Source organism: Acinetobacter sp. SM34 (assembly GCF_022012365.1).
Taxonomy (GTDB): domain Bacteria; phylum Pseudomonadota; class Gammaproteobacteria; order Pseudomonadales; family Moraxellaceae; genus Acinetobacter.
The window spans coordinates 57672-115342 of sequence record NZ_JAKLTP010000011.1 but is presented as its reverse complement, the minus strand read 5'-3'; the positions used below and the strand labels follow the sequence as shown (position 1 = coordinate 115342).

At 42.5% G+C, this 57671-nt stretch carries 57 protein-coding genes and 3 pseudogenes (2 of these 60 cut by a window edge); 26 read left to right on the top strand and 34 right to left on the bottom strand.

Annotation, left to right across the window (positions count from 1 at the left end):
* Window positions 1–21: pseudogene (locus tag LZZ98_RS10745) on the top strand (VIT1/CCC1 transporter family protein); it begins 550 nt to the left of the window's first position.
* Between the two features lie 156 nt (window positions 22–177).
* Here the strand turns inward: LZZ98_RS10745 and LZZ98_RS10740 are convergent.
* The 5 genes from LZZ98_RS10740 to LZZ98_RS10720 all read right to left on the bottom strand — a co-directional run bounded on the left by LZZ98_RS10740 (window position 178) and on the right by LZZ98_RS10720 (window position 4811).
* Window positions 178–690, bottom strand: a complete 513-nt coding sequence (locus LZZ98_RS10740) for a cytochrome b (RefSeq protein ID WP_237787841.1) — start codon at window positions 688–690, stop codon at window positions 178–180.
* A gap of 297 nt (window positions 691–987) precedes the next feature.
* Window positions 988–2643, bottom strand: coding sequence for an ArnT family glycosyltransferase (locus LZZ98_RS10735; protein ID WP_237787840.1), 1656 nt, complete (start codon window positions 2641–2643; stop codon window positions 988–990).
* 11 nt (window positions 2644–2654) lie between these two features.
* The gene (locus LZZ98_RS10730; RefSeq protein WP_237787839.1) at window positions 2655–3041 is read right to left on the bottom strand and encodes a GtrA family protein; all 387 of its coding nucleotides are present in this window, start codon (window positions 3039–3041) and stop codon (window positions 2655–2657) included.
* Window positions 3042–3052: 11 nt separating this feature from the next.
* On the bottom strand, window positions 3053–4021 hold the full coding sequence (locus tag LZZ98_RS10725; RefSeq protein WP_237787838.1) for a glycosyltransferase family 2 protein: 969 nt from the start codon (window positions 4019–4021) through the stop codon (window positions 3053–3055).
* On the bottom strand, window positions 4014–4811 hold the full coding sequence (locus LZZ98_RS10720; protein WP_237787837.1) for a ChbG/HpnK family deacetylase: 798 nt from the start codon (window positions 4809–4811) through the stop codon (window positions 4014–4016). Before LZZ98_RS10720 ends, LZZ98_RS10725 begins: the two co-directional genes overlap by 8 nt.
* A 591-nt stretch (window positions 4812–5402) precedes the next feature.
* Here LZZ98_RS10720 and thyA point away from each other — a divergent pair.
* From thyA to msrA, 5 genes and pseudogenes are all read left to right on the top strand, one after another.
* Window positions 5403–5687: pseudogene (gene thyA / locus LZZ98_RS10715) on the top strand (thymidylate synthase); the annotation flags it as partial.
* 216 nt (window positions 5688–5903) lie between these two features.
* Entirely contained in the window at window positions 5904–6416 is a 513-nt protein-coding gene (locus LZZ98_RS10710) for a dihydrofolate reductase (protein ID WP_237787836.1), read from the top strand.
* Between the two features lie 28 nt (window positions 6417–6444).
* Window positions 6445–7500 carry an Lnb N-terminal periplasmic domain-containing protein gene (locus tag LZZ98_RS10705; RefSeq protein ID WP_237787835.1) on the top strand — a complete coding sequence of 352 codons (1056 nt, stop codon included), beginning with the start codon at window positions 6445–6447 and terminating at the stop codon, window positions 7498–7500.
* Between the two features lie 108 nt (window positions 7501–7608).
* Window positions 7609–8070, top strand: coding sequence for an META domain-containing protein (locus LZZ98_RS10700; protein WP_237787834.1), 462 nt, complete (start codon window positions 7609–7611; stop codon window positions 8068–8070).
* 115 nt (window positions 8071–8185) lie between these two features.
* A complete protein-coding gene (gene msrA / locus LZZ98_RS10695) occupies window positions 8186–8710 on the top strand; it encodes a peptide-methionine (S)-S-oxide reductase MsrA (protein WP_086173976.1) in 525 nt (174 codons plus the stop codon).
* 72 nt (window positions 8711–8782) lie between these two features.
* On the opposite strand, the gene LZZ98_RS10690 is transcribed toward msrA, so the two are convergent.
* The 5 genes from LZZ98_RS10690 to LZZ98_RS10670 all read right to left on the bottom strand — a co-directional run bounded on the left by LZZ98_RS10690 (window position 8783) and on the right by LZZ98_RS10670 (window position 12480).
* On the bottom strand, window positions 8783–9187 hold the full coding sequence (locus LZZ98_RS10690; protein ID WP_086173977.1) for an ExbD/TolR family protein: 405 nt from the start codon (window positions 9185–9187) through the stop codon (window positions 8783–8785).
* On the bottom strand, window positions 9187–9807 hold the full coding sequence (locus tag LZZ98_RS10685; protein ID WP_237787833.1) for a MotA/TolQ/ExbB proton channel family protein: 621 nt from the start codon (window positions 9805–9807) through the stop codon (window positions 9187–9189). Before LZZ98_RS10685 ends, LZZ98_RS10690 begins: the two co-directional genes overlap by 1 nt.
* A 20-nt stretch (window positions 9808–9827) precedes the next feature.
* Window positions 9828–10622, bottom strand: coding sequence for an energy transducer TonB (locus tag LZZ98_RS10680; RefSeq protein ID WP_237787832.1), 795 nt, complete (start codon window positions 10620–10622; stop codon window positions 9828–9830).
* 211 nt (window positions 10623–10833) lie between these two features.
* Window positions 10834–11700, bottom strand: a complete 867-nt coding sequence (purU, locus tag LZZ98_RS10675; protein ID WP_237787831.1) for a formyltetrahydrofolate deformylase — start codon at window positions 11698–11700, stop codon at window positions 10834–10836.
* Window positions 11701–11778: 78 nt separating this feature from the next.
* A complete protein-coding gene (locus LZZ98_RS10670) occupies window positions 11779–12480 on the bottom strand; it encodes a TetR/AcrR family transcriptional regulator (RefSeq protein WP_237787830.1) in 702 nt (233 codons plus the stop codon).
* 116 nt (window positions 12481–12596) lie between these two features.
* On the opposite strand from LZZ98_RS10670, the gene LZZ98_RS10665 reads away from it, so the two are divergent.
* The 4 genes from LZZ98_RS10665 (at window position 12597) to LZZ98_RS10650 (ending at window position 16481) form a co-directional block, all read left to right on the top strand.
* Window positions 12597–14045 (top strand): coniferyl aldehyde dehydrogenase, encoded by a 1449-nt coding sequence (locus LZZ98_RS10665; RefSeq protein WP_237787829.1) that lies wholly within the window; start codon window positions 12597–12599, stop codon window positions 14043–14045.
* A 162-nt stretch (window positions 14046–14207) separates the two neighbouring features.
* Window positions 14208–14444 carry a 50S ribosomal protein L28 gene (gene rpmB, locus LZZ98_RS10660; protein WP_000048256.1) on the top strand — a complete coding sequence of 79 codons (237 nt, stop codon included), beginning with the start codon at window positions 14208–14210 and terminating at the stop codon, window positions 14442–14444.
* Between the two features lie 12 nt (window positions 14445–14456).
* Window positions 14457–14612, top strand: coding sequence for a 50S ribosomal protein L33 (gene rpmG / locus LZZ98_RS10655; RefSeq protein ID WP_001205031.1), 156 nt, complete (start codon window positions 14457–14459; stop codon window positions 14610–14612).
* Between the two features lie 150 nt (window positions 14613–14762).
* Window positions 14763–16481 carry a cation:proton antiporter gene (locus tag LZZ98_RS10650; RefSeq protein ID WP_237787828.1) on the top strand — a complete coding sequence of 573 codons (1719 nt, stop codon included), beginning with the start codon at window positions 14763–14765 and terminating at the stop codon, window positions 16479–16481.
* Between the two features lie 66 nt (window positions 16482–16547).
* Here LZZ98_RS10650 and LZZ98_RS10645 read toward each other — a convergent pair whose 3' ends face one another.
* From LZZ98_RS10645 to LZZ98_RS10585, 13 genes and pseudogenes are all read right to left on the bottom strand, one after another.
* Window positions 16548–16826: a hypothetical protein gene (locus tag LZZ98_RS10645; RefSeq protein ID WP_237787827.1), complete on the bottom strand. Its 279-nt coding sequence runs from the start codon at window positions 16824–16826 to the stop codon at window positions 16548–16550.
* Window positions 16827–16933: 107 nt separating this feature from the next.
* A complete protein-coding gene (locus LZZ98_RS10640) occupies window positions 16934–17437 on the bottom strand; it encodes a DUF6586 family protein (RefSeq protein WP_237787826.1) in 504 nt (167 codons plus the stop codon).
* Between the two features lie 72 nt (window positions 17438–17509).
* Window positions 17510–17872, bottom strand: a pseudogene (locus LZZ98_RS10635) (ASCH domain-containing protein).
* A 40-nt stretch (window positions 17873–17912) separates the two neighbouring features.
* Entirely contained in the window at window positions 17913–18167 is a 255-nt protein-coding gene (locus tag LZZ98_RS10630) for an RNA recognition motif domain-containing protein (protein WP_166169179.1), read from the bottom strand.
* A 79-nt stretch (window positions 18168–18246) separates the two neighbouring features.
* A complete protein-coding gene (locus LZZ98_RS10625) occupies window positions 18247–20238 on the bottom strand; it encodes an ATP-dependent helicase (protein ID WP_237787825.1) in 1992 nt (663 codons plus the stop codon).
* A gap of 205 nt (window positions 20239–20443) precedes the next feature.
* Entirely contained in the window at window positions 20444–21619 is a 1176-nt protein-coding gene (locus LZZ98_RS10620; RefSeq protein WP_237787824.1) for a glycerate kinase family protein, read from the bottom strand.
* A 79-nt stretch (window positions 21620–21698) separates the two neighbouring features.
* Window positions 21699–22271, bottom strand: coding sequence for an HdeD family acid-resistance protein (locus LZZ98_RS10615; protein ID WP_237787823.1), 573 nt, complete (start codon window positions 22269–22271; stop codon window positions 21699–21701).
* A 133-nt stretch (window positions 22272–22404) separates the two neighbouring features.
* Entirely contained in the window at window positions 22405–23163 is a 759-nt protein-coding gene (locus LZZ98_RS10610) for a hypothetical protein (RefSeq protein WP_237787822.1), read from the bottom strand.
* A gap of 31 nt (window positions 23164–23194) precedes the next feature.
* The gene (locus LZZ98_RS10605; protein ID WP_237787821.1) at window positions 23195–24175 is read right to left on the bottom strand and encodes an NYN domain-containing protein; all 981 of its coding nucleotides are present in this window, start codon (window positions 24173–24175) and stop codon (window positions 23195–23197) included.
* A gap of 94 nt (window positions 24176–24269) precedes the next feature.
* Window positions 24270–26909, bottom strand: a complete 2640-nt coding sequence (topA, locus tag LZZ98_RS10600; RefSeq protein WP_237787820.1) for a type I DNA topoisomerase — start codon at window positions 26907–26909, stop codon at window positions 24270–24272.
* A 37-nt stretch (window positions 26910–26946) separates the two neighbouring features.
* Entirely contained in the window at window positions 26947–27396 is a 450-nt protein-coding gene (locus tag LZZ98_RS10595) for an ammonium transporter (RefSeq protein ID WP_086173992.1), read from the bottom strand.
* 70 nt (window positions 27397–27466) lie between these two features.
* A complete protein-coding gene (locus LZZ98_RS10590) occupies window positions 27467–28465 on the bottom strand; it encodes a hypothetical protein (protein ID WP_237787819.1) in 999 nt (332 codons plus the stop codon).
* Window positions 28466–28687: 222 nt separating this feature from the next.
* Window positions 28688–28933 (bottom strand): SlyX family protein, encoded by a 246-nt coding sequence (locus LZZ98_RS10585; RefSeq protein WP_086173994.1) that lies wholly within the window; start codon window positions 28931–28933, stop codon window positions 28688–28690.
* Between the two features lie 33 nt (window positions 28934–28966).
* Here LZZ98_RS10585 and LZZ98_RS10580 point away from each other — a divergent pair, with 33 nt between their 5' ends.
* From LZZ98_RS10580 to LZZ98_RS10570, 3 genes are all read left to right on the top strand, one after another.
* Window positions 28967–30874 (top strand): ATP-binding cassette domain-containing protein, encoded by a 1908-nt coding sequence (locus LZZ98_RS10580; protein ID WP_237787818.1) that lies wholly within the window; start codon window positions 28967–28969, stop codon window positions 30872–30874.
* A gap of 106 nt (window positions 30875–30980) precedes the next feature.
* Window positions 30981–31916 (top strand): LpxL/LpxP family Kdo(2)-lipid IV(A) lauroyl/palmitoleoyl acyltransferase, encoded by a 936-nt coding sequence (gene lpxL / locus LZZ98_RS10575; RefSeq protein WP_237787817.1) that lies wholly within the window; start codon window positions 30981–30983, stop codon window positions 31914–31916.
* Between the two features lie 259 nt (window positions 31917–32175).
* Complete coding sequence (locus LZZ98_RS10570) at window positions 32176–33276, top strand: glycosyltransferase family 4 protein (protein WP_237787816.1); 1101 nt, start codon at window positions 32176–32178, stop codon at window positions 33274–33276.
* A 93-nt stretch (window positions 33277–33369) separates the two neighbouring features.
* On the opposite strand, the gene LZZ98_RS10565 is transcribed toward LZZ98_RS10570, so the two are convergent.
* From LZZ98_RS10565 to LZZ98_RS10555, 3 genes are all read right to left on the bottom strand, one after another.
* The gene (locus tag LZZ98_RS10565; protein WP_237787815.1) at window positions 33370–33777 is read right to left on the bottom strand and encodes a GNAT family N-acetyltransferase; all 408 of its coding nucleotides are present in this window, start codon (window positions 33775–33777) and stop codon (window positions 33370–33372) included.
* A 7-nt stretch (window positions 33778–33784) separates the two neighbouring features.
* Window positions 33785–33997 carry a hypothetical protein gene (locus tag LZZ98_RS10560; RefSeq protein ID WP_237787814.1) on the bottom strand — a complete coding sequence of 71 codons (213 nt, stop codon included), beginning with the start codon at window positions 33995–33997 and terminating at the stop codon, window positions 33785–33787.
* A gap of 400 nt (window positions 33998–34397) precedes the next feature.
* Complete coding sequence (locus LZZ98_RS10555) at window positions 34398–35528, bottom strand: endonuclease/exonuclease/phosphatase family protein (RefSeq protein ID WP_237787813.1); 1131 nt, start codon at window positions 35526–35528, stop codon at window positions 34398–34400.
* Between the two features lie 189 nt (window positions 35529–35717).
* On the opposite strand from LZZ98_RS10555, the gene asd reads away from it, so the two are divergent.
* The 6 genes from asd to LZZ98_RS10525 all read left to right on the top strand — a co-directional run bounded on the left by asd (window position 35718) and on the right by LZZ98_RS10525 (window position 42963).
* Window positions 35718–36836 carry an aspartate-semialdehyde dehydrogenase gene (gene asd, locus LZZ98_RS10550; protein ID WP_237787812.1) on the top strand — a complete coding sequence of 373 codons (1119 nt, stop codon included), beginning with the start codon at window positions 35718–35720 and terminating at the stop codon, window positions 36834–36836.
* A 146-nt stretch (window positions 36837–36982) separates the two neighbouring features.
* Window positions 36983–38413: a type IV pilus assembly protein FimV gene (locus LZZ98_RS10545; protein ID WP_237787811.1), complete on the top strand. Its 1431-nt coding sequence runs from the start codon at window positions 36983–36985 to the stop codon at window positions 38411–38413.
* A 70-nt stretch (window positions 38414–38483) separates the two neighbouring features.
* On the top strand, window positions 38484–39794 hold the full coding sequence (locus tag LZZ98_RS10540; protein ID WP_237787810.1) for a hypothetical protein: 1311 nt from the start codon (window positions 38484–38486) through the stop codon (window positions 39792–39794).
* Window positions 39795–39840: 46 nt separating this feature from the next.
* Window positions 39841–40812 carry an asparaginase gene (locus tag LZZ98_RS10535; RefSeq protein WP_237787809.1) on the top strand — a complete coding sequence of 324 codons (972 nt, stop codon included), beginning with the start codon at window positions 39841–39843 and terminating at the stop codon, window positions 40810–40812.
* Window positions 40813–40824: 12 nt separating this feature from the next.
* Window positions 40825–41622, top strand: a complete 798-nt coding sequence (gene truA, locus LZZ98_RS10530) for a tRNA pseudouridine(38-40) synthase TruA (RefSeq protein WP_237787808.1) — start codon at window positions 40825–40827, stop codon at window positions 41620–41622.
* Between the two features lie 186 nt (window positions 41623–41808).
* On the top strand, window positions 41809–42963 hold the full coding sequence (locus tag LZZ98_RS10525; RefSeq protein WP_442862708.1) for a transposase: 1155 nt from the start codon (window positions 41809–41811) through the stop codon (window positions 42961–42963).
* A gap of 150 nt (window positions 42964–43113) precedes the next feature.
* Here LZZ98_RS10525 and LZZ98_RS10520 read toward each other — a convergent pair whose 3' ends face one another.
* Window positions 43114–44121, bottom strand: coding sequence for an AraC family transcriptional regulator (locus LZZ98_RS10520; RefSeq protein ID WP_086174002.1), 1008 nt, complete (start codon window positions 44119–44121; stop codon window positions 43114–43116).
* A gap of 231 nt (window positions 44122–44352) precedes the next feature.
* On the opposite strand from LZZ98_RS10520, the gene infA reads away from it, so the two are divergent.
* Together infA and LZZ98_RS10510 are read left to right on the top strand one after the other, a co-directional pair.
* Window positions 44353–44574 carry a translation initiation factor IF-1 gene (gene infA / locus LZZ98_RS10515; protein ID WP_001284370.1) on the top strand — a complete coding sequence of 74 codons (222 nt, stop codon included), beginning with the start codon at window positions 44353–44355 and terminating at the stop codon, window positions 44572–44574.
* Window positions 44575–44709: 135 nt separating this feature from the next.
* A complete protein-coding gene (locus LZZ98_RS10510; RefSeq protein ID WP_237787807.1) occupies window positions 44710–45111 on the top strand; it encodes a hypothetical protein in 402 nt (133 codons plus the stop codon).
* A 60-nt stretch (window positions 45112–45171) separates the two neighbouring features.
* Here the strand turns inward: LZZ98_RS10510 and leuB are convergent, their stop codons facing one another.
* The 5 genes from leuB to LZZ98_RS10485 all read right to left on the bottom strand — a co-directional run bounded on the left by leuB (window position 45172) and on the right by LZZ98_RS10485 (window position 49522).
* Complete coding sequence (gene leuB, locus LZZ98_RS10505) at window positions 45172–46251, bottom strand: 3-isopropylmalate dehydrogenase (RefSeq protein WP_237787806.1); 1080 nt, start codon at window positions 46249–46251, stop codon at window positions 45172–45174.
* A 44-nt stretch (window positions 46252–46295) separates the two neighbouring features.
* Window positions 46296–46859 (bottom strand): hypothetical protein, encoded by a 564-nt coding sequence (locus tag LZZ98_RS10500; RefSeq protein ID WP_237787805.1) that lies wholly within the window; start codon window positions 46857–46859, stop codon window positions 46296–46298.
* 105 nt (window positions 46860–46964) lie between these two features.
* Complete coding sequence (gene leuD, locus LZZ98_RS10495; RefSeq protein ID WP_237787804.1) at window positions 46965–47615, bottom strand: 3-isopropylmalate dehydratase small subunit; 651 nt, start codon at window positions 47613–47615, stop codon at window positions 46965–46967.
* A 24-nt stretch (window positions 47616–47639) separates the two neighbouring features.
* The gene (leuC, locus tag LZZ98_RS10490; protein WP_237787803.1) at window positions 47640–49073 is read right to left on the bottom strand and encodes a 3-isopropylmalate dehydratase large subunit; all 1434 of its coding nucleotides are present in this window, start codon (window positions 49071–49073) and stop codon (window positions 47640–47642) included.
* Window positions 49074–49330: 257 nt separating this feature from the next.
* Window positions 49331–49522 carry a hypothetical protein gene (locus LZZ98_RS10485; RefSeq protein ID WP_237787802.1) on the bottom strand — a complete coding sequence of 64 codons (192 nt, stop codon included), beginning with the start codon at window positions 49520–49522 and terminating at the stop codon, window positions 49331–49333.
* Window positions 49523–49706: 184 nt separating this feature from the next.
* Between LZZ98_RS10485 and LZZ98_RS10480 the strand changes: the two genes are divergently transcribed.
* The 3 genes from LZZ98_RS10480 (at window position 49707) to ovoA (ending at window position 53363) form a co-directional block, all read left to right on the top strand.
* Window positions 49707–49952, top strand: coding sequence for a DUF2061 domain-containing protein (locus LZZ98_RS10480; protein WP_237787801.1), 246 nt, complete (start codon window positions 49707–49709; stop codon window positions 49950–49952).
* A gap of 203 nt (window positions 49953–50155) precedes the next feature.
* Entirely contained in the window at window positions 50156–51028 is an 873-nt protein-coding gene (locus tag LZZ98_RS10475) for a LysR family transcriptional regulator (RefSeq protein WP_237787800.1), read from the top strand.
* Between the two features lie 148 nt (window positions 51029–51176).
* Entirely contained in the window at window positions 51177–53363 is a 2187-nt protein-coding gene (gene ovoA / locus LZZ98_RS10470) for a 5-histidylcysteine sulfoxide synthase (protein ID WP_237787799.1), read from the top strand.
* Between the two features lie 395 nt (window positions 53364–53758).
* Here ovoA and LZZ98_RS10465 read toward each other — a convergent pair whose 3' ends face one another.
* A complete protein-coding gene (locus LZZ98_RS10465) occupies window positions 53759–54004 on the bottom strand; it encodes a DUF2789 domain-containing protein (RefSeq protein WP_086195302.1) in 246 nt (81 codons plus the stop codon).
* Window positions 54005–54275: 271 nt separating this feature from the next.
* Window positions 54276–54926, bottom strand: coding sequence for an HAD family hydrolase (locus LZZ98_RS10460; protein ID WP_237787798.1), 651 nt, complete (start codon window positions 54924–54926; stop codon window positions 54276–54278).
* 182 nt (window positions 54927–55108) lie between these two features.
* Between LZZ98_RS10460 and LZZ98_RS10455 the strand changes: the two genes are divergently transcribed.
* Together LZZ98_RS10455 and ptsP are read left to right on the top strand one after the other, a co-directional pair.
* A complete protein-coding gene (locus LZZ98_RS10455; RefSeq protein ID WP_086198437.1) occupies window positions 55109–55585 on the top strand; it encodes an RNA pyrophosphohydrolase in 477 nt (158 codons plus the stop codon).
* Between the two features lie 88 nt (window positions 55586–55673).
* Window positions 55674–57671 carry the 5' portion of a phosphoenolpyruvate--protein phosphotransferase gene (ptsP, locus tag LZZ98_RS10450; RefSeq protein WP_237787797.1) on the top strand. The gene runs 300 nt beyond the window's last position, so only the first 1998 of its 2298 coding nucleotides appear in the window; the start codon lies at window positions 55674–55676; its stop codon lies beyond the right edge, outside the window.

Below are 57671 nucleotides of genomic sequence, written 5' to 3'. Positions count from 1 at the left end.
TTTAATGTTGCGGTGGCATAAGATACCTTTTTTATATGATCCAAATATTCCCACTTCTATGAGGAGTATAGATAATAAGTCTATAGCAATATTTGACCTGTCTGACATGCTTTATATCGATAAAGCATGTTGTTCTGGGTGAACAATATGCCTATTTTTTATAGTTATAGATCTAAATCATTTCATTTTTTTAAAAAGCATACTTTTTAATACATTATCTTTGAAAATAAAATGGTGGATTAATGCAGCACAAGCATGTAAACCTACGACTGTAATAAAGAAGTTACCTAAAAATTGATGTATCTGACCAATATATTTAACCTCTCTAACACTGCTCAAAAGTGGCAAATTAAAAGATAAAACTTTGAAATTATCCGTGAAACTCGATAATGCAAGCCAGCCCGCTATTGGAACGACACATAAACTTAAGTAAAGCGTAAATCTGACAATTTTAAATAATTTTATTTGATATGAATTAATTATCTCATTTTGAGGAATATTTCTTTTATAGAGAAAAACAAAACTCAATCTCACGAAAAATAGAATAAATATTGAAATTCCGCCTATAACATGAATCTGGCCCTGCAAGCCTGTTCTTGTTGGATCTCCACTCGTCAAATATACAATTACAACTAAAACAAAGGTAATCCAGTGCATTATTATCATAGGTTTAGGATAATTATTGTTCATATTTTTTCCTGAATTTTAAATATTTATATAAAACTGAACCGATGAAAAAAGAATAGATAAAATTTGTCTAGTAAAGTAATGGTAGCCCAAGTTGGCTGCATATCATCTCCCAAATTGAAGATCTTTTGTAATTTCAACATACCTCTTTTCTAGCCTATAAAGGGTACTGCTATAGTCTTAAAAAGACATTGCCAGACGCTTAGAAATTTTGGGCACGAAGATTTATTTTTAATAGGCAGCTCATAAATGTTATTTCAGACATTGGATCGGGGAAAGCCTGCAAATGCAGGCTTGGTCTTATTTTTGTACTGAACCGATATTATTAAAAAAATACACATCATAATTGCGATAATGTAAAACTTGAACATTCGCATAATGAGGGTTAAAGGAGTTGCTGCGAGCCAGCACGACAAGGGCTTCTCCAGATTTGATTTTTTGATCCAGGATGGAATCGGACCACAGGTATTGCCTACGTTCGGGTTCAAAAATCAGGCCATCCTTGAGTTGTTCTGAACTACTGTCCTGGCTGGCATTCTCCCAGTCATCCACCAAATAAACAGGTTTTTGTAGATTGAGAAGGAATGGAACATCATAAAAATAGTTGTGATAAAACACAATTGGCATATTTGCCGTAATATTTTTCTGGAAAGAAACCTGATTAGCATTATTTTGAACATCAAGAATTCTGACCCCAAGACTCACGCTCATACAGAGCATTATTGCCATACTGAACATGAGCGAAAAATAGGAAATTCGCTGTTTGAGATAATAAAAAATGAGCAGAATACTGAATATAAGAATTCCAGCTCCCAAACTATAGAGTGCGGTAATATTGACATAGAGTAGATTTTTCGGCCTTGCGGTAAAAGGTAAGCTAATAAAAGCTACACCTACAACAAGAACCAAAACAGGCGTTGCCCAGGTTTGAAAACGGTTTATTTTGTTACTGGTCAGGACTCGATCCACCATGATGGCGATGAACACCGCCAAGGGAGGCGTTGCTGGCAGAATATAACCTGCAAGTTTTGATGGAGGAATTGAAAAAAAGGTCGTCACAGAAACAAACCAGATCAGCATTAAGGTTAAAATACTTGGACCGAGTGATTGGCTGAAATCCTGTTTTGAGAATTTAAATTGTGAAACAAAGAACCAGGGTAAAAAGCTGATCAACAAGCAGAATAAATAAAATGGCCAAGGCAGCTTGTTATTAAACTGATCCGAGCTAAAGCGGCTGAATTGCTGGTCGATGAAAAAATACTGCAAAAAGGCCGGGTATTTTAAATGCATCAGATAAACCCAAGGCAGCGCAATCACACAGAAAATAATTAAACCGATAGGGTTAAGCAGAGAAGGAATTTTTTTCCATTGTTTGCTTGCGAGAACCCAGAGCAGAATAACCATTCCCGGAATTAAAATACCGATCAGTCCTTTGGTTAAAAAACCTAAGGCACACGCCACATATCCCATCCACAGAACTGACTTTTCTCCTGAAAGAGTAAAGTCGGCAAAACATAGAATAGTGATGCTGATCCAGCAAGCAAGCAACAGATCATGATTAACATACTGGCTGCTGCCGAAAAAAAGCAGGCTGGTAGCCAAGATCACTACACTAAGTTGGGCAATCCGTTCATTACAATGTTTTTTTAGAAACCAGAACAAGCCAACGAGCATCATAATCCCGGCCAGTGTAGGTACGAGGCGGAGTACCCAGACATGCACTCCAAAAATTTCCATCAACACACTGCTGATCCAGTGCAACAATGGTGGTTTATGCATAAAAGGCAGACCATTAAGACGAGGCACTAACCAGTCACCAGATTGCAGCATAACCCGGCTGATATCACCATAACGGCCTTCATCCGGAAGGGAAAAATAACGAATGCCGGCACAAGCGATCAACCAGATGCTGATGCACCACAGCATTAATTTTGATGAACGGAAAAGTGGCTTCATAGCGGAATTCCCTAAGGTTTAAATGCAAAGATCCGGTTAAGAAAAAAAGTAAATAAGGCAGTAACGATAATTGTGATAATCAGTAAAATTGAAATCGGATAAGACGTGAAATGATGCAACGCGATGAGCATCGTTTCATTAAAAACAAAGCCAGTAACTGCCACAATAATAAATTTTGGCAGCGTCTGGCGGTGTGAAATCTGGATGACATTAAAGGTAAAGATGCGGTGGCCAAAATAACTCACCCAGAATGCGCTCAAAAAACCCAATAAGTTCGCCACTGCAATGTTCATCTGTTGATGAATAAGCAGCATTGCCAAGGCATAATGGGTCAAAGCGGCCAGTAAACCAATGATTCCAAAACGCAGAAATTGAAAAAATAAGTGGGTGGATAACATAACTTAAGGCTTTATGATTTTGATTCTGTTTCAGGCACAGCCTGTCTGTTTTTTGAATGTTCAGCAGCAATAATATATTTGGGTCGGGCTTTGACCTCTGAATAAATTCGGCTGATGTATTCCCCTAAAATACCAATAAAAATCAGTTGGATTGCCCCCAAAAAGGCTAAACCAGCGGCTAGCGTTGCCCAACCAGGTACTTTGGCTCCCTCGAATAGGGTTTGTACTGTAATCCAGCAGCCATAGCTAAAAGAGAAAATACCCAGAAGGATGCCTAAATAAATGCAGATCCTTAACGGTAAGTCAGAAAAGGCCGTTAAACCTGAAATGGCAAGATTGAGCAGAGATTTAAAATTGAAACTCGACCGACCGCATTGGCGTTCTTTTTCGGTAAACAAAATGCCGATACTTTTAAAACCCACCCAGGCATAAAGGCCTTTCATATACAAATTACGTTCAGGCAAGTCACGGATGGCATGCACTACCTTGGCATCGAGCAATCTAAAATCACCAGCATTTTCCGGGATATTTAATGTAGAGCTGGCATTGAGAATTTTGTAGTAAATATGGGTGAATAATTTTTTTAGCCAGGACTCGGTTTCCCGGTTACGGATGCCATAAACCATCTCATAACCTTCTTTCCATAAGCTCAACATGGTCGGGATCACATTGATTGGATGCTGGAAATCGGCATCAATCAAGAGTGCCAGATCAGCATCAACATGATCTAGACCAGCATATAAAGCAGCTTCTTTACCAAAGTTACGGGAAAACTCTAGCACACGTAAAGGATAGTCTTTCTGCAGGCCTTGTAATACTTCAATAGTGCTATCTTTACTACCATCATCTATAACAATGATTTCAAATCGAATATTTTCTTGTTTAAGCATTGTAGATAATGCTGGAATAAAATTTTTCAGGTTTTCTGCTTCATTGTGAGCAGGAACAACGCAGCATAAAAAAGGATTAAAATTAGACATTATATCCACCAATACGACCAAGTTTTATATTGTTGTTAGTACAGTCGTGAAAAAATTGTTCTGAAGTTAAATAATTATATTCTTGTATGCGTGCATTATAAATCGAATCCGGAGTATCTGGAATTCCAATAGACGGATGACACATAATCAGTAACTGATGTTCAGCATGACTGAACCATTGCTGGCATAGATTTGGATAATGGGTAATGGAAAAATCATAGATACCGGCGAACTGTTCATTTTGGGCAAAATTTGCTTCTTGGCATAATCGTGTTAAACGCTTTGCTCCTAACATTTGCAACAACTGACTTTTGAATTGATAGGGGGCAATATTGACTGTGTGACTCAGACTACGAATCCAGCCTTTAAACCGCTGCTCTTTTAAGAAGTCAATCAAGATTTCTCGTATGACCGGAAACTGATGGACATGCTGATGGCCATCAACAAAGTGTGGTTGCTGTCCTAGGACTTCAACAAAATGATCCCATTGCTGCTGAATGCTTTTTCGGATTAATGTTTTGTCGAGCTGATGGGACCATGCACGCAGCATGAGTTGCGCAAGCGGATAACTAAAGGTTTGAGCATCAAAGACATGAGTCAAATTTAAATGTAAGCCAATATCAATCGTTGTCGCATATTGTTTTAATTTTAATGCCTCATTTGCCCACAAAGGTGATTGTGTCATACAGGAGGTTGCCTGTAAGGAACCCCGTTCAATTAACTGGAAAATTGCCTGATCAATTTGGGGATTCATAGCAAAATCATCAGCACAAAAGCAGACTGTAGGCATAAATAATGACTTCTAGGTTAGATTGTCCGAATCAAAAGAGAGGGGGTTTATCTAATTTCTTATTGGATGATTATTAAGGAATAAACTTAATTAGAGCTTAAGTGAATTAGTCTCAACTTGATATGACATTGAGGTTAAAAAAGAGAAAGTTCCCTATTGTGATAAAAGGTCATATCTCAATCAAATAAAGGTCACTTTTTAATGTTACCTATTCATAATCAAATCATTAGCATATTCAATTTAGCTGAATAACTTTTAGATGTTTCTAAATCCTATAAAGTCATGAGTGTATTTCAGGATACTTTTTCCATTATTAGAAACCGGTTGCATCTAGTAAGGTCGTGTACTCTGGAAAGAACTTAGGATTCTATTTATAGAACTACAGGATTGGTTAAGTGTGTTAGATATATCTATAATAAGCTTCTTAGAAAGCAACCGACTGTGTGTAGATTGTAGGTATAATTTAGTTTAGGCTCTTTTTAACAATGTTTTGGATAGACTAATTGTGCAAAATAAAAAATGCACATTTAGCATACGGTATTAATTGCCTATTTATCCAAGCATAATGTGTAGAAACTTGGGGGTATAAGGTTTCTAGGCGTTCCATTTAATATTGCCAGCTACGCGCTGCTCACGCATATGATTGCGCAAGTCTGCGGTTTAGGTGTGGGCGATTTTGTCTGGGCTAGAGGTGATACATATTTGTATGCTAACCACTTTGAACAGGCCAAATTGCAGCTCAGCCGTGAGCCGATGGTACTTTGCCAATTAAAGCTAAATCCTGAAATCCAAGACATCTTCGATTTTAAATTTGAATATATTAAAATTGTTGGTTACGAATCACATCCTGCAATTAAGGCACCAGTTGCGGTTTAATTTTCCTTTTTAGAGTTCCCTCTCCTCTTAGGAGAGGAGAAACACTGTTTCGCAAGGGGAGAGGTAAATTAATACCCTCATCCTCACCTTCTCCCTGAGCCATATATGGCGCAAGAGAAGGAATTAAAAATCAAAACTTTTAAATCCATCTTCCCTCCTTTACTAAAGGGGAAAATTGTAGAAAGGATTTTGGGATTATTCACAAGGATTAAATAAATGACCTTCCAGAATTTAGAAGTTGTGCATGTTGTAGCCATGGATCAGCAACGCTGCATTGGTAAAGATAATGACTTGCCGTGGCATATTTCTGCTGACCTTAAGCACTTTAAGGAAATCACTCAAGGTGGTGTGGTGGTCATGGGCCGCAAGACTTTAGAGTCTATGGGCCGCACTTTGCCGAAACGTGTTAACTGGGTCATTACCCGGGACAATGACTGGTCATTTGAAGGCGCCAAAGTTGCCCACTCGATTGAAGATGCTTTATCTCAAGCAGTAGCCGATGTCAAAGCCTCAGAAAAACCGGATGCGATCTTTGTGATTGGTGGCGGAGAAATCTTTAAACAAACCATGGATATTGCAGACCGCCTGGAACTCACCCATGTTGAACTGAATGTTCAAGGCAATGCCTACTATCCTGAAATTCCGTCTGAATTTAAAAAGGTCGCTTCAGAACAACATATTGACGACAAAACTGGGATTGCTTTTGAGTTCGCAACTTACCGAAAATAAAGGCAATAATTATAGATAACAGTCAAATATGCATAATATTGGAACAAGAGAATTCCTTCTTGCTTTGGGCATGGTGCTATTCCATACCGTGTTCAGTCTTTTCGTTATTATGTCCTCTATTTGGCTGTGTCTGGCCTTGTGGTTTCAGGAACCACTGGGCTGGTTAATGACCCGCGTATTGATTGGAATCTGGATTGCCTTTGCTTTAAGCATTCTCGGCATCTATATCAGCCAGCATTGGTTTAACCGTCAAACTGATGTCCTGATCTATGTTGTGTTTTTTCTCATCGGCTTATTCTGGTATTTTGCTCTGGAAGCCAGGCAGGATCGTGACTGGAATCCTGAAGTAGCCCAAGTGCTGACTTATCAGCAGCAGGGCGATCAAGTGACCTTACACAACGTGCGTCATTTTAACTGGCATGCTGATGGCAGTTATGATGAGCGCTGGGAAACTCGGCATTTTGATTTAAACCAGATCACCGGTGTCAATATCATTACTTCATATTGGATGGGGCCACGGATTGCCCATACCCTAGTCAGCTTTGATTTTGCCAATAGCAAACCCCTGACCTTTTCGATTGAAATTCGTAAACAAAAAAATGAAGAATTTTCCACCTATGGCGGTTTTTTTAGAAAATACGAACTCAGCCTGATTGCGGCAGATGAACAGGACCTGATCTATACCCGCAGCAATATTCGTGGCGAACACGTCTATTTCTTCCCGGTGAATATGACGAAAAGCGAAATACGTGCCCTGTTTGAAGAATATCTGCGTAAAGCCAATGAATTAAACCACCAGCCCAAATGGTATAACAGCCTGACCAGTAACTGTACCACGCTGGTGTTTGACATGATCCGGGCGATATCTAAAAGACCTTTACCCACAGATTACCGCCTGCTGGCTTCAGGCTATTTACCCAATTATCTTTATGACTTGAACGCCATTTCACATGACTTAAGCATGAAACAGTGGTACGACATTGCTTATATCAACCCTCGCGTGAGCCATTTGAAACATCTTTCCAGTAGCCAGTATTCGACCCTGATTCGTCAGGGCGTACCCAAACCAATACCGGACAAATGAGCTGAATTTAAAAAAGTAAAAATAGATAAAACATAGATTTAACCCTAGTGAAAAGACTGTTTTTTTGTTTATATAGACCATAGATTAAATCAAGAATGAGAATCCAATATGTTAAAAAAATTCTTTGCTGTAGGCATACTGGGCGCTGCAATTGCTTTGACAGCTTGTCAAACCACACCAAATGCCGCTTCTAATATTGAGGCGGCGAACTTGGTGCAACTACAAAATCGTACCTGGATTGTCACCTATATTGGCAATACTGAAATCAAGACAGTAGCAACCGCCCGTAATATTCCAAGCTTACAATTTGATGCAGCAAGCAAACGGATCAGTGGTATCGATGGTTGTAACCGTATTATGGGCAGCTATGAAGCGGGTCGAGATACCCTGGTACTCAGTCAAATAGCAGGCACCAAAATGGCCTGTCTGGACAATAACAACCTGTCTGAACAATTTAATGCAGCTTTGGCAAAAGTCGCCAACTATCAGGTTTTTGGCAAAACCCTTAAACTGCTTGATCGTCACGGCAATGTAGTACTGCAATTTACCAGCCCGGTGCAACCACGTTAAATTGTTCAAATAAAAGCCTGAAAGCTCAGGCTTTTGTGTTTAAAATGTTTAAATACATTTTAGCTTCATAGAAAGCCCCTATATTAAAAACAATAAACAAATACAGGATAAAGTTATGCAACAGGCATTATTGGGTGGTGGATGCTTCTGGTGTGTCGAAGCCATATTTTTACAGCTAAAAGGGGTGGAAAAAGTGGTCAGCGGTTACGCCGGCGGCCATACAGAACACCCAAGTTATGATGATATTTGTCGTGGCGACACCCACCATGCAGAAGTCATTTTGATTGATTATGACGAAACCCAAATCAGCTTTGCCCAGCTTTTGGATGTGTTTTTTGCCACGCATGATCCAACCACACTCAACCGTCAAGGCAATGATATTGGCACCCAATACCGTTCCGTGATTTATTATTTTAATGCTGAACAGCAACAGCAGGCAGAGCAAGCGATTGAGCATTTAAAAGCTGAAGGCCTGAATATTGTGACTGAACTCAGCCCTGCACCGAAGTTCTACCCGGCGGAAGAATATCATCAGAATTTCTTTGCCCGAAACCCTGCACAAGGCTACTGTAATTTTTCCATTCCACCGAAATTGATGAAATTACGCAGCAAGTTTCAAGACTTGCTTAAATCTGAATAAATGCTCTTTTCAGCTGCGATCAAACATAAAAAAAGCGACCCTCAAGGTCGCTTTTTTAAGACTAGACACAAATTAGTTATCACTCATAAAGGCAATATCACTGAGCCCGGCTTCGCTCGCACGTGACATCACTTGTGCAACGGTGTCATAGCGTGATTCTTTATCTGCACGAAGTTGAACAGTTGGTTTACGTTCCGCCTGCCCTGCTTCATTAAAACGGGTTTGCAGTTCTTCAAGGCTAATCACCTGATCATTCCAGGCCACTTCACCCTTGGCATTAATACTGATGGTGATGGCCTTCGGTGGCGGTTCGGTAATTTCCGCCGTGGTTTTTGGCAAGGTTAATGGAATTGATGGGTTAGCAACGGTTGCTGTCACCAGGAAGATGATCATCAATACCAACATAATATCGATCAGTGGAATGAGGTTCATCTCATTCATACCTACATCGTTGTCTTCGCCCAATTGAAAGCCCATTAAGCTTGACCTCCAACCAAATTATTTGTTGTTGCTTTAGATGCTACCTGAGCTGAACTGTCTTGTTGCAACATGGTATCAATCAACAAACTGTGTGCCTGGTCTTGTAGTTCATGTGACAAACCACGGTTCACACGGGTACAAATGTTATAAGCCAATACTGCAGGAATCGCTACCGCCAAACCCAGACCGGTCATAATCAAGGCTTCACCTACTGGTGTTGCTACTTGAGCCAAGCCTGCCTGACCGCTCTTACCTACCGCAACCAGCGCGTGAAAAATACCCCAAACCGTACCAAACAAACCCACAAACGGTGCCAGTGAAGCAATAGTACCCAGCACTGCCACGCCTTTTTCTGCATGGGCTTTTTCAGCTGAAATTTGACGCAACAAAGCCTGTTCTGCTACGGCTTTACGTTGCTCAAAATTTAAAGGCGCAAATTTTGCTTTTAACTTGCTTAAGGCCTGAGAAAGTTGAGCATAAGCCTGTTGCTTCAGTTGGCGAGTCCCCATTACACGTAAGACGAAAATGGTCCATGTCGCAATCGACATTGCCAATAACACGAAATACAGTGTTTTACTCACTGCATCAGCATGTTGCCAATAAACTGAAAAGTTCATACTCGAACTCCTAATAAATGTTAGCCGCGTGGATTCAAGGTCAATTTTAATGGCAGGTTAGCCTTGATTGGATAAGCCACGCCATTTTCTTTGTACGGTTTGAATTTGGAACTACGCACTGAGCGTAAAATCTTTTCATCTAAAGCAGGAACACCCGTCGAACTTACCATGCGCGCCGAGGTAATCACCCCTTTTTCATTCGCTTCAATATAAACCATGGCAGTACGCGTTTGACCTTCCAAATCGCTGTTGCTATAGGACGGCTTCGGCGAACGGCTCCATTCCACGCCTGAACCAATCACAACATTTTTCGGAGCTGGCGGTGCAGGTGGCGATGGTGGTGCGACTGGCGCCGGCGGTGTAACCGGTACGGGTGGTGGAGTTACCGGTGCAGGTTTCACCACTCTGGTTTCAGAAACTGTTGTTGTTACTGTAGGTTTAGGCGGTGCTTCAACCGGTTTGATCACCGGTTTTGCTGTTTCTGCCTTTTTAACCTGTTGAACCTTTTCTACCTTTTTCGGCGGTGGCGGAAGCTGTTTTTCGACAATTTTAACTTCTTTTACCGGCTTAGGCTTCGGCTGCTCTTTTTTAGGTTCAGCTTTTGGCTTAGGTGGAATAGGTTTAGGGGGTTGTTGAATTTTAACGAAGCGGACTTTTAAGGGTTCTTTTTCAATCGGCTTCAATTCTGGTGTTTTTATTTGTCCGACCGCCCACAACACACCCATGTGACCGACCACAACAGCAATAAGCGCCGTAATAATTTTCTTTTTCATCGGATTGGGAGTTTGCATATTTAGAGCGGAAGATTGACTCATTAAAATCAGTTACCTAATTTAAGCGATTGTTGATCAATTAAGACTTAAGCAATCAGGCTCATCGGTTAGTACAATTAAAAGCACGCCAATAATAAATGAGAAGTGTTTTCATTTGCAACTATTAAAATGCCAGTTTTGATGAGTTTTTTGAATCAAAAACAAAAAAGGCATGCCTAAAACATGCCTTTTAAATTGATAGTTATAACAATACTTATTGGAAAACAACGGTTTTATTGCCATCGACAATAATACGGTCTTCCAGATGCCATCTTACTGCACGAGCCAAAACATTTCGCTCCACATCTTGTCCAAGTTCACGCAACTGCTCTACGGTAAAATCGTGATTGACACGTTCTACATCCTGTTCAATGATCGGGCCCTGATCGAGGTCAGCAGTCACATAATGCGCTGTTGCACCAATCAGTTTCACCCCTTTGTCATAGGCCTGTTTATAGGGATTGGCACCGACAAAGGCTGGCAAGAATGAATGGTGGATATTGATGATTTTCATTTCCCACTTTTGCACGAATTCTTCGTCCAAAATCTGCATGTAACGCGCGAGGATCAGTAAATCGTTACCCTGCATGATTTCATCAATCTGGCTATAGGCTTCACGTTTGTTTTCTTTATTGACCGGAACAACTTCAAATGGAATGCCAAAGTTTTCTACCGCTTCACGCAAGGTGTCATGATTCGATACCACCTTGGTGATTTCGCACGGTAATCCGCCGCGCGCATGGCGCCATAACAATTCAAGCAAGGCATGATCCACTTTAGAAACCAGAATTCCGACTTTTTTCACATCACTAACCAGTGCCAAACGCCAGTGCATGTTATAGCGCTCGGCTACATTGCTGGCAAAAGTCTGGGTTAAACTTTCTTTACGGCTTTGCAAATTGTCCAGTTCAAATTCAACACGCATGAAATAACGTCCGCCCTGAGCTTCAGTCGCGTATTGATCAAGTGCGGTAATATTTGCTCCCTGATGATACAAAAAGCTCGAAACAGCTTGCACGATACCTGGTTTATCTTCACAAGTAATCAGTAAACGTGCCGTGTTAGCAGTGGACATATTCATGTTGGTTAATATCACTAATCAGTTAAATTGAAAAACAAGCCGAGTATTCTAACGCTTTTTTTAGGCTTTCTAAATAGGCTAGCCTGCATCATGTTTTTTACTGGACGATAAACTTTCAAAAAGCTCTGAAGGGCCGAGCGTTTCAAGTAAATGTTCATAAGTTTGACGGCTTTCACCACGCAGATAAGCCCCTTCCAGAAATACCATTTGACGTAATGCCTGCCACACCCATTTTTCTTCCAGATGGTTCGAATCGGTAATATGACCTGACATATACAGGAAGTTGGTCCAGTTGGTCAAAACAATCCACAAGTTAATAATCAGGGCTTCAATTTCTGAATCTGTCATTTCCATTAAGCCCGCATTCACGAAAGCTTTATAGATTTTTTGCCCCTGCTGCATCACCTGTCCGGCAAAGCGTGGATACATTTTTCTAAAATCTTCATTATTTTCAACCAAATGATAAACATCACGATGCAGAAAACGATAGGCCCAAAGCTGGCTGCTCAGCACCTGAAAATAACGAATTTTATCGTTGGCATCAAGCGCACGATCATCAGGCAGAGCCAGCATCTCCAAAGTTTCGCTTTGGTACTGCTCCATCAGCTCTTTGATAATTTCGTTTTTATTGCGAAAATGGTAATACAAATTACCCGGACTCATATTTAGTTCAGCTGCAATATGATTGGTTGTTACTGAACGCTCACCGCGCTCATTAAATAACTGTAAGCTGAGTTGCAAAATACGTTCTTTGGTTTTCACCGTTTTGGAGTGAGACATCCTAAAGTAACCATTCATTCAATAGGTTAGCGAGCTAACACATAAAGTAACTTGACTATTTAGAGCTTTTACTCTAAAAATTAAATTAATCGCTTTTTATTTAATGGTAGCAGGTCATGAACAGTCAGACAAAAACAACTTCAATGACACCACATTCGTTTAATATTCAGCACTTACACGACGTGCTAGCACAGCAAAAGCATGCCTATCTACGTTATCCCTTACCATCGGCAAAAGAACGGATTGATCGTTTAGCACGTCTAAAGCGTATCTTAGTTAAATATCAAGATCAATTTGCCGAAGCAATTAATCAAGACTATGGTAACCGTTCTATTAGCGAAACCAAAATCGGTGAATTACTCACCTGTCTTGAACAGATTAAGTATTATAGCAAGCATTTGACCAATTGGATGAAACCATCGAAACGTCATGTTGGAATTATCCATCAGCCGGCAAAAGCCTGGGTTCAATATCAACCTTTGGGTGTAGTCGGTATTATTGCCCCATGGAACTATCCTTTATTGTTGTCGGTTGGTCCATTAATTTGTGCAATTGCGGCCGGCAACCATGCCATGATCAAGATCTCCAGTGCTTCCAGCCATTTTGGCCGTGCGCTGGAAAAAGCATTAGGCGAAGCATTTCCAACTGAACTTGTGGCTGTTATCAATGGGGGCGGCCCAGTTTCCGATGCGTTTAGCCATTTAGCCTTCGATAAAATTATTTTTACCGGTTCAACCGAAATTGGTAAAACGGTCATGGCAGCAGCTTCAGAAAACTTGGTACCTGTGATTCTAGAGCTGGGTGGAAAATCACCGGTACTGGTTCATCCTTCTATTGATTTAGAAGATGTGGCACAGCGCCTGGCTGCGGGTAAACTCTGGAATTCAGGTCAGACCTGTGTGGCTCCTGACTATATGTTTCTGCCTAAAGGAAGAACTGCCGAATTTATTGACCACTTTAAAGCCTGCGTAGAAGAGATGTATCCAAGTATTCAATACAATCAGGATTACACTTCCATTATTAATGACAAACAATACAACCGCCTGCAAGGTTATCTGGAAGATGCACGCACGCAAGGCGCTAAAATTATTGAGTTAAATCCGGCACATGAAGATTTAAGCAAAGTTCGGAAAATTGCACCGACTCTAGTGACTGGCGTTACGACTGAAATGCGCATTATGAAGGAAGAGATCTTTGGCCCAATCCTTCCTATTCTAGAATATGATCAAATTGACGATGTTATTGACTTTATTAATAGCCGTCCTCGTCCTCTTGCATTATACTATTTCGACTTTGATCAAGCTCGTGCCGACTATGTCGCACAGCATACTCATTCAGGGCATTTCGGGCAGAATATGGTGTTGACCCATGTAGCACAGGATGACTTACCTTTTGGTGGAGTCGGTGCTTCAGGAATGGGCAAATATCATGGTCCAGAAGGTTTCTTCAGTTTGTCGCATGAACGGTCAGTGATGTCTAATCCAAAGCTGTATAGCTTAAAATTCATTCTCCCACCGTTTAATAAGCCGATTCACAAACTGATTTCCAAGACCCTTCTTCGATAACTGATCAAGGCATGATCTATCACACCTGATCATGCCACGTTTTTCTTAAATTCGCTTGTCTTTTAAGCGTATTTTTGGTATAAAACGCCCCTTGAATGATTTCATCCGTTTACTTTTAATGACTAGCCGCACAATCGGTGCTGTCTAGCAATGGAGTTCACCATGTCTAAGGTTTGCCAAGTTACCGGCAAGCGTCCAGTCGTTGGCAACAACGTCTCGCACGCCAATAACAAAACCAAACGCCGGTTCGAGCCGAACCTGCATCACCACCGTTTCTGGTTAGAAAGCGAAAAACGTTTCGTACGTCTTCGTTTAACCACAAAAGGTATGCGTATTATCGACAAATTGGGCATTGAAAAGGTTGTTGCTGATCTTCGTGCTCAAGGTCAAAAGATCTAAGGAGTCAGTACAATGCGTGATAAAATTCGTCTAGTTTCTTCAGCTGGTACAGGTTATTTCTATACTACGACTAAGAACAAACGTACTATGCCGGAAAAAATGGAAATCAAAAAATTTGATCCAAAAATCCGTCAACACGTAATCTTCAAAGAAGCTAAAATTAAATAATTTTGACTTCTTAAAAAAAGCGGCCCTCTGGGTCGTTTTTTTTTGCATTTTTTTTATTCGGCTTGTTACACTTCTAGGCATTCTTTTTTGGCATTTTTTGTGCTTATTCTTTTTTACCCTTAACTTTGGCTCAAGCTTAAGGAGTTTTTAGTGCCTCATGACGTAGATCTCATCATATTATTAGCCGTTGGCTTTGGACTGGCGCTTATTTTTGGCTATATTGCTGCACGTATTCGTCTTCCTCCCCTGATTGGCTATTTAGTTGCGGGTATTGTGATTAGCCCGAATACGCCAGGTATTGTGGGCGATATTCACCTTGCCAACCAGCTGGCTGAACTTGGGGTCATGTTCCTGATGTTTGGTGTCGGGATGCACTTTTCCCTAAGCGACCTGATGCAGGTACGGCGTATTGCCTTACCAGGTGCAGTGCTGCAAATTGCAGTAGCCACCTTACTGGGCATAGGCGTTTCCATGATATGGGGCTGGAACTTTGGCTCGGCACTGGTTTTTGGTCTAAGCCTGTCCTGTGCCAGTACGGTAGTCCTACTTAAAGCCTTGGGAGACCGGGGTCTGATCAACTCTGTGAATGGTAAAATTGCCGTAGGCTGGTTATTGGTTGAAGATCTAGTCATGGTACTAGCCTTGGTACTGCTTCCGGCTACAGCCGTTTTACTGGGGGGAACAGCAATTGCCGGCTCAGACCCCAATGCCAATATCTGGATGACTTTAGCTGTCACGTTATTAAAAGTGGCGGGCTTTATTGCCTTTATGCTGATTGTTGGCAAACGTCTGGTGCCATGGATTATGCAGGTCGTGGCACGCTTGGGATCACGTGAGCTGTTTACCCTAACCGTAGTGGCAGCTGCAGTCTCCATTGCCTTTGGTGCCTATAAAATATTTGGGGTTTCCATGGCACTGGGGGCATTCTTTGCCGGGATGGTGGTGAAAGAATCCGATTTCAGCCACCGAGCAGAAGAAGAAACCTTACCTTTACGTGAAATTTTCTCCATCTTATTCTTTGTGTCAGTGGGAATGCTTTTTGATCCGATGATTTTAGTGCAGCAACCGTGGCATGTGCTTGCCGTGGTGGCCATTATTATGATTGGCAAGACCATCGCGGCAATGGCACTAGTACTGTTCTTCCGTTATCCAATTAATACCGCTTTAACAGTCGGTGCAAGCCTTGCACAAATTGGTGAGTTTTCCTTTATTTTGGCAACCTTAGGAGTTTCACTACATCTATTGTCTTTAGAGGGACAAAATCTGATTTTAGCTGGTGCACTCATCTCGATTACGCTTAATTCATTCATCTTCTCTGCCATTGAACCGGTACAAAACTGGATTCGTGAACGCTCGCATTTGGCGCGCCTGCTTGAACGTAGTGGTGACCCGCTGTCCATGTTGCCCGATGAGGTTTCTCAAGAGTACTTACGTGACCAAGTGGTGATTGTCGGTCATGGTGAAGTCGGTCGTCGCATTACCAAAGCTTTAATGAAGCAAGATATTAAAGTGGTGATTGCCGAAGAAAATCGTGAGATCGTTGAAAGTTTACGTGCCAAAGGCATTGCCGCTGTATCTGGTCATGCGACCGAAGCCGGTGTACTCATTCAGGCGCATATACAACATGCGCGCCTTCTGGTGCTTTCTCCAATGGATATTTTGGATATTCATAAAATTGTCGACATTGCCAAAACATTGAATCCACAGATTCAGGTGTTGGTTTGTGCCGAAAGCAAGGAGGAAGCTGAAGTGATTCGTCGTGAAAATATTGGTGAAGTTTATTTTGCCAAAGAAGAAATGGCGAAAAATATGACCAATCATATTTTAAATCAAATCCAGCTGGCTCATCATCAGGCGCCCACCCACTAACTGATGTGTGAATGAACCGCCCATAAAAAAGCGCACATCGGTGCGCTTTTTTACATTTACAGAGAGTTAACTCATATACAGGGGTTGTTCATCAACAATTTCGGCCTGCCATTCGTTGACCTGCTTTTCCATCATTGCAAACAAGGCAGCTTGCACCATATGCTGGGCAATCACTGGCGTTTGATCACCAAGTAACGCTTTGACTTCATCATTAAACTGAATTTTGACCAGTGGTTCTTTTTCAGAGCCTGCATTTCGCAATGCCAACTCACCACCTTCAAGTTGAACAAGTTCTAAAATCGCTTCTTGATTACCAAATAATTCTTTCAAATGTTCTATAGACATATATCCTCCATGTTCAACATGGTGGCAAAGGGCTGTTGCGCTTTGCATTGCTTAGACTATTTATATAAGGTCGATGACAGAAACTTCAAGAGTACCGGTGCTAAAGTTTAAAATTCAACCATCTCATTACGAAACCCGTCAATTAACTGGGTCAGGTCACGATGCCATTCACGAAGAATCTTGGTATCCGGCAGCCAGGCTTGAGGCGTTTGAGTCACTTTAATAATCAGGTTGGAAGATGTTTCATCTTCAGGTTCTGGAGCACTCGGTTCCGGTGCATATTGACACATACGGTAGGCACGTTTTAGCTCGGCAATAAAACCCTGTTTCGCCAACTGCTGCATCATAGTCACTTCAGGCGAAATCTGCCCTTTTTCTGCCATATGTTCTTCAATCGATTTCAAGGTCGGAGCAAAGTCATTTAACCGATAATAACGAACCAGTTCCTGCAAAAATGCCAATACTGCACCATGCAAATGAAATACCGCCGCTTCACGATGTGCCTGAGCTTGCTGAATATGGTCGGTTTGTTCCGCTTGTTGACATGCAAGACGTGCAAAATACAGTTTCTGATTGGTACGATCGGCATGAAAGCGAGCAACACGAGACATGGTGATTTCCTAAGTTTTGGCGTGATTACACCGTTAAGATTAAACGGTCTTTCAGAGAAATTACAATAAAAATTATGCATGATCCATTTCAATGAAATAGATTTTGCGCTTTTCCTGCACTGCAATGGGCGGATCAATAGGACGCACATTGCTGATCTCCCAGGCCCAATATCCCGCTGCCTAGTATGTAGCGCTCGCCGCTTCAACTTCATCTTTAGGCTAGGGAAGAACGGCTTTAATATCTACAATTGCCACAGCCATGCCTGCTTCTTCATCCCCTGCTTTGCTCAGGTAGTTTTTATTTTCCACAATCACCAAATCTTTTAAGGGTAACTGTTCAGGTTGCCATGAGCGTATTTCCAGTCGCTTTTGCCCTTGAGCAATGCGCTGTCCAGCCGGTATAACGATTGAAAGTGCAGCAAAATTCCGTTGCATTTTTTATCCATAAAAAAAGGAGCATCGCTCCTTTTATTGTTTATTCTGCTGCTGGCTTGTCTTCAGCCTGTTTGACACGAATACCCTGTCCATGCAAACGTAAAGTATTTAAGCCCTTAATCGCTTTGACTGCTTCACGACCATGCGGCATTTCTACAAAAGCAAAACCTTTTGATTTACCGGTTGCAGCATCTAAAACCAAAGTGCATGACTCTACTGTGCCGTATTGCTTGAACAACTCAAGTAATTCAGCTTCTGTCACTGTACGTTCTAAATTACGGACTAAAATTTTCATCTGATGACCTTTAAATAGGCTAAAAAAACCAAAAAGCACTCGCCTACTTACTTTTTGCACTTCAATATATCGGGATAGTTTAATCGAGATCGATACCAAAATCTAAATTAATCGATTGCCGTTCAATTAAGGCACTTTTCACGGTTTGCTGACGCTGTTTGTAATGGGTTTCAGTGGTACAGAGGTTGCGGGTTAAATCATTGAAGAAATAACTTTCAATTTTTCGTCCCTGTTCATCCACCTGATCCCACGCCCACAGATTCAGATTCTGCTTGGTTAAAATCAGTTCATTTTTGGCACGGGTTAAAGCCACATATAACACACGGCGCTCTTCTTCCACTTCGTCAAAATTGCCTTGCGCCCGGGCATGCGGATACTGTCCGGCAGAAACATTCGCCACATAGCAAATCTTCTGTTCAGTACCCTTGGCCGAGTGAATGGTAATCAGGGTGACCACATCATCTTCAGACTGGCGTTCAATTTCACTGATCGATACCGGATCGAGCACATATTCTTCTAGAAACTCACTCAGCTGATCCTGTTTGGTGGCCAGCTGTTTGACCAGATCAAAATCACCCATGCGTTTCGACCAGTCTTTCTTGGCGTAATTTTCTTCCAGCTGCTCCAGCAGGGCTTCTATACCCAAAGTCACACAGGCCTGCACCTGATCTTTTAACACAGTCATCTGCTTCATGATTAGCAGTGTTTTTTCGGGAATCCGGCCAAATTTTTCCAGTTTCTCGAAAATCAGATCCTGATCGGGCTGCTGCAATAACTGCTGTGCCAGCTTGCTTGCCCCGACATCACCCACGCCATTCCATAAAGTCAGGAAACGCATCCAGGCAATATCATCCAGAGGATTGGCAATCACCCGCAACAAACTGAGCAGATCTTTAACATGCGCAGTTTCCAGAAGCTTCATGCCGCCAATAAAACGGTACGGTACATTGGCCTGAATAAATGCCGCTTCGATGTGACGTGCGGCAAAACTGGAACGAACTAGCACCATATGATCATGCCATGGCGTGCCTTCCAGAAAATGCCGTTCTTTGATATCGATGGCAATCCACTTGGCTTCATCAAACTCGTTCGGGAAAATATGCAGTTTGGGTTTAATGCCCTCTCCACGATGCGCATCCAGACGTTTGTCATACTGAATTGGGCTTTGATCCAGCAGCCAATTCGACAAGTCCAGAATTTCCTGAGTAGAACGATAATTCTGTTCCAGTTTAAAAATTTTCGCGTCTGGCACCCGTTCCTTGAAATGATGGATATTTTCAAAGTCTGCGCCACGGAAACCGTAAATGGACTGGGCATCATCTCCCACACAGAACAGACTGACTTTATCTTTTAAAGGTTCCAGCAAAGCCCATTGCAAGGGATTGGTATCCTGCATTTCATCGACCAGCATATGCTGGCAAATCGAGGCCACATAATCGGTGAGCCCCTCTGACTGCGCCAGTGCAGAAGCCACTACCGCCAAGATATCATCATAATCCAGAAAGCTGCGTGCACGTTTTCGCGCCTCGTACTCTTTCATGATTTCAGCGATTTGATCCTTATATTCCAGAAATTCCGGATGCTGTTTTTCTAAAGAAATGCTGAGTTTTTGTCGAGTATTGCGGGCAAAGGAATACAGGTCACACAGCTGCTGCGGCTTGGGCAGTGCATTTGGATTTTTCTTGTCATCCTTGCCACGAATTAAACGGAACATCATCAGCTGATCATCACGGTCGATAATCGAAAACTGTTCCAGACCAAAAGCTTTGGGAATACGGCGCAGCAAATACATGCAAAAAGTATGAAAAGTGGATGCGCGTAAACCTTTGGCCTGCTCACCCAAAGCTAATTCGACCCGTGCCACAATTTCACTGGCGGAACGACGGGTAAAGGTCAGAATCTGAATCTGATTCGCTGGAACGCCCTGATCGATCAGATAGGCTGCCCGAGCCACAATGGTTTTGGTTTTGCCACAACCTGCCCCTGCAAGTACCAGACTGTGCTTTGATTCAGTCGTGGCAGCCTGTTTTTGTTGCGGGTTTAATTCATTGATCAGGGTGGCTAAACTCATGGTGTCTCATCGTGCTAGGTAGACGAATAGTTTAACAGAGCTGGCCATAAATCTGAGATTGATCTACTTAAAAATTGAATCTATCCCTATATTCTGCCATCCGGAAAGGCGACATCCATGTCGCCTGTTGAACTGTGAAACATGGATGTTGAATCAGTTCAACAAAGGATTTTTGTTACTTTTCATCCTTGAAAAGTAACAAAAATCATTCCGTCTTCTGTACGCCAAATGGGGCTGTATCCAAATTATTAATAATCTCTAAAGCAATGTTCATTGCCGTAGTTTCCAAATGCCTTTCCGCATTTTTTAATGCATCCTCCAAGTCACAATCTGTTGGATTAATCCCTATAATCTGAGTAAAACCTTCCTCATAAAGCTCTTCTATTCCCTCACCAACCATACCCGCAAAAGCAATCACAGGCTTATTCAATCGCTTTGCTACTTGTGCCACACCAAACGGTGTTTTACCGAACTTGGTCTGGAAATCAATTTTACCTTCACCGGTCAGTACATAATCGGCTTGGGCAATTTTTCCCACCAGATGAGTCTGCTCAATCATCAGTTCTACTCCAGATTGAATCTTTGCCCCTGCAAACACCATCAAACCGAAGCCTAAGCCACCTGCTGCACCTGCTCCCGCAATCTCTCGACAATCCATTCCAAGTTGCTGCTCAATCAAATCAGCAAAATAATTTAAGTTATTATCCAGAATTTTCACCATTTCAGGCGTAGCCCCTTTCTGCGGGCCAAAAACATAGGATGCACCATTTGCACCACATAAAGGATTATTCACATCACTGGCAATGATGATTTCTGTTTGTGCTAAACGCGCATCCAAACCGGAAAGATCAATCTTTTTAATCTGGTCAAGCTGACCACCACCTACAACAACATCGCATTCTGCTGCATCGAGGAATTTCGCACCCAAAGCCTGCACCATGCCCACACCGGCATCATTGGTGACACTACCGCCTAAACCGATAATAATTTTGGATATGCCTAAATCCAGGGCTGTCTTAATCATTTCCCCTGTACCCAAAGTCGTGGTGAGCAAAGGATTACGCTGAACGGGTTCTAAAAGATGGATGCCATTGGCTTTGGCCATTTCGATAATGGCTGTTTTTCCCTCATCCACAAGGCCGAAGTAAGTGTGGATTTTTTGTGAGGCTAATGGACCAGTCACCTCACACTCAACTTTTTGTCCGCCCTGTGCAGCAATCAAAGCATCCACAGTACCCTCGCCGCCATCCGCCATAGGTACATGAATAAAATGTGCATCTGTAAAAACTTTCTGGATGCCGCGTTGCATGGCCTGACAAGCCTGTTCAGCGGTCATACTTTCTTTAAATGAGTCGGGAGCAAGCACAAAAGTTTTAGGCATAATCTTTAACAAGTGAAATGAAAAAATCTTTATACAATAAAAAAGAGCGCTCTACGCGCCCTTTTCTCCCACTTCACTATTATACATCTGCCGAACTTTGCGGTACTTCACGTTTGATATACGACGCTAAAGTCAAATAATTAATTCCCTGGAACAAAATATCTATAGCAAGAAACAGTCCCAATACCCAGAAGGATGCATCCGGTGACATTAAAATAATGATGCCTGTAATCAGGGTCAGCAGGCCGGAAAATAATATCCATCCCCAACCTTGATAGGCTTTAAAAATAAAGGCACTCATCACCCGGATGGCACCTGCCACAATTAGCACAATCGCCAGCAAATTGGTCAATACAATGGCAGTTTTTACCGGGGTGCTAAAGGCATAATATCCGGCAACAAGATACAGCACACCAAACAATGCCCATAACCAGCGAGCGCCACCTTCAAAAATTTTAAAAGCTGCAATAAAGTGCAGCACACCGCCAATCATCATCAATATGCCAAACAGGAACACCACAGAAAGCGTGGCAAAAGGCAAAGATGCAAGCAGCACAATGCCAAACAGTGTGAGCAAAATACCCAAACCCAAATACCACTTTCGATTTTCATGCAGCTGATGTCGGACTAAGTCATTTCCTACTGTTCTCATGTTTTTTCTCAAGTCTTTTGCTGAGGAATACCTTTAGTTGTATCCGATTTCAGTGCAAAAGTCTGTTATTTAGATGCATTTTTATCCACAACCACCTGCTTAACTGTGGATAAAAACAACATTATTCACAGTGCTATTTTTTCCAACCCAGCTCGATTGCGGTAATTTCGTTGATTAAAGTCTGCTCCAAGCGATCTGGCATTTTGCTTTTTTGTTCAGATAGCGGAATATGCCCCGCCATCAGCTCAGCCTTGGCTTGAGGGAATAAAGGTTGCTGGTTTGGATAAGCATAACCCAGCGGATAAATTGGCTGCCCTGTCGCTAAATCATATTTATCACTTGCACCAAAGGCATGTAATAACTCATGCACCAGTACAATCTTGTTTTGTTCTGACTGCTTTTTCGATGCAAATAAATTCACCGAAGCAATCCGGCCTTTTTGCAAGGCAGTAGAATGTTTTAATTCTTTAATTTGTTCGGGATCATAATAATTTAAATACAGGGTCACACTAGGGGAACCGTCAGCACTTTCATGCTGTTTCCAGGCATAAAAACGGAATTTTAAACTCCATAAAATGGTATCAATCAGTGTTGCATGCTCAGGCACTTTAGGAGGTACTCGCTTAAGCTCACGTCCCAGTTGAAAATACAGCGCAATCGGTTGTCCACGATATTGTACCGACATCTGCTGTAAATATTCTTGAGCGCCAGTCAACTCAGCCAGATGAAGCGATTGGATATAATTTTGAGTTGCCGACCGCCCATCTGCATTGATGGGATGCAACTTAACAATAATAGGTTTCGACCAGTCCTGGTTTTGGTCACGATAGGCATTGACTGCAACAATCAATAGCACGATGAGCAAGCACAGTATCCGAATGTTTTTCCACATGAAAAGACCACTTCTAAATTTTAAATATTCGTTATTGCATCTCTTTGAGTATGCGAACAAATTTTTTATTTTTAATTTGTTTAACCTCTATCCAACCACTATGAATTGATTCAATTGCCTCTTCATAATTTCGTATATTTAGATCAGATTTCTTTAAACAAGAAATAACATCTTCTATATCAGCCCAATTATTTTTATCCACATACTGGTTAATTGCCTTTTGTACTAATTTGATAAAAGTACTAAAACTACTTTTCCGTAAATACATTTGGCTACCTTGCATTTTCGTCTCAAACACATCTAATGCTTTTATTAAACCAGATAACTTATCATGACCATAATTTCGTGTATCAAAATCAGGTTTTACTGTATTTATATATGTTCCTACTAAACCAAGATATGCCCAACCACTATCATCTGAATTATCTTTAACAGCCTTATATATTAAATTTAAAGTAGCCTTATCTATTTGTTGCTTAATAAACTCTTTATCATTTAATTCAATTTTTATTGAGTCTTTCAGCTCATTCTCTTTTTTAATTATTGAATTTTGTTTAATTTCCTCTTTTTCTTCAAAACTCAAATTTTCTACTGAAATAAATTTATCACATGCTTTTTTAAATAGTTCTGGCGTTGTTTTCCTCCCAAATCCATAAACTATCAAACCATTTTCACGAATACGTGAAGCTAAAGGAGTAAAATCACTATCACTTGATACAATACAAAAACCGTCTAATGCACCTGCATACAGTAAATCCATAGCATCAATAATTAAGATCATATCTGTTGTATCTTTGCCTTTTGTATAAGCAAATTGCTGAACAGGAGTTATTGCATGTGGTAGTAGAACATCTCTCCATTTTTTTAACGCTTCACTACTCCAATCTCCATACACTCTTTTTACACTTGCAATTCCATATTTAGCGACTTCTTCAAGTACAGATGAAATGGCGTTAATTGATGAATTATCTGCATCGATTAATACTGCAAACTTTTTTGTTTGAATTTCCACTTTTAGCCTAATTAAATATTTGATTGAGTTGTTATATAAATTATTGTGGCATAAAAAATGCCGACCTTCGTCAGCATTTTTCAGAACTTAAAACTTAAGCTTCAACCCATTTCCCATCCTGGAATACCAGGCTCCACTTGGTTTGCTTGCCTTCAGCATTTTCCGAACCAATATATTGAGACTGGTTCTTACGGCTGAATTTCACCAAAGTCGGATTCCCTTCAGGATCGACATCGGGCGCTTCCAGAATAAACTGATATTTTGGATCAAGCTGATCGGCCACAGTACGCAGTTCAGCAACTTTAGGGGCACGCGTTTCACGGACTTTCGGGAATTTACTGGCTGCCAGGAATAAACCTGCCGCACCATCACGAAGGACAAAGAAGTCGTCATGCTTGGTAGAACGCAAGTGTTCCATCTTAATTGGATCAACACGTGGAGGTGCAGGCTGACCGCTCTTTAACACTTTACGGGTATTGTCACAGCTGGTACAGGCAAAGTAAGGTCCAAAACGGCCGGTCTTCAACTGCATTTCACCATCACATTTATCGCATGGAATGGTTGGGCCATCATATCCCTTAATTTTGAACTCACCTTCTTCGAGTTCAAAACCGGTACAATCCGGGTTATTACCACAGATATGCAATTTACGACCGCCATCAATCACATAGCTGTCCATTGCCGTTTCACAAATCGGGCAACGTTTTTTCGACATCAAGTCTGCGGTTTCTGCTGAATCATCATCAGAAAGTGCTGCCAAAGATTCTACAGGGGTTAAATTCAGCGTACCTTTGCAACGTTCTTTAGGCGGCAAGTTATAGCCCGAACACCCCAAGAATACACCTGTTGTTCCGGTACGAATCTGCATCGGACGTGAACATTCTGGGCAATGTACGGCTTCCACTTCTACAGGCAGGTTACGGCGCATGCCGCTTTCACCTTGTGCCGTGGTCAAGCGTTTTTTAAAGTCGCCGTAGAAATTATCGAGCAATTCTTTCCAGTTACGCTGTCCATCAGCCACTTTATCAAGCTGACCTTCAAGATCCGCGGTAAAAGCGTAATTCATCAGATTGTTAAAGTTTTCATCGAGACGATCCGTCACGATTTCACCCATCTTCTCGGCATACAGACGACGATTGTCGAGCTTTACATAACCACGATCTTGAATGGTTGAAATAATAGCCGCATAAGTTGATGGACGACCGATGCCTTTTTTCTCTAGTTCTTTAACCAATGAAGCTTCGGTAAAACGAGCCGGTGGCTTGGTAAAGTGTTGAGATGGATCAAGTTTCTCAAGTTTAAGTACTTCACCGACTTTAACTGCTGGTAGCAAAATATCATCATCGGCTTTGTTTGCACCGCGAACTTTGGTAAAACCGTCAAAAACTAAAGTACGACCTTTGGCCTTAAGTTCCACGCCATTGGCATCAACTAAAATGGTAGAAGACAGGTATTCTGCCGGTGTCATCTGACATGCAACAAACTGACGCCAAATCAGATCATATAAGCGCTGTGCATCACGATCGACACCGACCAACTGATCCCCTTTAAGGGAAACATTGGATGGACGAATCGCTTCATGGGCTTCTTGCGCGCCTGCTTTATTACCATAACGGTTTGGCTTGACAGGTAGGTACTTTTCACCGAACTCAAGTTCAATGTGATTACGAACCATATTGACTGCATCATCACTTAAGAATGTTGAGTCAGTACGCATATAAGTAATAAAACCTGCTTCATACAGACGCTGTGCCATCGTCATGGTTTTCTTTACAGAAAAGCCTAAACGGGTACTTGCGGCCTGTTGCAAGGTCGATGTGATATAAGGTGCGCTTGGATTAACCTTGGTCGGTTTATCTTCACGCGTCGAGACTTTATATTCGGCATCATTCAAGACTTTTAATAAAGCATCCGTTTGTGCCTTATTTTGCAGTTTTAAGGTTTTACCACCTTGTTTGACTGCTTCTAAACGAATGTCATCTTTTTTAGATTGGGTGTCAGCAAAAACTTGCCAGTATTCTTCAGGAATGAAGGCACGGATTTCACGTTCGCGCTCCACCACCAGTTTTACCGCAACCGACTGAACACGACCTGCTGATAAACCACGGGCAATTTTTTCCCAAAGCAGTGGCGAGATCATAAAGCCCACAACACGGTCAAGGAAACGACGGGCTTGTTGGGCATTGACCTTGTCGATATCTAGACGTGAGGGATGTTTAAATGCTTCCTGAATGGCATTTTTGGTAATTTCGTTAAACACCACACGCTGGTAACGTGAATCATCGCCACCAATGACTTCTTTTAAATGCCAGGCAATGGCTTCCCCTTCACGGTCCATATCCGTTGCGAGATAGACTTCATCGACCTGCGATGCCAGTTTTTTCAGTTCAGCAACCACATGTTCTTTGCCAGGAAGCACTTCATAGTGAGCTTTCCAATCGTGTTCAGGGTCAACCCCCATACGATTAACCAAAGCCGTTTGTGCTTTTTCAGCCTTTTGCTCATCGCTGAGTTTGGCACGTGATACAGGCTTTTTTTCTGTACTTTTAGATCCACCTGTCGGCAAGTCACGCACATGACCCACCGATGATTTTACGATGTAATCAGAACCTAGATATTTATTGATTGTTTTCGCTTTTGCAGGCGATTCCACAATCACTAAGGCACGTTTTTTCGCAGCACTCGGTGATTTTGCTGTGGTGATTTTGGATGTTGACCGAGGAGCGTTCGCCATAGTTAACCATCATTCCTGTTTTAAAGAGGTCTATAAATTAAAATTCAGCCAGAGACTGTAAATATGTTTTGATGTCTTCTAACTGTGTTGCTCGAAGGTCTGATTCTTCATCCCAATAGAGTCCTACACAGTTTGCCTGCATATCAATAGCATAAATGCCCTTTAATGCAATGGGCAAATCGTTAAACTTCTCATCACCCTGCACAAGTTTCAGCTTTTGATCTTCTACACGTGCACGCATCAGTGGCAGTCTGGCATCAGGAATTAAAACACTGTAATAGGCAACCATACTGGCACGGTTCTCAGTTGCCATTGGAATTTTAGTCCAATCGGGAGCCGCAACTAATCGTGGATGCAAAGCCATCTTGCGCGCTCTTTCACGCATCAAGCCTAAAGCTTTCTCTCTTGGACTGACACGAAGTCCAAAAATTGAGCCCAGCACAAAAAGTACGATGAAGACTGTAATCCAAATTCCGGTATTTTCCATAGTACAACCTTTTTATTCCTTTATTAGAGTTGCATAAGCTGAATATAAAACGCAAGTTACAGCGATGAAATTAATTCAAGAACATCTCATGACTATACAGTACTTCACTGCCATTGCAGTAAATATATCCCTTCTCAATCAATTCTTTAAGTAACAATCGCACATCCGATTTAGGGAACATCTGCTCCAGTAAATCACGCAAGGCATAAATGTCTTTGGGTTTATCGGATTTTAATTCGCGTAATTTTTGCGCCACAATCACCTGAACAGGATCAATTTTAGAAAAGTTTTTAAATAACTCTTTTTGTGCCTGATAAAGACTATTTGCCGGCGCTGACTCGTCCTGCTGGGAAGATTCAGCAGATAAATCCGTCAAAATGGAGGAAAGGTTGGGTGCTTTTTCTACAGAGGCCTCCTGATCTAAATCCAGTTGCATCCATTGTTTAAGCAGTTTTTTACGGAAGCTGATCTGCTCGTCGTAACGTTTCACAATTTTGAGATTAATCAATAAACCAGTCAGTTGCTGTGCCTGATTATCCTCCACCTGCAAAATATTGCTGATTGAGTTTTTCAGTTTCTCAAGCGTATTCGGTTTACCCTTCATTTTCCCTAAAGTATCACAGTATTTTTTAATCAAGAGCAAATCAGGTTTTTGCCTGATGGTTTCAGTACTGGGGATTTTATATTTTGAATTTTGCGAGGATTCTTCTGGCTGAATGTGAATCAGGCTACAGTCCAGATTTGAAGACTGCATCATTTCCAGCAGCATTTCACTACTTGGCATAGCCGAGATCAGTTCAATAGAAGTATCCTCTTCTAACAGTGCCATCAGCTGCCCGACCACAACCGCATATTCAAACTCTTTATGCTCTACTTCCGCAGTTTCCAGAATAACCACTTGCCCACTGCTGACCCAGCCTGAAAATTCAGTTAAATCTTCAAGAGAATATTCAAATTTTCCTTGGCAATTAAATAGATAAACCACCGCATAATGTTGAATGATATTACGCAACAATTGTGCAGTCGGCATATTATTTTCAAGATCAAGAAGAACGACTTTATGATTCATATCTTCGAATAGACAGTTCAGCTAGGCAGATGCGGTGCATTAGAACGGTAACTATGGCAAAGGTCAAATATTTTTGTACTTTTGAATTTTTATTCAACACCCTCACTCAGCCTGAGTGCCTTGCTTTTAAAGGCTAATGTCAAAGAGTAGAAAAAGTTCAATCCTTCTTTAAACAAAAAGCCCGGGTATATACCAGGGCTTTAATGCACAGATTGATTGAGCTCAATAATGCGGTGGCCGGTTGGTCATCGGGTCAAAGGCAGCAATGCCTTCGGATAAATCTGCCGATTCCACACGTTGATACAATAACCGCATTTGTTTCTTTAAATCTTCAATTTCAATATGTTGACGCGTCACTTGTTCATTTAATTGTTCAACTAAATCATCTAAAAATGTAATTCGGACTTGCAAATCTTCTATGGGTGCGGAAAATGACGCCTGATCATTAAGATTTTTTTGTTTAGTCATTTTAAGTCCTCATTGGGGATTTCAGGAAACAGTATGGCCTATATTACTTTAAGGGATGTCCAACTTGCGTTTGGTGGACCTTCCCTGCTCGACGGCGCGAACTTCACTTTGGAACGCGGTGAACGAGTCTGTTTAATCGGCCGCAACGGTGAGGGTAAGTCTACTTTACTTAAACTCATTGAGGGAAGCTTGCTACCCGACCGTGGTGAAGTTTCTTTACAAAATGGTATCACCATCTCCATGCTGGCTCAGGATGTACCGATGGATTCAGGTAAAGTCGCTGACATTGTCGCCGATGGTGCAGGTGAAGCCGCAGAAGTATTAAAAGCATATCATGAAGCCAGTAATGCCTGTGTACTCGGTGATATGGAAGCTTGCGACCGTATGGGTCACTTGCAACATAAAATGGATCAGCTGGATGGCTGGGCTTTAGAAAATAAAGTGAATTCCATTTTAAGTAAAATGGGTCTAGATCCGGATGTCGATTTAGCCGATTTATCTGGTGGTCGTAAACGTCGTGTACTGCTTGCTCGTGCATTGCTGATGCAACCCGATGTTTTACTACTCGACGAACCGACCAACCATCTGGACGTTGAAAGCATTGAATGGCTGGAAAAATTCCTGCTCGATCAAAATAATTTAACCTTATTATTTATTTCGCATGACCGTTCATTTGTCGACAGCATTGCTACCCGTATTGTCGAGTTGGATCGTGGTACTTTGCGTAGCTATGAAGGTAACTATTCACGTTACCTTGACCTTAAAGCGCAGCAAATGGAAGCAGAAGAAAAGCAAAATGCTTTATTCGACAAACGTTTAGCGGAAGAAGAAGTCTGGATTCGCCAAGGGATTAAAGCCCGTCGTACCCGTAACGAAGGCCGTGTACGTGCATTAAAAGCATTGCGTGAAGAATCAAAAGCACGTCGCTCGCAACAAGGCAAAGTCAGCATGGCAACGCAAGATGCCAACCGTTCGGGTAAATTGGTGTTCGATATCGAACACTTAAGTGTGACCTTCGGTGACAATGCTCCAATCATCAAAGATTTCTCTGCTTTAGTACTTCGTGGCGACCGTATTGGCCTGGTTGGTGATAACGGGGTCGGTAAAACCACGCTAATCAAAGCTATTTTAGGTGAAATTGAACACGGTGGTTCGGTCAAAACCGGAACCCAGCTGGAAATTGCCTATTTCGACCAACTGCGTAATGCACTTGATTTAGAGAAATCGGTTAAAGATAACGTGTCTGAAGGTTCGGACTTTGTCGATGTCAACGGTGGCCGTCGTCATATCTACAGCTATCTACAAGATTTCCTGTTCTCGCCTGAACGTGCGCGTACTCCAGTAAAAGCCTTGTCTGGTGGTGAACGTAACCGTATTCTATTGGCAAAACTGTTACTTAAACCATCGAACCTTATCGTAATGGATGAGCCAACCAACGACCTGGATATGGTGACGCTTGAGCTATTAGAAGAAATGCTGGGTGGTTATACCGGCACATTACTTTTAATCTCGCATGACCGTGCATTTATGGACAATGTGGTCACATCGACTTGGGTGTTTGATGGTAAAGGCAATATCGATGAATACATCGGTGGTTATCAGGATTATCTGGAACAACGTCCCGATCAAACTGCTGTTGATCAAAAAAGTGATGTGAAAAAAGCCTTGGCCAAAGCTGAAGCAGCGGCTGCCGCAGCAGCACCGAAAAAAGTGAAACTCAGCTATAAAGATCAGCGTGCTTTAGAGCAGCTTCCGGCTGAAATGGAAGCGCTGGAAAAAGAGCAAGCTGAAATTAATGCTCAACTTGCAGATGGCTCTTTGTTTATTTCAGATGCCGATCAAGCGATGAAACTTTCCAATCGCTTAACTGAAATTGATGAGCTGTTACTGGAAAAATTAGAACGTTGGGAAGAATTAGAAAATCTTGTTAACGGCAATTGATCTGATTGATCCTACGGGCACCTGTAATTAACCTTATGGGTGCTTTTTTATTTAAAAAATAACTTCATGTTACACTTGCAAAAAACTTTTGTTCAAAATGGTCACTATGAGTAAAAAGCCAGATTACCAACCCGGAAAATTCCAATGGTCTTTCCTGCTACCTCAATATTGGGGTATCTGGATTGGAATTGTGTTCCTGATGATTTTGGCGATTTTACCGTGGGCCATTCAGCACCGCTTAGCAACCTTTATTGGTAATCTGGCATTCAATCAGCTGAAATCACGCCGTAAAACCGCGATTCGAAACTTAGAACTCTGTTTTCCAGAATGGACAGCTAAACAGGTTCAGGACAATGCCCGACAAGTTTTTGTCGACCAGATGATTGGTATTTTTGAAACTCTGAATGCCTGGTACTGTCCACAGTGGTTTAAGGGTCGTGTCAGTATTGAAGGTCTGGAACATCTCCAAAAAGCACAAGCAGAAGGCAAAGGGGTTTTATTGTTAGGCACCCATTCTACTTTGCTGGATGCTGGTGGCTACCTTTGCGCCCAGTATTTTGAGCCTGATGTGGTCTATCGACCGCAGAATAATCCACTGCTGGATATGCTGATTTACCGCTGTCGTGCCACCATTTATACCCACCAGATTGATCATGATGATATGCGTGGTTTAATTCGTCATTTAAAAAATGGTCGTGCCATTTGGTACAGTCCTGACCAGGACTATGGCCTAAAACAAGGCGTGATGGCACCCTTTTTTGGTGTGCCTGCTGCAACGATGACCGCACATCGTCGTTTGATTAAAATGACTAAAGCTGCCGCAATTCCGCTGTATTTCTATCGTGATGGTGATATTGCCAATCCCCGATATAAAGTATTGATTGAAGCTCCCGTAGAAAATCTGCCGAGCGAAGATGAAGTGGATGATGCTACACGCGTCAATCGGATTATTGAAAATCAGCTACGTATTGCCCCAACCCAATATATGTGGTTCCACCGTCGCTTTAAAACCCGCCCTGAAGGCTTTGAGGAAATCTATTAATATAGAGGCAATGATTTTAAATTGGCAGTGAACACTGCCTCTATTTAAGGTGATATTCAAATACTTTCGAATAGGCATACCTTACTTTTCAGGGATAAAAAGTAAGCAAAAATCCATTGTTACGCTGATGTTACATCCTTGTAACACAGCGAAATCCATGTCGCTATCATGATAGTAAATTCCGAATAATAATTTATTGTTTAAGATGATGATGTACCTGTGAATTATTCATCTTTTATGAACATATAAGGCAAAAACCATGAAAGTGATGCAACTTCTTCCTGAACTTAATAGCGGTGGCGTAGAACGCGGCACCCTTGAAATTGCCCGTACCCTAGTTGCAGACGGTCACGAATCGTTAGTGGTTTCCAATGGTGGCCGGTTGGTAGCGCAACTTGAAGCGGAAGGCTCAAAACATCTGACTTTGGCCATTCATAAAAAAGCCCTCTCTAGCTTATGGCAAATTCGCCCGTTACGTCAGCTGATTGAGCAGCATCAACCCGACATTGTACATATACGCTCCCGTGTACCTGCATGGCTGACCCATTTTGCTCTAAAAGGTATTCCTGCAGAACGTCGGCCACATCTGGTCAGCACCGTGCATGGTTTCTATTCGATTAACCGTTATAGCGCGATCATGACCCAAGCTGAAAAAGTGATTGCCGTATCTGACAGCGTGGTGAAATACATCACTGACAATTACAAAAATTGCCCAGCACAGGATATTGTCCGGATTTACCGTGGCATAGACCCTGCCGCTTTTCCGCATGGTTATCAGCCTTCTGCGCAATGGCTGAATCAAACCTTTAAAGATTTTCCTGAACTGGAAAACAAGTTTTTAGTCTGTCTTCCAGGACGGATTACCCGCTTAAAAGGTCATGAAACCCTGATTGGATTGGTCGAAAAATTACAGCAACACTATCCCAATTTACATGCAGTAGTAGTGGGTGGCGCTGACCCGAAAAAAGCAGCCTACCTCAAAGAAATTCAGGAAAACATTCAAGCCAAAGGTCTTACTGAAAAAATTACTTTTGTCGGTCACCGTTCAGATATTCGTGAGTGGCTCGCCTTTTCTGATGTGGTTTTATCGCTTTCCAATCAGGCGGAAACATTCGGTCGCACTGCTTTAGAAGCATTGTCTGTCGGTACGCCCGTGATTGGCTGGAACCGAGGCGGTGTGGCAGAGATTTTATCGAAGCTTTATCCACAAGGCTTAATTGAGGTAGATGACCAAGCTGCGCTTTTCAATACAGTGAAGCAGCATATGGATGAACCTCAAGAGGTTAAGCCAGTGACGATATTTAGCTTGAAAGAAATGTGCGATCAGACGCTGAATTTGTATAAACAGATTCTGAAATAAAGTTAAGTCTATTTATCCCGGCCGCTTTTCATCTTGTCTTAACAGATTAAAGCGGACTGGGCAAAATATAAAATTGAATCAATCTAGAAATCATCAATGTTCTGTTCCTGCATAAAGCCACATCGGTGCAGTTTGTCCTGCGCGAACAAAACCGATTGTCTGATAAAATTCTATGGCTTGATATTCCGCAACCATTATCTTTTGATGAAAATCCTTATATTTTAATAACATTGCTTCCATCATTAATCGACCCACACCCAAATTTTGAAAATCGGGATGTACCAGCAAATGTGGAAAATACACCACCAGATGTCCATCAGATATCGCATTACCTAAACCAATGAGTTGTCCATCTTGCCTGGCTGTCACCAAACTATGTGAATGATGTAATGCCGCCATCAGCTGAGCTGGCTTTTGGGCGGATGACCAGTGATTGGCCCGATAAATTTTTAAGACTTCTTCTTCATCAACTTCATCATGCATGGATATTGCAAAAGTCATTGCGTGATTACCCCTTCCACACTCTAAACCTTGCCATTAACCAGATCAGCAAAGGCCAGAAAATGGTATTGATCATATCGTGCATGCTGGCCCCCAAGCGCCAATAACCATGCTTGATCAAATCATTACGCGCATCAAACAGCTCTGCAGCAATTGCAACAATAAGCACAGCCAAAATCGCCCACTTCGACTTCAACTGACGATGGTGGAAAAATGCCACGATAAAGAATAGCACCAGCCCAGCATAAATATATAAAGCATCACGTGATAGTTCAGTAAAATTTACGACATAAATTTTAAGTTCTTGAAATGTTGATAAATATATGGCTGAAATTTTATTTTCAAGAGGTTATATAAAAGCATAGACCCGAGTTCTGCATCCTGCAAAACTCGGGTACATGAGGTTGTGCTTTCAAATGTTATTTTTATTCTGTTATTGCTATCCATTGCTGCATCATATCCATGATGACTTTCTATCAGCCATGTGTTTCATCTTCCATAATGGGATTTTCCTTTCCCGGCTCCTTGGCTGATGAGTCCAGATTAAGGTAGTTTATAAAAAAGAAACATTCGCAATTGACCTAAATCGATGTAAGCCATTTCGTACACTTTTCTATTATTTAATCTGCCTGCTTGATTGCATTTTTATAGCTCTGGGCAATTTCATCGGTGACTGGTTTTTCTTCTTTTTCAGCTTTTTCAATACCTTCTTTTATTGTTTCTTGTGCCTGCTGTTCATCGGCATCCGTTTGCTCCAGTTCTTCTTGCACCTGTTCAAACACACGTCCAGTTTGTAAAACTACATAAACCGGAAAATGGTCTGAACCGATATGAGGCAACCTTTTCATGTGAACCAAGGCAAAATCGGTACTGTGAAAAATATGATCCAGTGACCAACGCAATAAGGGATAATCGGCATGGAAGGTATTGACAAAGTGACGCCCCACCCGTGGATCGAGCAAGCCACTAATGCGCTGAAACAGTCGGGTCGTTCGCGACCAGGCCACATCATTCAAGTCTCCCATCACAATACAGCTTTCATCCAGATCCTTGATCTGGTCACCCACAATTAATAGTTCCGCATCCCGTAGCGTTGAATCTTTCGCTTCAGTGGGGCTTGGTGGTTTGGGATGCAGACAATAAAGCTGTACCGGTTGACCTGAACGTAAAATGACTGTGGTATGAATGGAGGGAATCTCATTACTTAAAATGAACTTGACCTCGGTATCTTTCAGCTCTAAACGGCTATACAAATGCATGCCGTATAAATTATCCAGAGGTACAGGCACCCGATAGGGATAATCTTTTTCAATCGCGGAAAGTGCTTTTTGCCAGACCCGATCTGATTCTAGAGTTAACAGCAAATCTGGCTGATGCTTTTGAATCTGGTCAATCAACAACTGGTATTGGTTATTTGGCATCAGTACATTGGAAATGATCAGGGAGATTTGCTTGTCCGGATTCAGCTGATGTTTGCGGACATGCTTGACCTGCTTTTTCCAAAGAAAGGTATAAGGCAGCACCATTTTGAGCTGGTACGCCAGTGCCGCAATCAGACCGATAAAAATAATTTCCCGTGTTAAATTCCAGGGTTGGTCCCACACCAGCAGCAGAACAAAGGCAATCAGTCCTAAAACCAGAATTTGTAGCCGTGGAAAATCGGCACCTCGAATCCACCACTCATCCCGTGGAATCAGTGACCAGAATGTCAGCCATATCACTAAAACTGCAATTATTTCCACCCAAATCATCAGCTTTACTCTGTTTATCTTGGTAATTCGATCTGCAGTTGAAAAACTTTATCAATTTTGTATGTAACATAAACAAGAGATTTCTCTCAATAATATTGATGTTTTCATTATGTAGTACTTGCAGTCACGTCCCTTTTTGATAAACTCGAATCCCTTTTGATTTTTTTTAACGCACCGAGGCGAAGTGGCATGAAAGTAGGTCTGGTCGGTTGGCGCGGGATGGTGGGTTCCGTCCTTATGCAACGTATGGTTGAAGAGAATGATTTTGCTCATTTTGAGCCATTCTATTTTTCTACCAGTAATGCAGGTGGTGAAGCGCCTGCGTTTGGCGGTAAGACCGCCCCAGCACTTATGGATGCGACAGACATTAACAGTCTGAAGCAAATGGATGTCATTATTACCTGTCAAGGTGGTGATTATACCTCTGAAGTTTTCCCGAAATTAAAAGCGGAAAACTGGAATGGTTACTGGATTGATGCGGCATCTACCTTACGTATGGATGATGAAGCCATTATCGTGCTTGACCCGGTGAACATGAATGTCATCAAAGATGGTTTGGTGAATGGTACTAAAACTTTCGTTGGTGGTAACTGCACAGTTTCATTGATGCTGATGGGCTTAGGCGGTCTGTTCCAAAACAACTTGGTGGAATGGGCAACTTCAATGACGTATCAGGCAGCTTCTGGTGCGGGCGCGCAAAACATGCGTGAACTGATCAACGGTATGGGCTACTTGTATAACAACACTAAAGATTTGTTAGACGATCCCAAATCGCCGATTTTAGACATCGACTCTAAAATTGCAGCGCTACAACGTGGTGAAGGTTTCCCTGCGGCAAACTTCGGTGTGCCTTTAGCTGGTTCTTTAATTCCATATATCGACAAGCAGCTTGAAAGCGGTCAGTCGAAAGAAGAATGGAAAGGCCAGGTTGAAACCAACAAGATCTTAGGCAATCAACAGATTGTACCTATTGATGGTCACTGTGTTCGTATTGGTGCAATGCGTTGCCATTCTCAAGCGATTACCTTGAAATTGAAAAAAGATGTACCGCTTGATGAAATCGAAGACATTATCCGTAATGCAAACGATTGGGCAAAAGTCGTTCCAAACACCCGCGAAGCATCGATGACCGATCTGACACCTGTGGCTGTCACAGGTACTCTGTCTGTTCCAGTGGGCCGTTTGCGTAAACTGAATATGGGTAAAGAGTACCTTGGCGCGTTCACTGTTGGTGACCAGTTGCTATGGGGTGCTGCTGAACCTTTACGCCGTATGTTACGTATCCTGATTGATTACAAAAATGCTTAATTGCTAGATGCAAGAAAAAAAGAAAAGCCGGTCTCAATTGATTGGCTTTTTTTATGTATCCTTTATGTTAAATGTTTTACAATTCTTCAACACCTCGTTAATGTATAACTTTCGCAATACGATAAAAAACTGAGCTAAAGATTAAGATGACCGTATATAACAAATTAAAGATAGCCATTTTAGCCATTATTGCTTCGCAGAATATTCATGCGATTACTATTGATCCTATTCAAATTCAATCTGCGCCAGGTGAATTACTGTATGCCGAAATGAATTTTCGTAATGCTGCTCCTCAGGCACAAATACAAGCCAGCCTGGCAAATGCAGAAGATATTGCAACTTTAGGGGTTGCCTATCAACCTCCCGGCCATCTCAATTTCTTTACCCGTCGCGATAGCTCGGGGAATGGCGTCATTACCATTACCTCTTCACGCCCTTTAACTGAAGCCGAACTCAATATTATTATTAAAATTCAGGAAGGCAACGCGATACGTTTACAGCATATTAAAACACCACTGCAACGTAGCTCGGCAAATACTCAGACACGAATTACCGGCAATGAAAAACCTTTAACCCCAATCACCATTGTCAGTGAAAAAGATATTGCTTTACAGCTACCTGAAAGCAGGCAATATCAGGTTGCTCAAGCCCAAACCAGCACTGCTTCATCTTTTGACGCACCATTAAAGCTTCAAAAGTCAGCTCCGCCAAGCTTAAATACTGGCATAGCTGTACCGACAGTCGTTTCATCTATGGCCATGCCTGCAGCTCAAACTGTAGTACAGCCCAATCAAGCTGCAGCAGCTGCACAAAAAACGGCAACTCCCGAATCTGCCAGCACAAAAAATCCGATCAAAAGTACCAGTAACAGCCCATTTTCTGCAGATCCATTAGCGAAACAATATGCCGAATCCCGCTCTAAACAGCTTGCGGCAAATACAAGTGCAGAAAAACCGGCTCAGCAAGCTGCTGTAAAAGCCAAACCAGCAGCAACTCCATCCCCTCATCCTGCTGTTACCGCACAAACCACAAAGCATGTAGTGCAATCCAATGAATCGCTCTGGGCGATTGCAGCACGCGTGGCGACTGAGCAAAATCGTCCGATTGGCGAAGTGATGAAACAAATCAAAACCAATAACGAACATGCCTTTATTCAAGGCGATGTAAACCGTTTACGCCGTGGAGCGGCTTTGAATTTAAATACCGCAGGCAACGCTAAAGAAGAGCAAAAAGCCAAAGTTACCCATTTAGCCAAAGCACCATCCCACCCTTCTAAGCAGTCGGCAAAGACCAAATATCGCTTGAATCAGGCAGAAATGAGCCTGGTTGCAGAGAAAGAACAAGATTCAGCCAGCGGTTCTGCCAAAAGGAACACGGAAAAAAATCAAACTTCAAACGAGTTGTCATTAAAAGTTATGACATCGCGTGAAAAAACCGTTAAATTACAGAGAAACGTAACACAATTAGATTTGGCACTGCGTCAAAAGGATCACAGAATTCAATTATTAAATACTCGTCTTGCTCAATTGCAACAACAATTGAAAGCACAGCAAGCAGAGAAAAAGCCAACACACTAAGGTGTTATACAATTTGATTTTTTAGGATGGGTTCCATTGATAACGACTCAATCCTGCAAGGGGTAACAACATGCTGCTTTATGTGATTCCGTTTATATTGTTATTAGTGATCGCATTTGTATTAAAAAAACGTGACTCAAATAAACAGGCAGAAGAAGCGTCAAAAGCGAAAACTAAGAAAGTCACTTCAACCAAAAAGTCACCGCAAAAAACTCAAATTGTGGAAAACTCGGTTGTTACCAAGAAAAAAACCACTCCTTTAGCTGCTGATGTACGCAATAAAATTGAAGGGCTAATTCGAGAAAACAATTTTTTCTCTGCTGAAGCACAAATTAACCAGGCTTTAAACAAAGACAATTCACAGCATGAGTTGTATTTACTGTTGCTTGATATTCACATCTTGCAGAAAGACGAATTTGCAATTAGCCAGCTGATTAATCACCTGCGTTCATTAGAACTGGATGATTTTCTAGAACAAGCACTTGCAAAAAAAGCAGCCCATGAAAAAGAGTCTGCAAGCTCTAGAGATACCATTGATTTTCGACCAGAATCAACAGTGGCACCAACTTCCAATAACGAAATTGCTACACCTAAAAATACCGCAGATTTTGATGCATTGATGAATGATGCTGTTGCGCCAGCAGTAACAGCAAGTGACCTGTCTTTTGATCAATTACCACAAGACAAGCTTTCTCCTCAAGCAGAAACTGTTGAAGAAATTACCCCTCTTGATTTCAGCACTCTATCTCTGGATTCAACGGCAGAAGCCGCAACTCCAGCAGCTGAAGAAGTTAAGCCTTTAGATTTTGGTCATTTAAATTTCAATACAACCACAACTGAAGAAACCAAAGTAGAAACCGCTCCGGTTCAGGACATTCAACCTCTAGATTTCTCGTTTAGTTTAGATACTGCAGCAACTGAACAGCCAGCAATTGAAAAAACGCCTCATATTGAACCTGTTCTAGAAGAAAAACCTGAATTTAATTTTGATTTCTCACAAACAGAAACTGTTGCAGCGCCTGAAGCCAAAATTGCGCAGGAAGAAACTAAGCCAAGCTTAGATCTGGACTTTAATTTAGAAGCTGCTACCACAATTGAAGAGCCTGCTGTATCAGCAGCACCAGCGAAAGCTGCAGGCGTAAGTTTTGATATTTCTAATGTCAGCTCGGCAGCAAAAGCAGACAAAAATGATCCATTGGTGCAATCTTTCCCGGAACTGGTTGAAGTCGATGAAATCAGCCTGAATCTGGAACTGGCACAGCAATATATTCAACTGGGTGCATTTGAATCGGCACGTGAATTGTTGGCAGAGCAAGAAGCCGGATATACAGCTGAACAATGCCAGCAGGCAGATCATTTGCGTAATCAAATAGCATCTTAAGCTATTTCGATCTACTATAAAGCAGTCATCCTTGGCTGCTTTTTTTATGATGAAAAAAATAGCGTTAATCTATATGGGCGGTACATTTGGCTGTATTGGTGATCCACTCAGCCCGATGCCGGCCGAGCAATTTATTCCAAAACTGCAACATATTCTTCCTCTAGATAAGCAGATCGAATGTTTTATTGCACCGGTCATTCAAGACAGTAGTGCCTGTACAGCTTCAGACTGGCTGAAACTGATCCAGTATATTCAACAGCTTCAGCTACAACAGTTTCAGCATTTTGTGATTATTCATGGTACCGATACCCTCAGTTATGCCAGTGCTGTGCTGTCACGCTTTCTGGGTCAATCCGCGCATGTGGTCATGACTGGAAGCCAGTATCCCCTATTAAATGCTGCCGGCGACAATACCCGTGAATTTACCGATGCCATTGATAATTTAAACTTTGCCCTAGACTGTGCAGTTAAATATCCTGTTGGAGTGTATTTAGCCTTTCATCATCATTTGGTTCATGCCCAGACGGCATTAAAAATCCATACCACAGAACTAGATGCCTTTAACGGGGTCAATGCAGCACAGCCAATCACTCTATCCAGCCAATATCATATTGTGCAGGAGAATGATATCCACAAGGCAGCGATATTTAACTGTTTAAGCTTGATGATGCAGCCGATCGCCATAGAACAGCAAATTGCTAACTTAAAAAATTTACAACAACATCCCCCTCATGTTCTGATTTTACAAGGCTTCGGTACAGGCAATTTAGCGGTCAATCAGGAATTCATTGCTACGCTTCATGCTATACACGCGCAAGGCTGCGCGATTGTTCTTACCACTCAAGTCCCTTTTGGCACGATTAACCAACACTATGCCGTGAGCGAATGGACTCAGCATGCCAATATCATCATCAGTGATTGTTTGGGACATGCAGATCTTTATGCAAAAGCACTGAAAATGTATTTACAATACGATGCTGTAGACCAATGGCAGGCTCATTGGCATGATCACGTGTAATTTGAGGTAAATATGCAACGTTTTGCGGTCGGTATTGAGTTTTCTGGGGTTGAGTATCGAGGATGGCAAACTCAGCAAACTGGCGTGCGTAGCGTACAGGAAACCATTGAAAAAGTACTGTCCAAAGTTGCAAATGAACCGATCATGCTACATGGCGCAGGTCGTACCGATGCCGGCGTGCATGCCACCAATATGGTGGCGCATTTTGATACTCAAGCCATCCGCAGTATTGATGGCTGGCTGATGGGCTCAAACAGCCAACTCCCTAAGGATATTTCAATACAATGGATTAAAGAAATGGATATGGCATTCCATGCCCGTTTCAAAGCACAAGCACGACGTTATCGTTACGTGGTGTATAACAATCCAGTGCGTCCCGCATTACTTTATAAACAAGTTACCCATGTATATTATCCGCTTGATTCAGACAAGATGATTGAGGCTGCGAAAAAATTTGAAGGTACACATAATTTTGAAAGTTTCCGCGCCTCCTCTTGTCAATCGAATCAGCCTGTCCGTCATGTCAGCCATTGCCGTTTAATTCGTCACGGTTGTTATTTGGTGCTCGATATTCAGGCAGATGGCTTCTTGCACCATATGGTACGTAACATCATGGGCTGTTTACTGGAAATCGGTCAGGGCATGTATGAAGTTGACCATATTGACCATATTTTTGCCGCTGAAGATCGCAAGGCAGCAGGAGTTACCGCACCACCGGATGGCTTGTATTTTATTCATGCGGATTATCCGGAACAGTTTGACCTGCCGAAAATGCCTTTGGGCCCGCATTGGCTCAATATGCCGGAATAAAAAGCATCTTCTAAATTTGAAGTGTTCATTTAAAAATAGATACCTCCACTAACCCCTCCTCAAAGGCATAGGTATCTACACAATTCCCGAGCTTTGCGTTAAGTTGAAGAGCATGCTCTTCAACTTAACATCTCTGGTCTGGATCAGCGTCTTGTTAAACGCTATAACAGCCTTGTAAAGCTCAATATGAATCCTCTTGCTTCACTTGCTCCCGCAATCAAAGACCTAGCTTCTACCCAAAGTTCAAGTTTCGCAACCACACAGGCAGTTTGGCGATTCCTGAACAATGACCAAATCTCTTTTAGTCAATTAAACCAACCTATTGAACATCTTGCATGTGAACAGATCGATGCGTCACAGCATCGATCTGCATTAATCGTTCATGACTGGTCTCAACTGCAGTATGTGAAACACAATCATAAAACTCAAAGGCTTCAAAGAACCCATCAATACGATTCAGGCTATGAGTTGCAAACCAGTCTGCTGGTTGATGCAGCCTCGGGACTCCCGATTGCACCACTGGCTCAGACGCTAACAGATGTATCAGGCTGTTATTCCACATTCACTGAACAATACAGTGAGCGCAAGTCCCATCTGGACTCCCTCTCTGAACAAATCGAAACGATTGAACAATATCCGATTGAGAAGACAAAAGTTCATATTATTGATCGTGAAGGTGATTCAATTACCCATCTGAGGGAGATGAGCAGCAAAGGTTTTAAATGGCTGATTCGGGCCAAAGAGGGTCACCAGATTGAGCATCTGGGTAAAATATGCAAAGTTGCAGAAGCCGCAGAACGGGTGGAAACGCAGCAGGTTAAGCCGATTTCTTATAAAGGTAACCAGCATGTGCTTCATGTTGGAGAAACTGCTATCCGGATGACTCGTGCAGCAAAACCGAAAAGAAAAGATGATTCAGGCCAACGGGTTGCGCCCCAACCAGGTAAAGCGATTGAAGCGAGATTAATTGTTGCAGTGGTTAAAGATGCTCAGGATAAGACCGTTGCAAGATGGACACTAATCAGCAATGTTGCTTCAGAGATTGATGCGGTAGAGCTGACGACCTGGTATTACTGGCGCTGGACGATTGAGTGCTATTTCAAGCTGCTCAAGCAGGCAGGCCATGATATCGAAGCATGGCTTCAGACTACACCTAAAGCCATTTTAAGGCGATTACTGATTAGCTGTATGGCATGTGTGCTGACTTGGAGAGTGCAACGTTGTACGGATGAAAAAATAAGCAAGTCCGTGTATTTCTCGCCCGTCTTTCAGGCAGGCAGCAGAAAAGAGGCCTATTGGAAAGTGCACCTGCAATATTGGCAGGTCTTTCGATTTTACTGAATACCCTTCAACTGCTCTCAGAATATTCAATAGATGAACTCAATGAGATTGCTGCAATTGCAATAGGTACCTCATAGAGGTGTAGATACCTATGCCTAAAAGGAGGGGTAAAGTTCCTCCCTTTTTCAAAGGGAGGCTAGGAGGGATTTCTTAACGCTGCTTACGCTTTCTATATTCCACCGGCGTTTCGTTGGTCCAGCGCTTAAAAGCACGGTAAAAAGTACTCGGTTCAGAAAATCCTGTTAGATAGACGATTCGCTCTACACTCTCTGCCGTATTGGCCAATAGTTTCTTTGCCAAACGACAGCGGTAGTCAGACAGAATTTGCTGAAAACTGGTATTGGCTTCACTCAGCTGGGTACGTAAACGGCGTGGAGTAATATTTAAATGGGTTGCTACGGTTTCCAAAGTGGTTTCGCCACTTTCTAAAGTCGAGCCAATCGCACGGCGTACTTCCCCAACCAGATCATAACGTGCCAGTTCCTGCAATTTTTCAATCGCCAATTGCTCATGTAACTGCAACAGCTCCGGTTCTGCTTGCCATAACTGATAATCTAAAATTGCAGGATCGAAATATAAACGGGTTTCCTTTTGTCCTAGACTCACCGGACATTCGTAAATCCGGAAATATTCATCATCGGGTGCGCCCTGACTGAAGTTAAAATCGATATAAATCGGTTGAAAACGGCCTTCAGTAATAAACTTGAAGAAACGCAACACGCCAGAGAGCGCACATTCAGAAAAGTGACGATTGACAATATTTTCTCCCCACGGCTGCTCGCCATTGGTTAAATAGCAACGGTCATCTTCAATCACCAGTGTGGCATGAAAGGCATCACTGATCAGGCGCTGATAGGCCAAAGCACGCTTCAGCCCTTCACCAAAGTTTTCACTGGAAATAAACAGATGCTCAATTACCTGACCACGATATAAAGGCAGGTGTTCACCCAAATGCAACCCGATATCAGGATCTTTACTCACTTCTTCTGCAGCTACCCAAAACGCATATTGAGCACTGAGCGGTGTACGATCATTGGTCTCAACCTGATTTAAGGCCACACCAGCTTTCATTAAAATTTCTTCAGTTGGCAAACCCGAACGACGGATGGCTTGATAGCCTAGTCGCAAAACAACTGATGCATCAGTTAGCTGACCCACGCAAAGACCTTCCTTGTATGTTGTTCATTTATACTTAAAAAGATTAATTTTAGATTAACTGTGATTGACCAAACTGACAACATGGCAATGCGCTTTTTTACAGAAAATATTTATACGGAGGGTTCGCTTATTTAACTGACAGATGAACGAGCAAAGCCGCATTGCGCCTTGTTTTATACAAAAAAATTGACTATAATTTGCGCCTTTCCAATTTATTCATTCAGGTAGGCTATGGCCAATAAAGAGGAACTCATCGAGTTCGAAGGCGTTGTCACCGAGACGCTTCCTAATACTATGTTCCGTGTACGTTTAGAGAACGGTCACGAAGTGATTGCCCACATCTCTGGTAAAATGCGTAAACACTATATTCGTATTTTAACTGGCGACAGTGTTAAAGTAGAAATGACTCCTTACGATTTAACGAAGGGTCGTATTACTTATCGTGCACGCTAAGTTTTAGCGTAAGCAAAAGCCACTTTTTATAGTGGCTTTTTTATTCAGCTTTATTCACTGACCGTTTATCAAATGACAACGTTCATGTAAATTTTCTCCGTATAAAATAAAGTTTTATCTTATGGAGAAGAGGCAATGTCATTTCTTCACTCTCTCAGTCTAATGACAGTATTGTGCCTGCTGTATGGATGCACAACCTCAGCAACAACCAGTGCACAACAACGTGATGCCTATTTACAACGATTTATCGGGCAGTCCAGCCAAACTATTCAAACCAAGCTCAATTTAAGCAGTATCGGTTACCAGCAAGTCCTATTGCCTACTGTAGATGATCAGACACTGACTTATACGGTCATTCGTCCTATTACTATTCCGATACCTATGGCTCAAAATCCTGCTGACATTGATTCTGGTACTGTTCCTATACAAATCCCGCCTAGAGCGCAAAGCTATGATGTGAACTTGCAATGCAAAATTATCTACCGCTTAGAACACAACATTGCTAAATCGGTTTATTACACCGGCCGTACCTGTTAAATCATCAAAAAACACAATAAAAAACGCAGCTCATGGCTGCGTTTTTGGTGTCCAGCGAACTTAGTTCAATGCAGCAACCACTGCTTGACCCATTTCCACAGTACCCACTTGTGTATTACCTTCAGACATGATGTCGCCAGTACGTAAACCTTGATCCAATACATTGCCTACTGCATCTTCAATGGCTTTCGCTGCTGCTTCTTCACGGAAGGTATAACGCAGCATCATGGCAACTGAAAGAATGGTGGCTAATGGGTTGGCAATGTTTTGACCTGCGATGTCAGGTGCTGAACCATGGCATGGCTCATACATACCTTTACCATTTTCATCCAGTGATGCAGATGGCAACATGCCGATAGAACCTGTCAACATTGCTGCTTCATCAGACAGGATGTCACCGAACAGGTTACCCGTCACGATCACGTCGAATTGCTTAGGCGCACGTACCAGCTGCATTGCTGCATTATCTACATACATATGCGACAAGTTGATTTCAGGATATTGCTCTTCTCTCAGTGCAGTCACTGTTTGCTTCCAAAGCTCGGTCACTTCAAGGACATTGGCTTTATCGACTGAACATACTTTACCGCCACGTAAGTTCGCCATTTCAAAGGCAACTTTGGCAATACGTTTAATTTCAGACTCTTTATAAACGTCAGTGTTGAAACCTTGCTTCTCGCCATTTTCCAGTTCACGGATACCGCGTGGCTGACCGAAGTAGATACCACCAGTGAGTTCACGCACAATCAGGATATCCAGACCAGAAACGATTTCAGGTTTTAAGCTTGAAGCACCGGCTAGTTGCGGGTAAAGAATTGCAGGACGCAAGTTGGCAAATAAATTCAATTCAGAACGGATTTTCAATAAGCCACGTTCAGGACGAATTGAGCGTTCAATGCTATCCCATTTTGGACCGCCAACAGCACCGAGCAGGATCGCATCTGCGCCTTTTGCCTGTTCTGCTGTCACTGCAGGGTAGGGTTCGCCATGTGCATCAATTGCAGCACCACCCAATAAACCCTGTTCCCAAGTCAAACCCAGATTGAATTTTTCATTTACTCGTGTAAGCACTTGTTCAGCTGCTTTTACGATTTCAGGACCAATACCATCACCTGGTAAAATCAAAATATGTTTTGACATGAGTGTTTCCATTTATGAAGTCGATGGATTAAATCGACGGGATTTTAAATTTTCTTTTCTACAAATTCGCCCAGACCGGTTAAGGCATTATAGGGTCTGCAGAAACGTCGGATTGTCTTGTGTTCTTGCAGGAGATCTACACACAAGGGTTCAGGTGCAGATACATTCAGCAAGCTGCCCTGCTGTTTGTTGCGTTCACGGTACATTTTAAAAATGTAACGCTGCTTCGGCTTAAACTGGTGAAAAACATGAAGGGTTTCTGCACGATCCTTGGAAATTGGATAAAAGCGGATCACCAGTTCATGTTGCCCCGGGGGGACTGAAAGATATAACGCATTCGGCTGACTTAAAGAGTTCGCCTGTAAACGTAAAACACCCGATTCAACTGCAGCACTATTCACGCGACGCTGTGCTGCATCAATAATTTGAATTTTATCTAAACGTTCAAATTCACAGTTTGCAGTACCCGCACAGTAAATTAAGGCATTTGTTTTTGTGCTTTCAGTTTCTTTTACATGTTTAATGCGCACTGTATCAATGCCTTGGCATGCACTTAAGGATGCGACCATAAGACCAAGTACAGCAAGCTGACCGTAAACTTTTGTCATTATTCGAGCCCAACCCTCACCAATTAAAGCCAACTAAATATTTTTATGGATTCGATATTAGCAAGAGTTAAGCTCCGATACTACTAGCGCTGAAAATTCAAGTAATTAACCACGAATTTCCTGAAATACCCAAGGACGTGATTGCTTGGTTTTTTCTTCATAGGCACGAATATCATCTGCAGCTTGTAAGGTTAAGCCAATATCATCCAAACCATTCAACAAACAGTGTTTACGGAACGGATCGACTTCAAACTTGAAGGCTTCACCTGTTGGCGTACATACTTCTTGTGCGTCCAAATCAATGGTTAACTGATAGCCTTCTGTCGCAGCACATTCTTTGAATAACTGATCCACAATTTCTTCAGACAAAATCACCGGCAACATGCCGTTTTTAAAGCTGTTGTTAAAAAAAATGTCGGCATAGCTTGGTGCAATTACGGTCCGGAAACCATATTCGTTCAACGCCCATGGCGCATGCTCACGGCTTGAACCACAACCAAAGTTGGCACGTGAAATCAATACAGTTGCACCCTGATAACGTGGCTGGTTCAAAATGAAGTCAGGGTTTTTCGGACGAACCGAATTGTCCTGACCTGGATAGCCTTCATCCAAATAACGCAATTCATCAAATAAGTTGTCACCAAAACCGGTACGTTTGATCGATTTCAAAAACTGTTTTGGAATAATTAAATCTGTATCGACATTGGCACGGTCTAATGGTGCAACGATACCTTGTTCAACGGTATATTTTTTCATGTCATTTGCTCCTATTAGCCGAAATTAGAAAGTACGCACGTCAACGAAATGACCGGCAATGGCCGCAGCTGCTGCCATGGCTGGACTCACCAAGTGAGTACGACCGCCATTCCCCTGACGACCTTCGAAGTTACGGTTAGAGGTTGATGCACAGTGCTCGCCCGGTTGCAATTTGTCAGCATTCATCGCCAAACACATTGAGCAGCCCGGTTCACGCCATTCAAAACCGGCTTCTAAAAAGACTTTGTCCAAGCCTTCAGCTTCAGCCTGCTGTTTCACCAAACCAGAACCCGGAACCACCATCGCCTGTTTAATTGAAGATGCCACTTTACGGCCTTTAATCACTTCAGCAGCAGCGCGAATATCTTCAATACGCGAGTTGGTGCAAGAACCGATAAATACGCGGTCTAACTGGATGTCCGCCAATGCCTGACCAGCATTTAAACCCATATATTGATAAGCACGAGTCCAGTCATTACGTTGCACGTCATCTTTGGCCTGTTCCAAAGTCGGCACCGCTTCAGAAACAGGAATCACCATTTCAGGAGAAGTTCCCCAAGACACTTGCGGTTCAATTTCTTCACCTTGCAATACCACTACAGTGTCAAAGTGTGCGCCTTCATCAGAGTGCAAAGTATTCCAGTACTCTACTGCTTTATCCCAATCTTGACCTTTCGGTGCGTAGTTACGGCCTTTCACGTATTCAATGGTTTTGTCATCCACAGCCACCATACCGACACGTGCACCGGCTTCAATTGCCATGTTACACACGGTCATACGGCCTTCAATCGACATGTCACGGAATACTTGACCACCGAATTCGATCGCGTGACCTGTACCGCCCGCGGTACCAATTTTGCCAATGATTGCTAACACGACATCTTTTGAAGTCACGCCTTGACCCAATTTTCCGTCAACACGTACCAACATGTTCTTCATTTTCTTTTGAACCAGGCATTGGGTTGCCAATACGTGTTCAACTTCTGAAGTCCCAATCCCGTGAGCCAAGCAACCGAATGCACCGTGAGTTGCGGTATGCGAGTCACCACACACGACCGTCATGCCCGGTAAGGTTAAACCTTGCTCAGGCCCTACCACATGTGCAATCCCTTGGCGAATATCATTAATGTCAAATTCAACAATATCGAAAGTTTTACAGTTGTCATCCAAGGTTTGCACCTGGATACGCGAAGTTTCATCTTCAATACCGGCAATACCCTGTTCACGCTCAGTTTTTGAGGTGGGTACGTTATGGTCTGGCGTGGCTACATTGGCACTTAAACGCCAAGGTTTACGACCTGCAAGCTGCAAACCCTCAAAAGCTTGTGGTGAAGTTACTTCATGTAATAAATGACGGTCGATATAAAGTAAGGCTGAGCCATCATCGCGTTGTTTTACTAAATGGTCATCCCACAATTTATCATATAAAGTCTTTGCTTTTTGGGTATTGCCTGCCATGTCGACGCGCTCCATAGAACTGGGTAATGCTTTCGTTAACTTCGATTATAACCACGTATTCACATAAATCTAATTTATCATTTTTATTAGTTTAAAAACTTTTTGGAATTAATTTTAACCTGATTAAAACCCTGAATTTTGGCAAAATTTCATCTCTCAGTTTTTAAACCAAGTCGCAATCTCCTGATGTTGAAACTCAACCCATCCAGGGTTCTTTATCACTCAAGAAATGAGTGAATGAGTAACTGACTTTGGATTTAGTCTGACGATTTATCTTTGGCTTCGATCAGCTGTTCAATCGCGCGGATGAGTTCTGCTTTCGCTGCACCGCACTGCGCCGCAGCCTGATTTTCGTCATCTTCATCATCGGCAATTTCATAAACCTGACTTCGCTTTTCGACCGCTTCCTCGAAAATATCAAGCAGGTATTTGATGTGTTTTATATCCATTCCTTTTATCCTCTAAAAAAGTATCACTGTCCGATACCTTTGCCCTGTTGTTTATTGATTGTTAAGTTTGATCAGTTAATTATCCATAAAACCGATTAAAAATTAAGAAATATTCGTTTTCACAAATTAAATAAGACTGATTATCATTTAGCTATATCCCGAGGCAAAGATTGAGGAACAACCCATGGCTCATATTCAAAAATTTGTAGACAATAATCAACGTATGTTTAAGAAAACCTTTAGCTATTACATTATGCACATCACGATTGCCATGTTGGTCGGTTATTTCGTCACAGGAAGTATCTGGATGGCAGTAACCCTCAGCTTGCTTGAGCCGACGATTCAGGCAATCGCATTCTTCTTCCATGAAAAAATCTGGGAAGCCAAGCCAGCTCAAAGACAGAATAGCAATAATAATATAGTCATCTAAACACTGCATCGGCCCAAACTAGAGATCATGGCTTGCCCGCTTCCGCTTTATAATCACTCCATTCATATGGGGTGATTTTTTATTTTTACCTTTTTAGTTCACATCTGTATACATTTTTTACGGTCTTTTTTAAGATGAAACACCCCCTTTGGTATAAAAATATTTTATAATTATTTAACTTTAATATAACCAGATATCTCCCTATGAATCTTGCTGCCTTTGAAGCATTCATTAAAGTCATGGAAACCGGTTCTATTTCTATGGCTGCCGATTTATTGTTTATTACCCAGCCTGCTGTGACCAAACGAATTCATAGCCTGGAAGAATACTTTGGCGTGAAACTGTTTGAGTCTGCCGGTCGTGGCGTTCAGGCGACGCATGCTGCCCATTCCTTATTACCGAAAGTGAAAAACTGGCTCAATGAACTGGGCGATATTCACCATACCCTCAGTCACGAACAGGAACAGGTGCAAGGCAAACTGAAAATTGGCACCAGTCACCATATTGGTTTGCATCACCTGCCACAGCACCTGCGCAATTATGTGCAAAAGTTTCCTGAAGTCACTTTAGATGTGCATTTTGTTGACTCGGAACAGGCGCATGAACAGGTATTGGCGGGTGACCTGGAGCTGGCCTTTTTAACCCTCCCGCCGAAAGGTGATGAACGCCTGAGTTATGTGACCATCTGGAATGATCCGCTGGTCTTTGTGGTGGCACCTTTTCATCCATTGGCGCAAAAAAAGCATTTGTGTCTGGAAGATTTGATTCAATATCCGAGCCTATTGCCAGCCTCGCAAACCTATACCACGCAAATCACTTTGGCAGAGTTTGAAAAGCAAGGGGTTAAACCGAAAATCACCATGAGCAACAATCCGCTTGAATCCATCCGCATGCTGGTTTCAATTGGTTTGGGATGGTCGGTATTACCGAAAACTTTGCTGAATCAGGATCTGCAAATGCTGGATATTGATTTGCAAATGAACCGTCAACTGGGCATGGTCTGGCATCCTGGCCGTACCCAGTCACGTGCCGTACAGGAACTGGTTGCGATGATGCAAAACTCCCATCTTAGCTAAAATTTGCTTTAAAGGCTGCATCGTTCCGGATGCAGCATTTTGTTACCTAAATCCTCAGCACAGTAGCCGAGCTTTCGAGTACTTTTAAATAAAACACATAAAACATGATGTTTTAAATGTGTAAAAGAATTCGACGGAGTGTGAGCACATGTTGAGGGATTTATTATCTGCGCGAGCTAAAAAAGACCAATCGGCAATCCATCCTCATAATTCCTGCGTGTGGCAAGGTGCAAAAATTTCCCTGCTGCCTACACCCAATTTAAACTTTGCCGATGAAGCCACTGCACGGCGTAGCTTGCGTGATTATTTCCTGAATACTTTCGACAGCTATGAGCTACTGTTTGACTGTCTGAAAAATCCGGAAGGCTATTACCTCAAGCCCATCTCTTTACGTCATCCGCTAATTTTTTATTTTGGCCATACCGCCACTTTTTTTATCAATAAATTGTTGCTGAGCAAACTGATTGGCGAACGCTTGAACCCGCAGCTGGAAAGTATTTTTGCTGTCGGGGTCGATGAAATGAGCTGGGATGACCTGAATGACCGGCATTATGAATGGCCGAGCATCGCAGAAGTCCGGGCTTATCGTCATCAGGTACGCAATCTGGTGCTGAATCTGATTGAGCATGCACCACTGACATTACCTTTGAACTGGAATCATCCGTGGTGGTCCATCATCATGGGGATTGAACATGAACGGATTCATCTTGAAACTTCATCGGTACTGATTCGTCAGCAGCAGCTGGACTATGTACACAATCATCCACAGTGGCGTGCCCAGGTCATGACCGGGATTGCCCCTAAAAATACATTAATTACTGTTCCTGCAGGACAGGTCAGTCTAAACAAAACTTTCGACAACAGCTTCTATGGCTGGGACAATGAGTTTGGTCAGCATCAGGCGGATGTTCCCGCTTTTGAGGCTTCACAATATCTGGTTTCCAATCAGGAATTCTTGAGCTTTGTGGAAGATGGCGGTTATGCAACTGATCACTACTGGACCGCAGAAGGACAGGCCTGGCTGAAATTTTCTCAAGCAGCACATCCCTGCTTTTGGCGAGAAATACCTAAAGGCTGGTCACTGCGTATTATGCTGGAAGAAATCTCCATGCCTTGGGACTGGCCGGTAGAAGTGAATTACCTGGAGGCCAAAGCTTTTTGTCACTGGAAAGCCGAGAAAACTGGTCAAAACATTCGCTTGCCCACAGAAGATGAGTGGTATCGGCTCTATGATGTGGCAGGTTTGGATCCTGAGCTGCCCTGTCCGGATCATGCCAATATCGAACTGAAATACGGAACCAGTTGCTGTCCGGTGAATTATTTCCAGCAAGGCGATTTTTTTGATATTCAGGGCAATGTCTGGCAATGGACTGAAACCTCAATTTACCCTTTTGAGAATTTTCAGGTGCATCCGATCTATGATGATTTCAGCACCCCAACCTTTGACGGACAACATAATTTAATCAAAGGCGGTTCCTGGATTTCTGCCGGCAATGAGGCTTTGCACAGCGCACGTTATGCCTTCCGCAGGCATTTCTTTCAGCATGCCGGATTCCGCTATGTTGCCGCCTCACAAGCGCTGAAGCAGTTTCAATCGCAGTATGAAACGGACCAGATGATCTCGCAATATCTGGAATTTCAGTACGGCGCAGAATATTTTAACGTGCCCAATTTTGCCCACAGCCTGATCAATATTGCACGCCCCTATTTTAAAGATCTTGCTACACATCAGGCATTAGATATCGGTTGTGCCACAGGTCGGGCCAGCTTTGAACTGGCAGCTTATTTTGATCAGGTTACAGGACTGGACTTTTCCGCGCGCTTTATTCAGCAGGCAGTACAGTTGGCACAAGGCGAAACGCTACGTTATACCCTGCCGATTGAAGGTGAACTGGTCGAATATAAAGCCTGTCACTTAAAAGAATTGGGTCTGGATGCTCATGCAGACCGAGTCGGCTTTTTCCAGGCCGATGCCTGCAATTTAAAGCCACATTTTAGCGATTACAATTTTATTCTGGCTGCAAATTTAATTGACCGCCTGCATCATCCCAAAGATTTTTTAACCTCTATTCATCAGCGTTTAGCCATGGGTGGAGTTTTAATGCTGGCCTCCCCTTATACCTGGCTAGAAGAACATACCGCACCTAGTGAATGGATCGGGGGCTTTAAAAAAAATGGGGAAAACTTTAGTACGCTGGAAGGCATTACGGAATTGCTAAAAGAGCATTTTGAAATGCTTGATGAACCTCAGGATATCGAATTTGTCATTCGTGAAACAGCGCGTAAATACCAACATACGCTGTCCCAAGTGACCTTATGGAAACGGGTGAGATAAAATTTTTATCTCAAAAAAAACAATCTACTGATTCAATACTGATCAGTTAAGGGATTTTACTATAAATGCCTTAGCTTTAAGTTATTCACAGCGGAGTCTTATCTTTTTAAATCAAATATTTGGAGCTCATTTGTTTTTTTGTTTACCCAAATGAGAAGCAAAGCTTCGCAAGAAAAGCATCTGTCATTCGCAAAACTCGTCCACTACCACCGAGTAGTACATCTATCGCAGAAACAGTAACTTTTTAATCTTGCAGTGCAATGCACCTCATGCCTCAAACAGTTGCGAATGACGTTTCCGCGTATCAGAAACATAGTGAATTCAAAATAAAATACCAGTCAATTTCTTAACTGACTGGTATTCATTCTGTGGATTGGCTTTTTTCTCTTTGATCCTTATTGAATCACTGAATCTTCATGCAGCGATTCATTCAGCTGGTCGACTATAATCGCCCATGAACCATCCGACTTGATTTTTTCTGCCAAGAACTGGCGCTGTGCTTCAGTCCAATATTCCGCTTCAGTAATTTTAGTCTGAGCATTGAGTTGATGCGTAGCAATAAACAGGGCAATCGCCTCTTCGCTAGAGTCGAGTCCTAACTGCTCAAAAAGATTGGTCATTCTTGGACGTGTTTGGCTCATTTTGATCTCCCATTCTTCAAGCTAAAGTTTAATTTTTTATCAGTACTGATCATCATCTTCATATCTAATATACGGTAACTGCATAATGATAGTAAGGACTATTTTATCGTCCCTTAGTCGATATCAAACATTTAACCCGGTTCAGCAGATCGGTAGAAACCATCTTCAAACATGCAAGGATTTCGGTGCAATCCATCTTTTATTTTTAACTTTTAAAGCGGAGAGAACAGCCATATTCCATACAGCTCTCCCCTCCGTCAAAACAAATTGCCTAAATTGACCAGTCCTGAATTTCCCAGTTTTGCTCTTTGGCTAAAAGGGCTAAACGATCATCTGGATTGACCACAATGGCATGGTCGGCATGTTCCAACAGGAAGCGGTCATTGATTGAATCCGAATAAGCCCAGGATTCTTCCACATTACGTCCTTCAAGCCATTGTTCCAGACGGATCAGCTTGCCTTTTTGGTAACACGCGGTATTGATGACTTTACCGGTATATTTGCCCTCAATCACTTCTGCATTGGTGGCAATAATTTCAGTAATGCCAAACTCATGAAAAATCGGTGCAGTAATAAAATCAGAAGTCGCGGTAATACCGACCAGTTCATGCCCTGCATCTTTGTGTTTTTGAATTGCAGCAAAACCTGCTGGACGCATTTGTGGACGAATCACTTTTTTCATGAACAATTCATGTAATTCGGTCAGATAATCATTGTCGTGCTGGGTTAAAAATTCAAAGACGAATTCGTTATAGGCAATCGGGTCAAGTTGCCCTGCTTTATAGTCTTCATAAAACTTGTCATTCATCTGACGATGTCGGATTGGATCGACTAAACCCTCGGTTACTAAAAACTCACCCCATGAATAATCTGAATCGGTATTGAGGAGGGTGTGGTCGAGGTCAAATAAAGCCAATTTCATGAAAATACTCGTAAAAACTGCAATTTAAGAAAAAAATTGTAAATCTATCTCCGCTAGTCGATAGAAATTCGTTAAGATCATAGCAATTTTTAACATTTAAGCTGTGCTTTTTTTCGAGATGGATATAGAAATAACAATCCCCGAACAAAAAGTCATACATTACAGAAGATTTAGGTAGCCAAATGATCGACTCAGAAGGTTTCCGACCGAATGTCGGGATCATTTTGGCAAACGACATTGGACAAGTTTTATGGGCAAAACGCATTGGACACAATGCTTGGCAATTTCCACAAGGAGGTATCCAGTATGGAGAATCCCCCGAACAGGCACTTTACCGTGAGCTGAGAGAAGAAGTTGGCTTATTGCCCGAACATGTACAAGTTATAGCGCAAACAAAAGGTTGGCTGCGTTATCGTTTGCCGCAACGGTATATACGCTCGGATTCAGATCCGGTGTGTATTGGTCAAAAACAAAAGTGGTTTTTACTCAAACTGACGGCTCCAGCCCGTAATATTCAGCTGGATTTGTCTGACCCACCCGAGTTTGACCAGTGGCAATGGGTAAGTTACTGGTATCCATTAGGACAGGTCGTGAATTTTAAACGCGATGTATACCGTAAAGCGATGGTGGAACTGTGTAACCAGTTACCTTCCATCTAAACTTAAAAAATCGTATGAAAATGCAGATTTTTTAGTGACATGTTGTTATAAATAAAAATAGTTTTAAATCTTTTTTGGAGCAGATTTTATGTCGAATATGCAACTGGATACCTTAAGACGCATTGTGCAAGAAATCAATGCGTCCACCAGTTTGCACGAGTCACTCGACATCATGGTCAATCAGGTGGCCGAAGCCATGCATGTAGATGTCTGCTCAATCTATCTGCTGGATGAGCGTAACCAGCGTTATCTGCTCATGGCTTCTAAAGGATTGAATCCTGAAGCTGTGGGACATGTTTCTTTGCACACTAGCGAGGGCCTGGTAGGACTGGTTGGACAACGCGAAGAAATTGTCAATCTGGACAATGCACCTAAGCACGAACGCTTTATGTACCTGCCAGAAACCGGTGAAGAAATTTATAATTCCTTCCTCGGTGTTCCGGTGATGTATCGCCGTAAGGTCATGGGCGTTTTAGTCGTTCAAAATAAAGAATCCCAAGATTTTAGCGAAGCAGCTGAATCCTTTCTGGTCACCCTGTGTGCGCAACTTTCCGGTGTAATTGCCCATGCACATGCGGTAGGCAATATTGATGTGTTCCGCAAGCCCAGCACCTTGCCGGCTTATAAAACTTTTCAGGGGATTTCGGGTTCGGGTGGTATTGCCCTAGGCCGTGCAGTGATTCTCTATCCACCTGCCGATCTGGCTGCAGTACCGGATCGTGAAGCCGACGATATCAGTGAAGAACTGCAACTGCTGGATAATGCCTTAAATGCAGTACGCCAGGAAATCCTGTCGCTGGATGAGAAAATGCAAGATGCCTTAATGGCAGAAGAGCGGGCACTGTTTAGCGTGTTCTTGCGCATGCTGGATGAAAATGCGCTGCCTGCTGAAATCAAGGCGGAAATTCGTGATGGTAACTGGGCGCAAGGTGCAGTGCGTAATGTCATCGACAGTCATATTGCCCTGTTTGCACAAATGGAAGATGACTATTTACGCGAACGTGTTTCTGATCTGAAAGATCTGGGGCGCCGTATTTTGGCATTCTTGCAGGAAGCAGACGCCAGCCATCGTGAACTGACCGATGAAAGCATCCTGATTGGGGAAGAAATTTCGACTGCGGCACTGGTGGAATTACCGGTAGATAAAATTGCCGCCATTGTCACCACTGAAGGCGCCATGAATTCACATATGGTGATTGTGGCACGTGCCTTGGGTATTCCAACTGTGGTTGGTGTAACCGAAATGCCGATCAATACCCTGGATGATGTCGAAATGATTGTCGATGCCCATCAGGGTCGGGTGTTTATTAATCCGCCACGTCGTTTGCGTAGCCGCTATAAAGAAATTCAAAAAGAAGAAGAACAGATTGCCAAGGATTTAAAACAGTACGAAACCAAGGATGCCATCACCCCTGATGGTGTTGCGGTCAAATTGTATGTGAATACCGGCTTAATGATTGATGTGGTACGCGGGGTACAGCGCGGTGCCAAAGGTGTAGGTCTATACCGCTCCGAAATTCCGTTTATGCTGCGTGACCGCTTCCCGGGTGAAGAAGAACAGCGTGCGATTTATCGCCAGCAATTGAGCCACTTCGCCAATAAACCGGTGGTGATGCGAACCCTCGACATTGGTGCGGACAAAGACCTGCCCTATTTCTCGATTGAAGAAGAAAACTCGGCGCTGGGCTGGCGCGGTATCCGTTTTACCCTGGATCATCCTGAAATTTTCTCTGCCCAGATTCGCGCCATGCTCAAAGCCAGTATTGGTCTGAATAACCTGCACATCTTGCTGCCAATGGTGACCAGTGTCAGCGAAGTGGAAGAGGCCTTATATCTGCTGGATCGGGACTGGCAAGTGGTGCAAGAAGAGGAACAGGTCAAAATTACCAAGCCCAAAATTGGCATTATGGTTGAAGTCCCAAGTGTGCTGTTACAGATTGAAGAATTTTCTGAACTGGTGGATTTTTTCTCGGTCGGTTCCAATGACTTGACCCAGTATTTACTGGCGGTAGACCGTAACAATCCACGGGTTGCCAACGTCTATTCCCACTTCCACCCTGCCGTATTACGGGCGTTGTCACGCTTG

Coding starts and splice junctions, on each gene's coding strand:
- LZZ98_RS10740 (WP_237787841.1), bottom strand. CDS start 690: ATGAACAATAATTATCCTAAACCTATGATAATAATGCACTGGATTACC.
- LZZ98_RS10735 (WP_237787840.1), bottom strand. CDS start 2,643: ATGAAGCCACTTTTCCGTTCATCAAAATTAATGCTGTGGTGCATCAGC.
- LZZ98_RS10730 (WP_237787839.1), bottom strand. CDS start 3,041: ATGTTATCCACCCACTTATTTTTTCAATTTCTGCGTTTTGGAATCATT.
- LZZ98_RS10725 (WP_237787838.1), bottom strand. CDS start 4,021: ATGTCTAATTTTAATCCTTTTTTATGCTGCGTTGTTCCTGCTCACAAT.
- LZZ98_RS10720 (WP_237787837.1), bottom strand. CDS start 4,811: ATGCCTACAGTCTGCTTTTGTGCTGATGATTTTGCTATGAATCCCCAA.
- LZZ98_RS10710 (WP_237787836.1), top strand. CDS start 5,904: ATGACCTTCCAGAATTTAGAAGTTGTGCATGTTGTAGCCATGGATCAG.
- LZZ98_RS10705 (WP_237787835.1), top strand. CDS start 6,445: ATGCATAATATTGGAACAAGAGAATTCCTTCTTGCTTTGGGCATGGTG.
- LZZ98_RS10700 (WP_237787834.1), top strand. CDS start 7,609: ATGTTAAAAAAATTCTTTGCTGTAGGCATACTGGGCGCTGCAATTGCT.
- msrA (WP_086173976.1), top strand. CDS start 8,186: ATGCAACAGGCATTATTGGGTGGTGGATGCTTCTGGTGTGTCGAAGCC.
- LZZ98_RS10690 (WP_086173977.1), bottom strand. CDS start 9,187: ATGGGCTTTCAATTGGGCGAAGACAACGATGTAGGTATGAATGAGATG.
- LZZ98_RS10685 (WP_237787833.1), bottom strand. CDS start 9,807: ATGAACTTTTCAGTTTATTGGCAACATGCTGATGCAGTGAGTAAAACA.
- LZZ98_RS10680 (WP_237787832.1), bottom strand. CDS start 10,622: ATGAGTCAATCTTCCGCTCTAAATATGCAAACTCCCAATCCGATGAAA.
- purU (WP_237787831.1), bottom strand. CDS start 11,700: ATGAATATGTCCACTGCTAACACGGCACGTTTACTGATTACTTGTGAA.
- LZZ98_RS10670 (WP_237787830.1), bottom strand. CDS start 12,480: ATGTCTCACTCCAAAACGGTGAAAACCAAAGAACGTATTTTGCAACTC.
- LZZ98_RS10665 (WP_237787829.1), top strand. CDS start 12,597: ATGAACAGTCAGACAAAAACAACTTCAATGACACCACATTCGTTTAAT.
- rpmB (WP_000048256.1), top strand. CDS start 14,208: ATGTCTAAGGTTTGCCAAGTTACCGGCAAGCGTCCAGTCGTTGGCAAC.
- rpmG (WP_001205031.1), top strand. CDS start 14,457: ATGCGTGATAAAATTCGTCTAGTTTCTTCAGCTGGTACAGGTTATTTC.
- LZZ98_RS10645 (WP_237787827.1), bottom strand. CDS start 16,826: ATGTCTATAGAACATTTGAAAGAATTATTTGGTAATCAAGAAGCGATT.
- LZZ98_RS10640 (WP_237787826.1), bottom strand. CDS start 17,437: ATGTCTCGTGTTGCTCGCTTTCATGCCGATCGTACCAATCAGAAACTG.
- LZZ98_RS10630 (WP_166169179.1), bottom strand. CDS start 18,167: ATGAAAATTTTAGTCCGTAATTTAGAACGTACAGTGACAGAAGCTGAA.
- LZZ98_RS10625 (WP_237787825.1), bottom strand. CDS start 20,238: ATGAGTTTAGCCACCCTGATCAATGAATTAAACCCGCAACAAAAACAG.
- LZZ98_RS10620 (WP_237787824.1), bottom strand. CDS start 21,619: ATGCCTAAAACTTTTGTGCTTGCTCCCGACTCATTTAAAGAAAGTATG.
- LZZ98_RS10615 (WP_237787823.1), bottom strand. CDS start 22,271: ATGAGAACAGTAGGAAATGACTTAGTCCGACATCAGCTGCATGAAAAT.
- LZZ98_RS10610 (WP_237787822.1), bottom strand. CDS start 23,163: ATGTGGAAAAACATTCGGATACTGTGCTTGCTCATCGTGCTATTGATT.
- topA (WP_237787820.1), bottom strand. CDS start 26,909: ATGGCGAACGCTCCTCGGTCAACATCCAAAATCACCACAGCAAAATCA.
- LZZ98_RS10595 (WP_086173992.1), bottom strand. CDS start 27,396: ATGGAAAATACCGGAATTTGGATTACAGTCTTCATCGTACTTTTTGTG.
- LZZ98_RS10590 (WP_237787819.1), bottom strand. CDS start 28,465: ATGAATCATAAAGTCGTTCTTCTTGATCTTGAAAATAATATGCCGACT.
- LZZ98_RS10585 (WP_086173994.1), bottom strand. CDS start 28,933: ATGACTAAACAAAAAAATCTTAATGATCAGGCGTCATTTTCCGCACCC.
- LZZ98_RS10580 (WP_237787818.1), top strand. CDS start 28,967: ATGGCCTATATTACTTTAAGGGATGTCCAACTTGCGTTTGGTGGACCT.
- lpxL (WP_237787817.1), top strand. CDS start 30,981: ATGAGTAAAAAGCCAGATTACCAACCCGGAAAATTCCAATGGTCTTTC.
- LZZ98_RS10570 (WP_237787816.1), top strand. CDS start 32,176: ATGAAAGTGATGCAACTTCTTCCTGAACTTAATAGCGGTGGCGTAGAA.
- LZZ98_RS10565 (WP_237787815.1), bottom strand. CDS start 33,777: ATGACTTTTGCAATATCCATGCATGATGAAGTTGATGAAGAAGAAGTC.
- LZZ98_RS10555 (WP_237787813.1), bottom strand. CDS start 35,528: ATGATTTGGGTGGAAATAATTGCAGTTTTAGTGATATGGCTGACATTC.
- asd (WP_237787812.1), top strand. CDS start 35,718: ATGAAAGTAGGTCTGGTCGGTTGGCGCGGGATGGTGGGTTCCGTCCTT.
- LZZ98_RS10545 (WP_237787811.1), top strand. CDS start 36,983: ATGACCGTATATAACAAATTAAAGATAGCCATTTTAGCCATTATTGCT.
- LZZ98_RS10540 (WP_237787810.1), top strand. CDS start 38,484: ATGCTGCTTTATGTGATTCCGTTTATATTGTTATTAGTGATCGCATTT.
- LZZ98_RS10535 (WP_237787809.1), top strand. CDS start 39,841: ATGATGAAAAAAATAGCGTTAATCTATATGGGCGGTACATTTGGCTGT.
- truA (WP_237787808.1), top strand. CDS start 40,825: ATGCAACGTTTTGCGGTCGGTATTGAGTTTTCTGGGGTTGAGTATCGA.
- LZZ98_RS10525 (WP_442862708.1), top strand. CDS start 41,809: ATGAATCCTCTTGCTTCACTTGCTCCCGCAATCAAAGACCTAGCTTCT.
- infA (WP_001284370.1), top strand. CDS start 44,353: ATGGCCAATAAAGAGGAACTCATCGAGTTCGAAGGCGTTGTCACCGAG.
- LZZ98_RS10510 (WP_237787807.1), top strand. CDS start 44,710: ATGTCATTTCTTCACTCTCTCAGTCTAATGACAGTATTGTGCCTGCTG.
- leuB (WP_237787806.1), bottom strand. CDS start 46,251: ATGTCAAAACATATTTTGATTTTACCAGGTGATGGTATTGGTCCTGAA.
- LZZ98_RS10500 (WP_237787805.1), bottom strand. CDS start 46,859: ATGACAAAAGTTTACGGTCAGCTTGCTGTACTTGGTCTTATGGTCGCA.
- leuD (WP_237787804.1), bottom strand. CDS start 47,615: ATGAAAAAATATACCGTTGAACAAGGTATCGTTGCACCATTAGACCGT.
- leuC (WP_237787803.1), bottom strand. CDS start 49,073: ATGGCAGGCAATACCCAAAAAGCAAAGACTTTATATGATAAATTGTGG.
- LZZ98_RS10485 (WP_237787802.1), bottom strand. CDS start 49,522: ATGGATATAAAACACATCAAATACCTGCTTGATATTTTCGAGGAAGCG.
- LZZ98_RS10480 (WP_237787801.1), top strand. CDS start 49,707: ATGGCTCATATTCAAAAATTTGTAGACAATAATCAACGTATGTTTAAG.
- LZZ98_RS10475 (WP_237787800.1), top strand. CDS start 50,156: ATGAATCTTGCTGCCTTTGAAGCATTCATTAAAGTCATGGAAACCGGT.
- ovoA (WP_237787799.1), top strand. CDS start 51,177: ATGTTGAGGGATTTATTATCTGCGCGAGCTAAAAAAGACCAATCGGCA.
- LZZ98_RS10465 (WP_086195302.1), bottom strand. CDS start 54,004: ATGAGCCAAACACGTCCAAGAATGACCAATCTTTTTGAGCAGTTAGGA.
- LZZ98_RS10460 (WP_237787798.1), bottom strand. CDS start 54,926: ATGAAATTGGCTTTATTTGACCTCGACCACACCCTCCTCAATACCGAT.
- LZZ98_RS10455 (WP_086198437.1), top strand. CDS start 55,109: ATGATCGACTCAGAAGGTTTCCGACCGAATGTCGGGATCATTTTGGCA.